The organism is Streptomyces sp. NPDC050548, from assembly GCF_044457385.1.
Lineage (GTDB): Bacteria > Actinomycetota > Actinomycetes > Streptomycetales > Streptomycetaceae > Streptomyces.
This window is the reverse complement of sequence record NZ_JBITGV010000004.1, coordinates 9,448-65,650: the sequence shown is the minus strand read 5'-3', so window position 1 is coordinate 65,650 and position 56,203 is coordinate 9,448. Positions and strand designations below refer to the sequence as shown.

General features: G+C 71.1%; 48 protein-coding genes and 1 pseudogene (1 of these 49 cut by a window edge). 12 read left to right on the top strand and 37 right to left on the bottom strand.

Translation table 11 applies throughout. The annotated features are described in order from the left end of the window. On the bottom strand, positions 1–107 hold the 5' end (the start) of the coding sequence (locus ACIBJH_RS13470; RefSeq protein WP_399116998.1) for a MerR family transcriptional regulator. Its footprint begins 811 nt before the window's first position; the window shows 107 of its 918 coding nt (coding positions 1–107); its start codon is at positions 105–107; the stop codon falls past the left edge of the window. A 58-nt stretch (positions 108–165) separates the two neighbouring features. Between ACIBJH_RS13470 and ACIBJH_RS13465 the strand changes: the two genes are divergently transcribed. After that, on the top strand, positions 166–801 hold the full coding sequence (locus ACIBJH_RS13465) for a GNAT family N-acetyltransferase (RefSeq protein ID WP_399116997.1): 636 nt from the start codon (positions 166–168) through the stop codon (positions 799–801). Positions 802–804: 3 nt separating this feature from the next. On the opposite strand, the gene ACIBJH_RS13460 is transcribed toward ACIBJH_RS13465, so the two are convergent. From ACIBJH_RS13460 to ACIBJH_RS13430, 7 genes are all read right to left on the bottom strand, one after another. Further along, positions 805–1,413, bottom strand: a complete 609-nt coding sequence (locus tag ACIBJH_RS13460; protein ID WP_399116996.1) for an ADP-ribosyltransferase — start codon at positions 1,411–1,413, stop codon at positions 805–807. Positions 1,414–1,500: 87 nt separating this feature from the next. Continuing rightward, a complete protein-coding gene (locus ACIBJH_RS13455) occupies positions 1,501–2,694 on the bottom strand; it encodes a hypothetical protein (protein WP_399116995.1) in 1,194 nt (397 codons plus the stop codon). Continuing rightward, a complete protein-coding gene (locus ACIBJH_RS13450; RefSeq protein ID WP_399116994.1) occupies positions 2,694–3,479 on the bottom strand; it encodes a polysaccharide deacetylase family protein in 786 nt (261 codons plus the stop codon). Before ACIBJH_RS13450 ends, ACIBJH_RS13455 begins: the two co-directional genes overlap by 1 nt. 232 nt (positions 3,480–3,711) lie before the next feature. After that, entirely contained in the window at positions 3,712–4,215 is a 504-nt protein-coding gene (locus ACIBJH_RS13445; RefSeq protein WP_019074483.1) for an ATP-binding protein, read from the bottom strand. Between the two features lie 285 nt (positions 4,216–4,500). Continuing rightward, positions 4,501–5,268 (bottom strand): enoyl-CoA hydratase/isomerase family protein, encoded by a 768-nt coding sequence (locus ACIBJH_RS13440; protein ID WP_399116993.1) that lies wholly within the window; start codon positions 5,266–5,268, stop codon positions 4,501–4,503. An 82-nt stretch (positions 5,269–5,350) separates the two neighbouring features. Continuing rightward, entirely contained in the window at positions 5,351–6,607 is a 1,257-nt protein-coding gene (locus ACIBJH_RS13435; protein ID WP_399116992.1) for an Ig-like domain-containing protein, read from the bottom strand. Positions 6,608–6,774: 167 nt separating this feature from the next. Further along, positions 6,775–8,007 (bottom strand): Ig-like domain-containing protein, encoded by a 1,233-nt coding sequence (locus tag ACIBJH_RS13430; RefSeq protein WP_399116991.1) that lies wholly within the window; start codon positions 8,005–8,007, stop codon positions 6,775–6,777. 287 nt (positions 8,008–8,294) lie between these two features. On the opposite strand from ACIBJH_RS13430, the gene glgX reads away from it, so the two are divergent. Continuing rightward, complete coding sequence (gene glgX / locus ACIBJH_RS13425) at positions 8,295–10,592, top strand: glycogen debranching protein GlgX (protein ID WP_399116990.1); 2,298 nt, start codon at positions 8,295–8,297, stop codon at positions 10,590–10,592. Positions 10,593–10,601: 9 nt separating this feature from the next. On the opposite strand, the gene ACIBJH_RS13420 is transcribed toward glgX, so the two are convergent. The 4 genes from ACIBJH_RS13420 to ACIBJH_RS13405 are packed head-to-tail and all read right to left on the bottom strand — an operon-like array spanning position 10,602 to position 14,176. After that, positions 10,602–11,246 (bottom strand): response regulator, encoded by a 645-nt coding sequence (locus ACIBJH_RS13420; RefSeq protein WP_399116989.1) that lies wholly within the window; start codon positions 11,244–11,246, stop codon positions 10,602–10,604. Further along, positions 11,239–12,507: a sensor histidine kinase gene (locus ACIBJH_RS13415; RefSeq protein ID WP_399116988.1), complete on the bottom strand. Its 1,269-nt coding sequence runs from the start codon at positions 12,505–12,507 to the stop codon at positions 11,239–11,241. Before ACIBJH_RS13415 ends, ACIBJH_RS13420 begins: the two co-directional genes overlap by 8 nt. A 26-nt stretch (positions 12,508–12,533) precedes the next feature. Then, complete coding sequence (locus ACIBJH_RS13410; RefSeq protein WP_399116987.1) at positions 12,534–13,268, bottom strand: ABC transporter permease; 735 nt, start codon at positions 13,266–13,268, stop codon at positions 12,534–12,536. Then, positions 13,265–14,176 (bottom strand): ABC transporter ATP-binding protein, encoded by a 912-nt coding sequence (locus ACIBJH_RS13405; RefSeq protein WP_399116986.1) that lies wholly within the window; start codon positions 14,174–14,176, stop codon positions 13,265–13,267. Before ACIBJH_RS13405 ends, ACIBJH_RS13410 begins: the two co-directional genes overlap by 4 nt. Positions 14,177–14,324: 148 nt before the next feature. Between ACIBJH_RS13405 and ACIBJH_RS13400 the strand changes: the two genes are divergently transcribed. The 3 genes and pseudogenes from ACIBJH_RS13400 to ACIBJH_RS13390 form a co-directional block, all read left to right on the top strand. Next, entirely contained in the window at positions 14,325–16,142 is a 1,818-nt protein-coding gene (locus ACIBJH_RS13400) for an ABC transporter ATP-binding protein (protein ID WP_399116985.1), read from the top strand. Beyond that, positions 16,139–17,998, top strand: coding sequence for an ABC transporter ATP-binding protein (locus ACIBJH_RS13395; protein WP_399116984.1), 1,860 nt, complete (start codon positions 16,139–16,141; stop codon positions 17,996–17,998). Before ACIBJH_RS13400 ends, ACIBJH_RS13395 begins: the two co-directional genes overlap by 4 nt. A 13-nt stretch (positions 17,999–18,011) precedes the next feature. After that, positions 18,012–18,233, top strand: a pseudogene (locus ACIBJH_RS13390) (ABC transporter ATP-binding protein); the annotation flags it as partial. Positions 18,234–18,266: 33 nt separating this feature from the next. On the opposite strand, the gene ACIBJH_RS13385 reads toward ACIBJH_RS13390, so the two are convergent. From ACIBJH_RS13385 to ACIBJH_RS13375, 3 genes are all read right to left on the bottom strand, one after another. Beyond that, on the bottom strand, positions 18,267–20,201 hold the full coding sequence (locus ACIBJH_RS13385; protein WP_399116983.1) for a BTAD domain-containing putative transcriptional regulator: 1,935 nt from the start codon (positions 20,199–20,201) through the stop codon (positions 18,267–18,269). A 56-nt stretch (positions 20,202–20,257) separates the two neighbouring features. Next, positions 20,258–21,607, bottom strand: a complete 1,350-nt coding sequence (locus ACIBJH_RS13380; protein WP_399116982.1) for a salicylate synthase — start codon at positions 21,605–21,607, stop codon at positions 20,258–20,260. Between the two features lie 916 nt (positions 21,608–22,523). Beyond that, a complete protein-coding gene (locus ACIBJH_RS13375) occupies positions 22,524–23,012 on the bottom strand; it encodes a helix-turn-helix domain-containing protein (RefSeq protein ID WP_399116981.1) in 489 nt (162 codons plus the stop codon). 340 nt (positions 23,013–23,352) lie between these two features. Here ACIBJH_RS13375 and ACIBJH_RS13370 point away from each other — a divergent pair, with 340 nt between their 5' ends. From ACIBJH_RS13370 to ACIBJH_RS13360, 3 genes are read left to right on the top strand one after another with little or no spacing between them, the layout of a single operon-like run. Next, a complete protein-coding gene (locus tag ACIBJH_RS13370) occupies positions 23,353–24,438 on the top strand; it encodes a monodechloroaminopyrrolnitrin synthase PrnB family protein (RefSeq protein WP_399116980.1) in 1,086 nt (361 codons plus the stop codon). Then, a complete protein-coding gene (locus ACIBJH_RS13365) occupies positions 24,435–25,685 on the top strand; it encodes an FAD-dependent monooxygenase (RefSeq protein ID WP_399116979.1) in 1,251 nt (416 codons plus the stop codon). Before ACIBJH_RS13370 ends, ACIBJH_RS13365 begins: the two co-directional genes overlap by 4 nt. Next, the gene (locus ACIBJH_RS13360) at positions 25,682–26,530 is read left to right on the top strand and encodes a class I SAM-dependent methyltransferase (protein WP_399116978.1); all 849 of its coding nucleotides are present in this window, start codon (positions 25,682–25,684) and stop codon (positions 26,528–26,530) included. The genes ACIBJH_RS13365 and ACIBJH_RS13360 overlap by 4 nt, the downstream gene beginning before the upstream one ends. Positions 26,531–26,591: 61 nt before the next feature. Here the strand turns inward: ACIBJH_RS13360 and ACIBJH_RS13355 are convergent, their stop codons facing one another. Further along, a complete protein-coding gene (locus ACIBJH_RS13355; protein WP_399116977.1) occupies positions 26,592–28,064 on the bottom strand; it encodes an MFS transporter in 1,473 nt (490 codons plus the stop codon). Between the two features lie 132 nt (positions 28,065–28,196). On the opposite strand from ACIBJH_RS13355, the gene ACIBJH_RS13350 reads away from it, so the two are divergent. Both ACIBJH_RS13350 and ACIBJH_RS13345 read left to right on the top strand, forming a co-directional pair. Next, positions 28,197–28,901 carry a TetR/AcrR family transcriptional regulator gene (locus ACIBJH_RS13350; RefSeq protein WP_399116976.1) on the top strand — a complete coding sequence of 235 codons (705 nt, stop codon included), beginning with the start codon at positions 28,197–28,199 and terminating at the stop codon, positions 28,899–28,901. A 105-nt stretch (positions 28,902–29,006) separates the two neighbouring features. After that, positions 29,007–29,531, top strand: a complete 525-nt coding sequence (locus ACIBJH_RS13345; RefSeq protein ID WP_399116975.1) for a flavin reductase family protein — start codon at positions 29,007–29,009, stop codon at positions 29,529–29,531. 79 nt (positions 29,532–29,610) lie between these two features. On the opposite strand, the gene ACIBJH_RS13340 is transcribed toward ACIBJH_RS13345, so the two are convergent. The 3 genes from ACIBJH_RS13340 to ACIBJH_RS13330 all read right to left on the bottom strand — a co-directional run bounded on the left by ACIBJH_RS13340 (position 29,611) and on the right by ACIBJH_RS13330 (position 32,530). Next, complete coding sequence (locus tag ACIBJH_RS13340) at positions 29,611–30,282, bottom strand: TetR/AcrR family transcriptional regulator (protein WP_399116974.1); 672 nt, start codon at positions 30,280–30,282, stop codon at positions 29,611–29,613. Between the two features lie 49 nt (positions 30,283–30,331). Then, a complete protein-coding gene (locus ACIBJH_RS13335) occupies positions 30,332–30,637 on the bottom strand; it encodes a hypothetical protein (RefSeq protein WP_399116973.1) in 306 nt (101 codons plus the stop codon). A 93-nt stretch (positions 30,638–30,730) separates the two neighbouring features. Then, on the bottom strand, positions 30,731–32,530 hold the full coding sequence (locus tag ACIBJH_RS13330; RefSeq protein WP_399116972.1) for a carbamoyltransferase: 1,800 nt from the start codon (positions 32,528–32,530) through the stop codon (positions 30,731–30,733). Between the two features lie 229 nt (positions 32,531–32,759). On the opposite strand from ACIBJH_RS13330, the gene ACIBJH_RS13325 reads away from it, so the two are divergent. Continuing rightward, positions 32,760–33,749, top strand: coding sequence for an alpha/beta hydrolase (locus ACIBJH_RS13325; protein WP_399116971.1), 990 nt, complete (start codon positions 32,760–32,762; stop codon positions 33,747–33,749). 59 nt (positions 33,750–33,808) lie between these two features. On the opposite strand, the gene ACIBJH_RS13320 is transcribed toward ACIBJH_RS13325, so the two are convergent. From ACIBJH_RS13320 to ACIBJH_RS13260, 13 genes are read right to left on the bottom strand one after another with little or no spacing between them, the layout of a single operon-like run. Then, on the bottom strand, positions 33,809–35,554 hold the full coding sequence (locus tag ACIBJH_RS13320; protein ID WP_399116970.1) for a fatty acyl-AMP ligase: 1,746 nt from the start codon (positions 35,552–35,554) through the stop codon (positions 33,809–33,811). 16 nt (positions 35,555–35,570) lie between these two features. After that, the gene (locus ACIBJH_RS13315) at positions 35,571–37,268 is read right to left on the bottom strand and encodes a fatty acyl-AMP ligase (RefSeq protein ID WP_399116969.1); all 1,698 of its coding nucleotides are present in this window, start codon (positions 37,266–37,268) and stop codon (positions 35,571–35,573) included. Then, positions 37,265–39,991 carry an aminotransferase class III-fold pyridoxal phosphate-dependent enzyme gene (locus tag ACIBJH_RS13310; RefSeq protein ID WP_399116968.1) on the bottom strand — a complete coding sequence of 909 codons (2,727 nt, stop codon included), beginning with the start codon at positions 39,989–39,991 and terminating at the stop codon, positions 37,265–37,267. Before ACIBJH_RS13310 ends, ACIBJH_RS13315 begins: the two co-directional genes overlap by 4 nt. Further along, positions 39,988–40,248, bottom strand: coding sequence for an acyl carrier protein (locus tag ACIBJH_RS13305; RefSeq protein ID WP_399116967.1), 261 nt, complete (start codon positions 40,246–40,248; stop codon positions 39,988–39,990). Before ACIBJH_RS13305 ends, ACIBJH_RS13310 begins: the two co-directional genes overlap by 4 nt. Positions 40,249–40,295: 47 nt before the next feature. Continuing rightward, positions 40,296–40,871, bottom strand: coding sequence for a 4'-phosphopantetheinyl transferase superfamily protein (locus ACIBJH_RS13300; protein WP_399116966.1), 576 nt, complete (start codon positions 40,869–40,871; stop codon positions 40,296–40,298). A gap of 8 nt (positions 40,872–40,879) precedes the next feature. Next, a complete protein-coding gene (locus ACIBJH_RS13295) occupies positions 40,880–41,131 on the bottom strand; it encodes a hypothetical protein (protein ID WP_399116965.1) in 252 nt (83 codons plus the stop codon). Beyond that, positions 41,124–41,978: an alpha/beta fold hydrolase gene (locus tag ACIBJH_RS13290; RefSeq protein ID WP_399116964.1), complete on the bottom strand. Its 855-nt coding sequence runs from the start codon at positions 41,976–41,978 to the stop codon at positions 41,124–41,126. Before ACIBJH_RS13290 ends, ACIBJH_RS13295 begins: the two co-directional genes overlap by 8 nt. Continuing rightward, positions 41,968–42,969, bottom strand: a complete 1,002-nt coding sequence (locus ACIBJH_RS13285; RefSeq protein ID WP_399116963.1) for an NAD(P)H-dependent flavin oxidoreductase — start codon at positions 42,967–42,969, stop codon at positions 41,968–41,970. The genes ACIBJH_RS13290 and ACIBJH_RS13285 overlap by 11 nt, the downstream gene beginning before the upstream one ends. Beyond that, the gene (locus ACIBJH_RS13280) at positions 42,969–43,799 is read right to left on the bottom strand and encodes a hypothetical protein (protein ID WP_399116962.1); all 831 of its coding nucleotides are present in this window, start codon (positions 43,797–43,799) and stop codon (positions 42,969–42,971) included. Before ACIBJH_RS13280 ends, ACIBJH_RS13285 begins: the two co-directional genes overlap by 1 nt. Continuing rightward, positions 43,796–44,038, bottom strand: a complete 243-nt coding sequence (locus tag ACIBJH_RS13275; RefSeq protein ID WP_399116961.1) for an acyl carrier protein — start codon at positions 44,036–44,038, stop codon at positions 43,796–43,798. Before ACIBJH_RS13275 ends, ACIBJH_RS13280 begins: the two co-directional genes overlap by 4 nt. After that, positions 44,035–44,913 carry a diiron oxygenase gene (locus ACIBJH_RS13270; protein ID WP_399116960.1) on the bottom strand — a complete coding sequence of 293 codons (879 nt, stop codon included), beginning with the start codon at positions 44,911–44,913 and terminating at the stop codon, positions 44,035–44,037. The genes ACIBJH_RS13275 and ACIBJH_RS13270 overlap by 4 nt, the downstream gene beginning before the upstream one ends. Next, complete coding sequence (locus tag ACIBJH_RS13265; protein ID WP_399116959.1) at positions 44,900–45,982, bottom strand: hypothetical protein; 1,083 nt, start codon at positions 45,980–45,982, stop codon at positions 44,900–44,902. The genes ACIBJH_RS13270 and ACIBJH_RS13265 overlap by 14 nt, the downstream gene beginning before the upstream one ends. A 45-nt stretch (positions 45,983–46,027) precedes the next feature. Next, on the bottom strand, positions 46,028–46,633 hold the full coding sequence (locus ACIBJH_RS13260) for a response regulator transcription factor (protein WP_399116958.1): 606 nt from the start codon (positions 46,631–46,633) through the stop codon (positions 46,028–46,030). A gap of 364 nt (positions 46,634–46,997) precedes the next feature. On the opposite strand from ACIBJH_RS13260, the gene ACIBJH_RS13255 reads away from it, so the two are divergent. Further along, on the top strand, positions 46,998–47,669 hold the full coding sequence (locus tag ACIBJH_RS13255; protein WP_399116957.1) for a TetR/AcrR family transcriptional regulator: 672 nt from the start codon (positions 46,998–47,000) through the stop codon (positions 47,667–47,669). A 108-nt stretch (positions 47,670–47,777) separates the two neighbouring features. On the opposite strand, the gene ACIBJH_RS13250 is transcribed toward ACIBJH_RS13255, so the two are convergent. Genes ACIBJH_RS13250 through ACIBJH_RS13230 form a run of 5 tightly spaced genes read right to left on the bottom strand, consistent with a single transcriptional unit; the run spans position 47,778 to position 56,072 of the window. Next, positions 47,778–49,376, bottom strand: coding sequence for a (2,3-dihydroxybenzoyl)adenylate synthase (locus tag ACIBJH_RS13250; protein WP_399116955.1), 1,599 nt, complete (start codon positions 49,374–49,376; stop codon positions 47,778–47,780). 56 nt (positions 49,377–49,432) lie between these two features. Continuing rightward, positions 49,433–50,236 (bottom strand): thioesterase II family protein, encoded by an 804-nt coding sequence (locus ACIBJH_RS13245; RefSeq protein ID WP_399116954.1) that lies wholly within the window; start codon positions 50,234–50,236, stop codon positions 49,433–49,435. Further along, the gene (locus tag ACIBJH_RS13240) at positions 50,233–54,702 is read right to left on the bottom strand and encodes an amino acid adenylation domain-containing protein (protein ID WP_399116953.1); all 4,470 of its coding nucleotides are present in this window, start codon (positions 54,700–54,702) and stop codon (positions 50,233–50,235) included. Before ACIBJH_RS13240 ends, ACIBJH_RS13245 begins: the two co-directional genes overlap by 4 nt. 57 nt (positions 54,703–54,759) lie before the next feature. Next, complete coding sequence (locus ACIBJH_RS13235; protein WP_399116952.1) at positions 54,760–55,896, bottom strand: saccharopine dehydrogenase NADP-binding domain-containing protein; 1,137 nt, start codon at positions 55,894–55,896, stop codon at positions 54,760–54,762. Then, positions 55,893–56,072: a hypothetical protein gene (locus tag ACIBJH_RS13230; protein WP_399116951.1), complete on the bottom strand. Its 180-nt coding sequence runs from the start codon at positions 56,070–56,072 to the stop codon at positions 55,893–55,895. The genes ACIBJH_RS13235 and ACIBJH_RS13230 overlap by 4 nt, the downstream gene beginning before the upstream one ends. Positions 56,073–56,203 lie beyond the last annotated feature (131 nt).

The following is a 56,203-nucleotide window of genomic DNA, read 5'->3' as shown; positions in this document are numbered from 1 at the left end:
GGGGTGAGGACGCCCTCGTCCGACCAGTAGCGGATGGTGCGCACGGTCAGTCCGGTGGCCCGGGCCAGCTCCCCGATGGTGAGCGGTGCGGTGCCGTCGTCGATCATGTCGTGAGTGTGGGCCTTCCAGTGGGTGGAGACTCAAGGAGCAGGAGGAGCACGGCGGATGGAAACTCTCCGGGACATTCTCGACGCGGTGGCGCGGGGTGTCTTCCCGCCGCCGGACGGCCGTACGACCGTCGTGCCGCAGGCGTCCGAGCGGGACGCGGGGGTGCTCGCCTTCACCGCGCACGCGGTGGTCTTCATCGACGAGGACCCGCAATGGGTGTACGACACCCTGGCCGCCGTGCCCTGCGACGCGCTCGCGGCGCCGATGAACCCGCGGTTCCTGACGGCCCTGCTCGACCGGACGGGCCGTACGGCGGAGAACGTCGACGCGATGCTCGTGGGCTCCCCCCTGCCGGGCGAACCGCCGCTCCCGCTGGAGGAGATCACGGACGGCGACCACCCGAGGATCGTGTACGCCCGCGGCCGGCGCGACGACGTGCGCGCGTGGACGACGGAGGGTGGAGTGGTGGTGACGGGGCGCGGGATCGCGGGACGGCTGGAGGTCTCGGTCGAGATCGAGGAGGGCGTACGGCAGCGGGGGCTGGGGCGCGCGCTGGTGACCGCCGCGCGCCACCTGGCGGCCGAGCCGCTGTGGGCGCAGGTGGCGCCGGGGAACGCCCGCTCGATGCGGGCGTTCCTGGCGGCGGGCTACCGTCCGGTGGGTTCGGAGGCGCTGCTGCTCAGCGCGTCCTGAGCGTCAGTGCCACGGCTGGTAGTACGGGTTGCTCTCGCAGTCGCTCATGATCTCGACCTTGGTCTTCTTGTCGACCGGGCAGACGCCGATGATGTACTGCCGCTTGATGCCGCCGGGGAAGGCGACCTCGACCTGGTCGGCCCACTTGTGGGTGTCGCCGATGGTCTTGTTGACGTCCACACCGCCGGGGGCGTCGATGTAGTAGTTGTAGCCCGACTTGTACCAGGTCTTGTACAGGTCGTGGTCGTAGGTCGTCGAGACGTACGGCGAGGGCTGGTTGACGAGGACGTACTTCTCGACGTCGTACTGGCCGTTGATGACGTCCTTGGGCAGGAAGCCCTGCTCGAAGACGACCGCAGGGCCGCGGCTGTCGCTGCGGTAGAGGGTGCCGCAGGTGGTGCGCCAGACCGGGTCCGGGGTGATGCGGGTGATGTCCACGCGGTCGTCCGCGGCGGCCATCGCCGGGTCGGCGACCACGGGGCAGGCGGGCGCGGCGGCCCTGACCGGGGTGCGGGCGGTGTGGGTGGGGACGGTGGAGGCGGTCGTGGCGAGGACGGCCGCGAGGGACAGGACGGCGGCAGCGGTCCGCCGCCGCAGGTTCAGGGTGATCATGCGGGGCACGATCCCGGTTCCACGGCGGCGGACCGTGGATCATCACCCGTACGGAGCGTGTCCAACTGACCGCATTTCAATCCGACTTCAGCGGAAGATGCCGGTGTGGCCGAGCGAGTAGCGGCCCGGCTGCGGGTAGACGGCGAGGCCGTGCGGGCCGCCGCCGACCTTGATGCGGGCGAGCTGGGTGCCGGTGCGGGTGTCGATGGCGTAGACCTCGGAGTTGTAGCGGCCGGACAGCCACAGCACCTTGCCGTCGGCCGAGACACCGCCCATGTCGGGGCTGCCGCCGTGCGGCAAGTGCCACTTCTTGGTCAGCCTGTTCTTCGTGAAGTCGAAGATGGAGATGGAGCCTTCGCCGCGGTTGGAGATGTACATCTCGCGCGAGTCCCGGCTGATGTACAGGCCGTGGCAGCCCTTGCCGGTGGGCAGGAAGTCCGGCTTGGCGAAGGTGTCGCCGTTCAGCACCCACATGCCGTTGGCCATCATGTCGGCGATGTAGAACCGCTTGCCGTCGGGCGAGATCTTGACGTCCTGCGGCATCGACCCGTGGAACGGCAGTTTCTGCTGCCCGATCACCTTCATCTGCTCGGTGTCGACCTTGAGCAGTTCACCGCTGAACTCGCAGGAGACGATGAAGTAGCGGCCGTCCGTGGAGAAGTCGGCGTGGTTGACGCCGTAGCAGCTGACCGGGACCGCCTTCACGGTCTTCATGGTGTGCGCGTCCCGGAACACCAACTGCCGGTCGAGGGAGGCCATCACGATCGCGTACTTGCCGTTGGGCGTGAAGTAGAGGTTGTACGGGTCGTGCACGTCGACCGGCTTGCCGGCCTTGCCCGTTCGCGGGTCGATCGGGGTGAGGGTGTTGCCGCGGTCGTTGTTGACCCACAGCGTCTTCAAGTCCCAGGAGGGGACGACATGTTGGGGCTGGACCCCGACCGGAATGGTCTCGACGACCTTGTACGTCTTCGGGTCGATCACCGAGACCGTGTTGGAGCCGGTGTTGGGGACGTAGACCCGGGACGGGAAGTCCCGTACCACCGCGGAGAGTTGGTTGGGCCGGTCGGCCGCGTACACGTCGGCGGGGTCGAGCACCGGCGGCATCCCGGGCAATCCCTGTGCCACCTGCGGCTGTTGCTTCTTCTGCTGTTGCGGCTGGAGCGCGGCCTTGGTGCCGAGGGCCTCGTCGGCGTGGTCCTGCGAGCCGCAGCCGGCGAGGGCGGCCAGCGCGGCGAGGGCGGCGCCGGTGACCAGGGCGCGGGTGAGGGGGGTGTGTCGCATCAGCTCAGCAGCTCCGTGGTCGTCACCGCGCGCAGTCCGCGGCGGTCGAGTTCTTGCAGTACGGCGGGGAGCGCGGCGACCGTGTCGGCGTACCCGAAGTGCATGCTCACGACCGATCCGTCGCGGACCTCGGCAAGCACCTTGCGGGTGATGGCAGGGGCGCCGGGCTCGGTGAAGTCGAGGGAGTCGACGCCGTAGGACAGCACGTGCGGGTAGCCCACGCGGTGAGCCAGGCGCTGGACGAGGGGGGACGCGGCCGGGGCACGCGAGGGCCTGAACCAGGTGCCGATCGAGCCGGTCAGCCGCTTGAGGCGGTCGGCGCAGCCGGTGATCTCGGCCAGCGCGTCGGCCTCGGACAGGGTGTTGACGGCGATGTGCCGCTGGGTGTGGTTGCCGAGGTCGTGGCCGCCGTCGAGGATGCGGCGGGCCATCTCGGGGTGCGTGTCGAGCCAGGTGCCGACGGCGAGGACGGTGACGCGGGCGCCGTGTTTCTCGGCCTCGGTGAGGAGCGCGGTGGCGATCTTGGGGTCGCCCTGGCCGTGGAAGGTGAGCGCGATCCGGGGGCGGTCGCGGGGTCCGTGGGTGATCTGCGCGGGCTGCCGGGGGAAGGCGCGCGGGGCGGGGGCGGTGAGCGGGGTCGCCTTGGCGGCGGGGGCGCGGGCGGGCGCGGCGGGGGCTGCGGCGGGGCCGGTCGTGGCACATCCGGCGGCGAGTGCGCCCCCGGCGACGAGCCCGGCACCCGCACGCAACGCCGTACGGCGGTCGGTCGTGGTCACCCGGTCCATTTAAGGGGCGCCGAGCAAGAAACCGGGGCATTAACCCGATCGAGGGACCCACACGGGTCGCACGTCGAACGGGCGTCCGCACAGGGTTGCCGGGCCGATCCAACTGCGGTTCGACAGCGCCCCTTAGGGGCGCGGGGCAGTATCGATTTGCGGCTCCGCCGCGTGGGCGCGACCAGCCACAGCGGCGCCGCAGAAAACCGACGACCTGCCCCGCCCTCCCCCAGCGGACCGCTCAGCGATCAGCAACCCGCATCTCGAACCACGTCGTCTTGCCGCGAGGCAGCAGATCAACTCCCCACCGATCAGAGAGTTTGTCGACGAGGAACAGGCCCCGACCGCTCAGGTCCATCTCCTGGACCGGCATCAGACAGGGCAACCCCCGGGAGGGATCGCGGACCTCGACGCGGATCCAGCCGCGACGCCGCTTCATCCGCAGTCCGAACACCCGCGCACCCGTGTGCCGTACGGCGTTTCCGACCAGTTCCGAAACCAGTAAGACGGCGTCCTCGGTCATTTTCGGGCTGAGTCCCCAGTGCCGTAGGACGACGATCTGGGTGAGCCGGCGGGCCGCGGCGGCGGACTCGGGGCGGGACGGGAGCGGAACTTCCGCCTCCGTCGGATCACCGAACAACTCGATCGCTTTGAGTGCCCGCTCGTCCTCGACCGCAGGCGACCAGCGCGCCGCGGTCGCACGGCCTTGTCCCCGCGGCTGTCCGATACCTTCCAGCCCCGCCATGCGTCCATCATGGCCGCCCCGGACGGCCTCCGGGGCGGTTCCGGAGGAATACGCCCCCCGGAAGCACCCGTTCCGCGACATCCGATTGACATATGCCAAGGGCATTTCGGAGTCGGCCGCGACCCCTCCGACCTGCGGTGAAGGCTCTGTTGGAGGCAATCGACAGGCTCCCTCGACAAGGCAGGCTTAAGGTCACCTTAAGGTTCCCATAAACCATCCCGTCGAGGTACCTGTATGAGACGTCGCGTCAATTGCAAGTGGCTGAGCGGTATTTGACCGTCCGGTTCAGCGGAACTTTGCCTTGCCGGGACCCTCTTCGACGAAACTGCGCATCCCGATCTCCCGGTCCTCGGTCGCGAACAGCCCCGCGAACCACGTCCGTTCGACCGCGAGGCCGGTCTCGATGTCCGTCTCCAGACCGGTGTCGATCGCTTCCTTCGCCGCACGGAGTGCGATCGCCGGTCCCTGCGCGAGCTTCGCCGCCCACGCGTGTGCCTCGGTGTACACCTCGGCGGCCGGCACCAACCGGTCCACCAGGCCCAGTTGAAGCGCCTCGTCGGCCTTGACCATCCGGCCGGTGAAGATCAGGTCCTTCGCCTTCGACGGTCCGATCAGCCGGGCCAGCCGCTGGGTGCCGCCCGCACCGGGGATGAGGCCGAGCAGGATCTCCGGCTGCCCCAACTTCGCGTTGTCGGCCGCGATGCGGAAGTCCGCGCACAACGCCAACTCGCAGCCCCCGCCCAGCGCATAGCCCGTGATCGCCGCGACGACCGGCTTGGGGATGCGGGCCACCGCCGTGAACGAGTCCTGCAGATCGCGCGACCGCGCGACCATCGCCGCGTGGTCCATGCGCTGCATCTCCTTGATGTCCGCGCCCGCCGCGAACACCTTCTCCCCGCCGTACACCACCACCGCCCGCACGTCCTCGCGGCGCGTGGCCTCCTCGGCGAGCTCCTTGAGGCGGTCCTGGGTGGCGGTGTCCAGCGCGTTCATCGGCGGGCGGTCGAGGCGGATGGTGCCGACGCCCTCGGCGACTTCGAGATTCACGGTCATGCACGCAGGTTAACGTGCGCTAACGACAACGGGCCCGGTGCTGTCGGTCACAGCACCGGGCCCGCATGTGTCTAGGGACGTGTCACGCGGTCCACTTGGCCCACGACATGTTCCAGCCGTTGAGCCCGTTGTCGGGTGCCACGGTCGCGTCGTTGGAGTTCTTGACGACCACGACGTCACCGAGGATCGAGTGGTTGAAGAACCACGCGGCCGGAACGGTCTTGCTGTAACCGCCCTTGACGTCCCGCAGGCCTATGCAGCCGTGGCTGGCGTTGTAGTTGCCGAAGGCGTCGCCGCCCCAGTAGTTGCCGTGGACGAAGGTGCCGGAGTCGGTCAGGCGGGTGGCGTGCGGGACGTCCTTGATGTCGTACTCGCCGCCGTAGCCGACCGTTTCGCCGTTCATCCGGGTCACGGTGAGCTTCTCGCTCATGACCATCTGGCCGTTCCAGGTGTCGTAGCCGGGCTTGCCGGTGGTGACCGGGATGGTCTTGATGGTCCTGCCGTCCTGGGTGACCTTCATCGTGTGCTTCTTGGCGTCGACGATGGAGACCTGGTTGCGGCCGATGGTGAACTTGACCGTCTTGGTCTGCTTGCCGTAGACGCCCGAACGGCCTTCCACGCCGTCGAGGTTGAGCTTGACGGTGACCTTGGTGCCGGACTTCCAGTAGTTCTCCGGGCGGAAGTCGAGGCGGTCGTTGCCGAACCAGTGGCCCTCGACGTCGACGGCCGGCGAGGTCGTGATGCTGATGGCCTTCTTCACGTCCCCGGGGTGTGTGATGCCCCGGGTGAAGCGGATGGAGAACGGCATGCCGACGCCGACCGTGGAGCCGTCCTCGGGGGTGAAGTAGCCGACGAAGGTGTTCGCCGGGGTCAGCGTGGTGAAGCTGGAGTCCTCGGCGGCGACCCGGCCCGCGGAGTCCTTGGCGACCGCGTGCACGGTGTACTTGGTGGAGGCGGCGAGATGCGTCGCGGGCGTCCAGGTCGCACCGCCGCCGGTGATCGCGCCGTCCACCTTGGCGCCACCGGCGTCCTTCACGGTGACCTCGGTCAACTTGCCCTTCGCGGCACTGATCTTGAGGGCGCCACTGGTGTCGACGGACTTCGAGCCGTCCTTCGGGGCGATGGTGACGACGGCCTGCGACTGCTTGGTCGTGGCCGTGCCGGAGGCCTTGTCCTTGCTGTCGCCCGAGCCGGACCCGGAGCCGGAGTCGGAGCCACCGCCACCGCCACCGCACGCGGTGACGGCGAGCAGCAGCACGCCGAGGATCAGCGCGAGCAACCCCTTGTTTCTCCGGCCGCGCGCGTCAACCGACGCCCCCGATATCGGTCGCACGTTCAAGACTTTCTCCCCTCGCCGGGCCCGGTCCGGCCCGCACCCCTTTGCGCATCTGACGTGCGCGTCCGCGCATATTAACCGCCAGGATTTGAGCTTCGTGTCAGGTGATTGTCACCGTTCGGTCGCAACTTCAACTGCCGCCTGACACCGGGCGCCCGCCCCAACTCCGCTCACTTGACCGCACTGCCCGCCTTCCACTCCTTCCAACCCATGTTCCACCCGCCGAGTCCATTGTCCGGAGCGACCTGTTTGTCGTTGCTGTGCACGACCTCGACCACGTCCCCGACGATGCTGCGGTCGAAGAACCAGCCGGCCGGGGTGTCCGAGCCGCCGCCCTTCACATCCCGCAGCCCCACGCACCCGTGGCTGACATTGACGTGTCCTGGAGCGTCAGGCGCCCAGTAGTTGCCGTGCAGGAAGGTGCCGGAGTCGGTGAGCCGCATGGCGTGCGGGACGTCGGGGATGTCGTACTCGCCGCCGAAGCCGACCGTGCGGCTGTTCATCCGGGTCACCTCCAGCATCTCCATGACCACCATTTTCCCGTTGTACGTCGTCCTTCCGGGGGCACCGGCGGTGATCGGCACGGTGGCCAGGAGGTCGCCGTCGCGCCGTACCTCCATGGTGTGCCTGGCCGCGTCGACCAGGGAGACCTGGCTGCGGCCGACGGTGAAGGAGAACGTCTTGTACTGGAGGCCGTAGACGCCCTTCGCCCCTTCTACGTCCCGCAGGCGGAGGGAGACGGTGACCTGGGTGCCGGGCTTCCAGTAGGACTCGGGGCGGAAGTCGAGGCGGGCGTTGCCGAACCAGTGCGGGCGGATCTCGACGGCCGGCTTCGCGGTGACGTGGATGGCTCGTTCGACGGCGGCCCGGTTCTCGATCTCCCGGTTGAAGCCGAGGGAGACGATCATCCCGGTGCCGACGGTGGCGCGGTTCTCGGGGGTGACGTAGCCGATGAACCGTTCGTCGGGGACGAAGGTCGTGAACGTGGTGTGCCGGGCGGAGCGGCGGCCGTCGCCGTCGAGGGCGACCGCGTCGACGGTGTACCGGGCGGCCAGGGCGAGTTCCGGGTCCTCGGGTTCCCAGCGCAGCCCGTCGTCGGAGATACGGCCCGGGACGGGGGTGTCCTGGGCGTCCTGTTCCTTGACGACCTGCACGGACTCCAGGCGCCCGCTGGGCACTTTGACCAGCAGGCGCTGGTCGGGTTCGACGCCCTTGGCGGTGTCGTCGGGCGAGATCCGGATCACATCCTCGGGCGCCGGTGCCTTGCCGAAGAGCTCGTCGATGCCGCCCCCGCCCGCGCCGTCGGAAGTACAGCCGGTGGCTCCGGCCAGCAGTCCTGCCCATGTCAGTACGGCGGCCAGTGCGACCCCCGCGCGCCGCGCGCGCCCTTGTGCATGCCTCACGGGGTGCTCAACGAGCGGCCCTGCCCCAGGGAAACGTGAGTACGACACGCTCCGCCGGATCCACTCTGAGATGTCCGCGGGCCGGTGGGGGCCGGCCGCGCCCGCGCGGCGGAGCCGCATGGCGAAACAGCCCCGCGCCCCTCGGGGCGCGGCGCCAGCCAGATTTGACCGGGTCACTTGGCCAAGCTCTGGGCAGAACAGTGGGGAGAACGACATGACAGGGAACCGCGACCGGGACGTCGCGCGCTCTTCACCTCGTCGTTCCATGAGCCGCAGGAGGCCGGACGGTGTCGAGCGCAGCCGAGCAGGAGGCCGTGCAGGAGGGGCGCGTCGACGGTGGCGTGCCGGTGGAGCGATCCGTCGACGAGGCGGCCGTCCCGGTACCACGTGCCGCCCCCGTGCTGAACGGCGCCCCGCACCCGGCACCGACCGTGCCCGTGTGGCCAGGGACGCCGATGCCGTTGGGGGCCCGGTTCCGGGTCGGCCCGGACGGGGTGGCGGGTACCAACTTCGCACTGTGGGCGGGGGGCGCGGAGGCGGTCGAGCTGTGCCTCTTCGACGAGCAGGGGGTGGAGACCCGCGCCCCGCTGACCGAACTGACGCACGAGATCTGGCACGGCTTCCTGCCGGGGATCCTGCCCGGGCAGCGCTACGGCTTTAGGGTGCACGGCCGCTGGGACCCGTGGACCGGCGCCCGCTGGAACCCGGCGAAGCTGCTCCTCGACCCGTACGCGCGCGCGGTGGACGGCGAGTTCGGGCTGCCGCCCGAGGTGTACGCGCATGTCCGGGACTGGCCGCAGCAGCAGGTCGCGGACACCGTGCGCGACGACCGGGACTCGGCGCCCCACGTCCCCAAGGGTGTTGTGGTCCACGACGACACCACCGACGACGAGTGGATGGACGACCGCCGCCCGAAGACACCGTGGGCGGACTCGGTCATCTACGAACTCCACGTCGGCGGCTTCACCAAGCTGCACCCCGGGATACCCGAGGAACTCCGGGGCACCTACGCCGGGTTGGCGCACCCGGCGGCGATCGAGCACCTGGTGAAGCTGGGCGTGACGGCCGTGGAACTGCTGCCCGTCCATCAGTTCGCGCACGAGGACCATCTGCTGCGCAAGGGCCTGAAGAACTACTGGGGTTACAACTCGATCGGCTACTTCGCCCCGCACGCGGGCTACGCGGCGACCGGTACGGCGGGTCAGCAGGTCGGCGAGTTCAAGCGGATGGTGCGCGCGCTGCACGAGGCCGGGATCGAGGTCATCCTCGACGTGGTCTACAACCACACGGCGGAAGCGGGTGAGTTGGGCCCGATGCTGTCGCTCAAGGGCATCGACAACCGCGGCTACTACCGCCTGCAGAGCGACGCCCGCCGCTACGCGGACTACACGGGCTGCGGCAACACCCTGCACGTCGTCCAGCCGCACGTGCTCCGGCTCATCACCGACTCCCTGCGCTACTGGGTCACCGAGATGGGCGTCGACGGCTTCCGCTTCGACCTCGCGGCGGCGCTGGCCCGCTCGATGCACGACGTCGACATGCTGTCCCCGTTCCTCGCGGTGATCGCCCAGGACCCGGTGCTACGACGGGTGAAGCTGATCGCCGAGCCCTGGGACGTCGGCTCGGGCGGCTACCAGGTCGGCGCGTTCCCGCCCCTGTGGACGGAGTGGAACGACCGCTATCGCAACGCCGTCCGGGACTTCTGGCGCGGCGCGCTGCCGGACGTACGGGACCTCGGGTACCGCCTGTCGGGGTCGAGCGACCTGTACGCGTGGGGCGGCCGCCGCCCCTACGCCTCCGTCAACTTCATCACGGCGCACGACGGTTACACCCTGCGGGACCTGGTGTCGTACGAGCGCAAGCACAACGAGGCCAACGGCGAGGGCAATCGGGACGGTACGGACGACAACCGGTCCTGGAACTGCGGGGTCGAGGGCGAGACCGACGACGAGCGCGTACAGGCGCTGCGGCGGCGGCAGTTGAGGAACCTCCTCACCACGCTGCTGCTCTCCACCGGGGTGCCGATGCTGGTCGCGGGCGACGAGCTGGGGCGGACGCAGCGGGGCAACAACAACGCCTACTGCCAGGACAACGAGATCAGTTGGGTGGACTGGGGGCTGCGGGAGGACCCGGGCTGGCGGGCGCTGACCGACCTCACCGCCCGGCTGATCGACCTGCGCCACCGCCATCCGGTGCTGCGCCGCCGGGCGTTCTTCTCCGGGCGGGCCCGATCGGCCGACGGCATAAGGGACTTGGCCTGGTTCACCGCGCGCGGCACGGAGATGACGGAACGGGACTGGTACGCGCCCGCCGCCACCCTCGGCATGTACCTCTCGGGGCGGGACATCCCCGGCCGCGACGAACGCGGCGAGGCGATCCTCGACGACAGCTTCCTCGCCGTCCTGCACGCGGGCGACCGGCCGGTGAGCTTCGTACTGCCGGGGCCGCCGTGGGCGGAACGGTACGAGGTGGTCGTCGACACCTCGCGGGAGGAGCAGGCGGAGGCGCCGGGGGTGGTGCACCGGGCGGGGGCGGCGATCACCGTGCCGGCGCGGGCGGTGCTGTTGCTGAAGGTGCTGGGCTGAGCACTGCCCTCAGCCCAGGATCCCCCGGTCGTACGCCGTCGCCACCGCCGCCGCGCGGTCCTTGACGCCCAACTTGCCGTACAGATGGGTGAGATGGGTCTTGACGGTCGCCTCGCTGATGAAGAGCTCGCGGGCGATCTCGCGGTTGGAGGTGCCCTTGGCGACGAGCGCCAGCACTTCGCGTTCGCGGGCGGAGAGCGGTTCGTTGCCGGGCGTCTGGGGGCCGCGCACGGCGGAGACCAGGCGGGAGGCGACGGCGGGCGAGAGGACCGTACGGCCCTCCGCCGCCGCGCGGACGGCGGTGAACAGCTCGTCGCGGGGCGCGTCCTTCAGGAGATAGCCGGTCGCGCCCGCCTCGATCGCGGGCAGGGTGTCGGAGTCGGTGTCGTACGTCGTCAGGACGAGCACCTTCGCGCGGGCGGCGCGGCGGGTCAGCTCGCGGATGGCGTCGACTCCGCCGCCGGCCGGCATCCGCAGGTCCATCAGGATCACGTCCGGGTCGAGGGCGGCGGCCCGCTCCACGGCCTCGACGCCGTTCGACGCCTCGCCCAGAACGCGGAATCCGGGCGCGGACTCGAACATGCCGCGCAGACCGTCCCGTACGACGGGATGGTCGTCGACGATCAGCAGGGAGATCAGCACCTCGTCACTCATGGCGGACCAACGGTACGCGAGCCGACAGGGCCGTGCCGTGACCGGGCTCGGACTCGACCGCGAGGGTGCCCGCGATGCGCTCGGCGCGGGCCCGCATGCCGTCGAGGCCGAAGCCGCCGGTGCGGGTGCGTTCGGGCAGCGCGAGGGGGTCGAAGCCCTGTCCGTCGTCGCGGATGTCGAGGATGACGTCCTCGCCGAGGAAGGAGAGGGTGACGCCGACGCGGGTGGCGCGGGCGTGCCGGGCCGCGTTCGACAGGGCCTCCTGGGCGATGCGCAGCAGGGTCGCGGAGACCTCGTCGTGGAGCTGTTCGGTGATGCCGGTGACGGTGAACTCGGCGCGGACACCGGTGCGTTCGCCCCACTCGGCGACCGTGTTCTTCAGCGCCTCGGGCAGTCCGTCGTGCTCCAGGGCGATCGGCGCGAGGTTCTGCACGGAGCGGCGGGCCTCGCCGAGGCTGTGCCGGGCGAGGGTGGCGGCGCGGTCGAGGTGGGTGCGGGCGGTCGTCAAGTCGGGTGAGTTGGCCACGACTTGGAGCTGGGCGATGATGCCGGTCAGGCCCTGGGCGATCGTGTCGTGGATCTCGGCCGCCAGCCGGCGGCGTTCGTCGGCGACCCCGGCTTCCCTTGCCTGGACGAGGAGTTGGGCGTGCAGGGCGGCGTTCTCGTCGAGGGCCTGCTGGAGGGCGGTGTTGGTGCGTTCGAGTTCGGTGATGGTGTCGTTGCGTTCGTGGGAGCGCCGCATCTCGGCCTCCTGCAGATGGGCGACCACCAACTGCAGGGCGGACATGGCGACCAGGAGCGCGAAGAAGACGATCCACTGGACCGCGCTCCCGAACGGCATCCCGCCGGCCTGCGCACCGGCCACGGTCACCGAGCTGGCGACCAGTGCGAGTCGCTGCCGGTTCCTGCCGGGGATCAGCTCGTCGGCGTCCATGTAGCCGCAGGCGGCGTAGAACGCGAAGAACGGGTCGATCCAGGTGAGGACGAAGGCGAGGGCCCAGCGGACGACGTAGTACGCGGTCCCCGTCCGCGAGGGGGTCCGGCCGCGGCCGGGGCGGCGGACGCGGGTGGCGTGCCACCACAGCTGGAGGACGAACGCGGCACCGGTCAGGGCCCAGCCGGTGTTCCACTCGGCGCTGTTGTAGTCGAACAGACCGGAGGAGGCGACCGCGAGGACGACACTGATACCGAGCAGCCCGTACGGCCCCCAGGTGTGCAGCTGCTCCCAGCGCCGGTCGATCTGGCGGTCCCTGGTGGTCATCTCCCCAGTCTGCACGGCCACCGCACCTACTCCCAGCGGAACCGGCGCGAGGCGCCGACCGTCAGCAGGACGGTCCAGGCCACCAGCACGCCCAGGTGCGTCCAGCCCGGCCAGTTGCCGGCCGCCGCCCGGTTCAGGGCCTCCGCGGCGGCGCCGAACGGCGTGTAGCCGACGATCCGCGCCATGACGTCCGGCATCGAGTTCACCGGGATCCACACACCCGCGCAGAACATCATCGGGAAGAACACCGCCGACCCGATGGCGCCCGCGATCTTCGTCGTCCGCGACAGCGCCGAGACCACCGCGCCCAGCGCGAGCGCGGCCAGGATCGCGAGGAGCAGGGCGAGGAGATAGCCGAACGGCTGCTTCGGGAGGCGTACGTCGAAGGCGAGGCGGCCGACGACCAGCGCGCACAGGGCGGAGGCCAGGGCCGCCGTGCCGTAGACCACCATCTGCGCGGAGAGCAGGGCGGAGGGGCGGACCGGGGTGGCGGACATGCGGCGGAGGATGCCGCGTTCGCGGTAGCCGGTGAGGTTCTGCGGCATCGACTGGAGCGCGCCGACGATCATGCCGAGCAGGACGGCGACCGGGACGTACACGTCGATCGTGCGCAGGCCGCCGAGGTCGGCGTCGTGGTGGCGGAAGCCCGGGATGGAACCCAGGATCACCAGCAGCAGGGTGGGGAAGGCCAGAATCCAGAAGAGGGCGCCCGGTTCGCGGCGGAAGAGGCGCAACTCGGTGCGCAGGACTGCGGTGTTCATCGGGTGACCTCCGTCAGGTCCAGGAAGGCGTCGTCCAACGTGGCGTCGGAGACCCGGAGTTGGTGGGCGGTGATGTGGCCCCGGGCGAGCAGGGTGATGACGGCGTTGACGGTCTCGTCGGAGCCGGAGAGCGTGATCCGGCCGTCCTTGCGGGCCACGGAGGTGAGCGCGGGCAGCGCGTTCAGGTCACCGTCGTCGAGTGGCGCGGAGGGCGTGAAGCTGATGACGGTGGAGCCCGCCGAGCGGCGGATCAGCCCGTCCGGAGTGTCCAGCGCGGCGACCCGGCCCTTGTCGATCACGGCGATCCGGTCGCACAGCCGCTGCGCCTCCTCCATGAAGTGCGTGACGAGCAGCACGGTGACCCCACTGGCCCGGACGTCCTCGATGAGCTGCCAGGTGTCGCGGCGGGCGCGCGGGTCGAGCCCGGTGGTCAGTTCGTCGAGGACGACGACCCGGGGATTGCCGATCAGTGCGAGCGCGATGAACAGGCGCTGCTTCTGACCGCCGGACAGCTTCGCGAACCGGGTGGTCAACTTGGCGGTCAGACCGAGGCGTTCGGCCAGCGGCCGCCAGTCGGCGGGGTGCGGGTAGAGGGCCGCGTACAGCTCCAGGGCCTCGCGGACGGTGAGCTTGGCCTGGAGTTCGCTCTCCTGGAGCTGGGCGCCCAGGACACGGGCGACCTGCTCGTGGTCGGCGACGGGATCGAGGCCGGTGACACGGACCCGGCCCGCGTCCGGGACGCGCAGGCCCTCGACGCACTCGACGGTGGTGGTCTTGCCGGCGCCGTTCGGGCCGAGGATCCCGAAGATCTCGCCCTCCTCGACGGCGAACGAGACACCGTCGACGACGGCCCGGCCGCCGTAGGACTTGCGCAGTGCGGTGACTTCGATGACAGGTGTGGCTGACATGCTCCGAGGGTCCTGCCGGAGCCGGGCCGACCACATCGCCCATCGCGCTCGAAGACGCATCAACCGATCGGTTGATGCGCTGCTACGACCCCCTGGTCGGCCAAAACTAGGTGGGCACTGTCAGTGGTGGTCCGTAGGCTCGCCCGTGATGTCGACGACACATGCAACCACCAAGGACCGATCCGCCGCCCGTACACTCGCGCGGCTGTGGCCGTACGTCCGCCCCGTGCGGGTACGGCTGTCCGCCGCGGCCGGGGTCGCCGTCGTCGCGTCCTGTACGGGGCTGGTGTTCCCGCTCGTCCTGAAGTGGATGGTGGACGGACCGGTCGCCGACCGGGACACGGCGGGGGTGTGGCTCGGAGCGCTGTACCTGCTGCTGCTCGGCATCGCGGAGGCGGGCCTCTTCGGTCTCCGTCGTTGGCTCGTGGCCCGGCCGTTGTCACGGGTCGAGGCGGAGATGCGCGCGGATCTCTACCGACATCTGCAACGACTCCCGGTGTCCTTCCACGACCGCTGGCCCTCGGGCCAGCTCCTCTCCCGGGGCACCACCGACCTCATGCTGCTGCGCATGTTCCTCGCCTTCCCCCTCACGTTCCTGCTGGTCAACGCCGTGACGATCCTGGTGGGCGTGATCATCATGCTGCTCCAGGACTGGACACTGGGCATGGTGATCCTGGGGCCCGCCGTGCCGGTGATCGTCACCTGCGTGATCTTCGAGCGGCGGTACGCGCATGTGGCGCGGCTCGCGCAGGACCAGGTCGGCGATCTGACGACGGTCGTCGAGGAGAGCGTGCTCGGCATCCGCATCATCAAGGGCTTCGGCCGCCACCGCAGCCAGGCCCGCGCCTTCCGCGACCTCTCCCGCACCCTGCGCGGCACCGAACTCCGCAAGGCCCGCCTGCTCGCCGCGATCTGGGGCGTCATCGTCACCCTCCCCGAACTGGCCCTCGGCGCGACCCTGGTCCTGGGCACGATCCAGGTCGCGGACGGCAACCTGTCGGCAGGCACGCTGGTCGCCTTCCTCTCCACGGCCCTCGCCCTGCGCTGGCCGGTGGAGTCGATCGGCTTCCTCCTGGCCATGAGCCAGGAGGCGGCAACGGCGACGGAGCGGTTCTTCGAGGTAATGGATGAAACGCCGGAGGAGGAGGCGCCCCAAAGGGGCGCGGGGAACTGCGCGACCAGCCACAACGAACCCGCACCCGAATTCGACGGCATCCGTTTCTCGAAAGTCTGCTTCCGCTACCCAGATGCCCCTCCCGATTCCCCACCCATCCTCGACCGCATAGACCTGCACATCAGACCAGGCGAATCCATGGCCCTGGTCGGCGCCACCGGCACAGGCAAGACCACCCTCACCGCCCTCGTCCCCCGCCTCCACGAGGTGACCTCGGGCCACATCACACTGGACGGCGAGGACATCACGGCGATGCCCCGCGAGGAGCTGCGCTCGAAGGTCGCGATGGCCTTCGAGGAACCGACCCTGTTCTCGACCAGCGTCGGCGAAAACGTCCTGATGGGCGCCGAAGAGGGCGCGGGACAACCGGAGTTGGACCGCGCACTGGCCGTGGCGCAGGCGGACTTCGCCCACGCACTCCCCCAGGGCACGGACACCCGCGTCGGCGAACAGGGCCTGAGCCTCTCCGGCGGCCAGCGCCAGCGCCTCGCACTGGCAAGGGCGGTGGTGGGCAGACCCCGCTTCCTCGTCCTCGACGACCCGCTCTCCGCACTGGACGTCCACACCGAGGCCGCCGTGGAAGCCGCGCTGCGCGACGTCCTCGCGGACACGACGGCGTTGATCGTGGCCCACCGCCCGTCCACGGTCCTGCTCGCCGACCGGGTGGCCCTGCTGTCGGACGGCCGTATCACGGCGGTCGGCACCCACCAGGAACTCCTGCGCACGAACGCGGAGTACGCGCATCTCATGTCGGGATCCGAACCGCACGACCGGCCGGAGGACGAACGATGACCGCCCCCACCACATCGGCGCCCACCACCGACGACGACCACGAACCCCCGCGCCCGCACGCCGTGGACGACCCTTTCGACCACGACGACCTGCCCACTCCCCCGGGCGCGACCGCCGCACTCCTGCGTTCGCTGCTCGCGCCCATGAAGGCCCGTGTCACCGTCACCACCCTCCTCCTGCTGCTCCAGCAGGCGGCCGTGCAGGTGGGCCCGCTGCTGGTGGCGTACGCCATCGACCGGGCGGTGCCCGCGTTCCGGCACCACGACCGCGGGCCGCTGATCGCCGTGGCCGTCGGCTATCTCCTGTGCGCGCTGCTCTCCGGCGGCCTGCAGTACGCGTTCATCGGCGCCTCCGCCCGCGTCAACCAGGACGTGCTGCTCGATCTGCGCGGCCGGATCTTCCGGCATGCGCAGGCGCTGAGCATCGACTTCCACGAGCGCTACACGTCCGGCCGGCTCATCTCCCGTTCCACCACGGACGTCGAGGCGCTGCGCGAACTCCTCAGCGAGGGCCTCCAGGAACTGATCACGGTCATCCTGTCGTTCGTCTACATCTCGGCGATGCTGCTCTGGCTGGACCTGGGGCTGGGCGCGGTCGCGGTGGCGTCGTTCGTGCCGCTGTATCTGCTGGTGCGGGTCTACCAGCGGCGCGCGGTGCGGGTGTACGCGGTGCGGTCCACGGCGATCGCGCGGGTGATCGTGAAGTTCGTGGAGACGATGAACGGAATCCGCCCGGTCCGCGCGTTCCGCCGCGAGGCCGTGAACGACGCCGACTTCCGGATCCTGAACCAGCGGCACGAACGGTCCAACGGCGACGCCCTGTTGGAGATGGCCCGCTATGTCACCGGTTCCCGCCTGGTCGCCAACACGGCGGTCGCGGTGATCGTGCTGTGGGGCGCGAGCCGGGTCGCGGACGGTTCCCTGGAACTGGGCGTCCTGGCCGCCGCGGTGCTGTATCTACGACGGCTCTACGACCCCATCGACCGGCTCGGCATGTTCCTCAACTCCTACCAGTCGGCCGCCGCCTCCCTGCAGAAGATCGCGGGCCTGCTGGCCCAGACACCGTCCGTCCCCGAGCCCTCAACACCCGTGCAACTACCCGCACTTGAGTCGGAGCAGCCCGGCCGCGAGGTCGTCTTCGACGGGGTCCGCTTCGCCTACCGCACCGGCGGCGAGGTCCTCCCCGTCTTCGACCTCACCCTCCCCGCCGGGCAGACGGTCGCCGTGGTCGGCTCCACCGGCGCCGGCAAGTCCACCCTGGCCAAGCTGCTGGCCCGCTTCTACGACCCCTCGGAGGGGCGGGTGCTGCTCGACGGCGTCGACCTGCGCGAGCTGTCCGGGCCCGAACTGCGGCGCGGGGTGGTGATGGTGACGCAGGAGGCGTTCCTGTTCTCCGGCACGGTCGCCGAGAACATCGCGATCGGCCGTCCGGACGCGCCGCGTGAGCAGATCGAGCGGGCCGCGAAGGCGATCGGCGCACACGACTTCATCAGCGCGCTGCCCGACGGCTACGACACGGACGTACGCAAACGGGGTGGCCGCATCTCGGCCGGTCAGCGTCAACTCGTGGCGTTCGCAAGGGCGTTGCTCGCCGACCCGGCGGTGCTGATCCTGGACGAGGCGACGAGTTCGCTCGACGTCCCGGGCGAACAGGCCGTGCAGCGGGCCATGTCGACAGTCCTGCGGGGCCGAACCGCCGTCGTGATCGCACACCGGCTGTCCACCGTCGAAATCGCGGACCGGGTACTGGTCATGGAACACGGCCGGATCGTCGAGGACGGCCACCCGGCCGAACTCATCGCGGGAACAGGCCGGTTCTCGGACCTGCACCGGGCCTGGCGGGACAGCCTGGCGTGAGACGGCGGCGACCGACGTCCCGGGCGAACAAGCCGTGCAGCGGGCCATGTCGACAGTCCTGCGGGGCCGAACCGCCGTCGTGATCGCACACCGGCTGTCCACCGTCGAAATCGCGGACCGGGTACTGGTCATGGAACACGGCCGGATCGTCGAGGACGGCCACCCGGCCGAACTCATCGCGGGAACAGGCCGGTTCTCGGATCTGCACCGGGCCTGGCGGGACAGCCTGGCGTGAGACGGGGGGACCGTCTGGCGGTCCCCCCTCCCCTCAGCAATAGACCATGTCCGCGGAGGCCATGAAGTGCCTGCGCGCCATGGCCGAGCCCGGTCCCGAGAACCGGGGGACCGCGGCCCGATGGCCGACCGGGAGTTCGCGCTCCGCGCATTCGGCCGCGTAGACACCGATGAGGTGGTGGAAGCGGTAGCGGCAGCCCCCTTCCGCCACGAGCAGGTGGTGGTCGACCAGCAGCCGCAGCAGCCCGCGGGTGGTCCTCGCGTCGGTCCGGGCGAGCTTTCCGGCCAGCTGCTCGGTGACCTGGCCGCCGTACAGCCCCAGGCACCGGAACATGCGTGCCGCGTCGGGCGGGAGCGCCCGGTACGAGGCCTCGAAGGCGCTGCGCACACTGGCCCGCGGGTCGTCCCCCACCGTCAGCAGGTCGAGCAGACCGTGCTCGGCCGTGTACTGCCCGACCAGCACGTCCAGCGGGACCCCGGAGTTCGCCGTCAGCCGGTCGGCGACGATGCGCAGCGCCAGCGGCAGCCCTCCGCACAGCGTCACCAGCCGGGCCGTGGCCGCACTCTCGCCCGCCAGCCGGTTCCCGCTCAGGGACACCAGCAGGCGGGCCGCTTCACGGTCGGCCAGCGGCCCGATGGTCATCGCGTGCGCGCCGTCCCGTGCGGCCAGGCCGCCGAGGCTCTGCCGACTCGTCGCGAGGACGCAGCAGGGACCCTGCGGGATCAGGAGCCGCAGCTGCTCGGCGCTGTGCACGTCGTCGAGGACCACCAGCATCCTCCGGCCGTGCAGCACGGTCCGGTAGAGCGAGGCGCAGGCGGCGGTGTCGTCCGGGATGCGCGCGGCCTCCACGCCCAGGCTGCCCAGCAGCCGGCGCAGCGCGTCGACCGCGCTCATCGGCCTGCCGCCCGGGGCGGTGCCGCCCAGGTCGACGTACAACTGGCCGTCGGGGAAGCGGTCGCGCAGCCGGTGCGCGAGCCGCAGCACGAACGCCGACTTGCCCACGCCCGCCGGCCCGTCGACCACGGCCACAGGGGTGGCATGGTCGGACCGCGCCGACTCGTCCTCCAGTACGCCCTGCAGATACGCCAGTTCCTCGGCGCGTCCCTCGAATCCCCTTACCAGGGCCGGGAGTTGCTGTGGCCTGGGTGCGCCGTTCAGCAGCGGGGCGAAGGTGGTGGTGCCGTGGGTGCGCAGTCCCGGATGCTCGCACAGCATCTGCTGGTGCAGGCTGCGCAGTTCGACCCCGGGGTCGATGCCCAGCTCGCTGCGGAGCAGCCTCCTGGTGTCCTCGTACACGCGCAGGGCGTGCGCCTGACGGCCGTTGCGGTACAGCGTCAGGATCAGCAGCCAGCACAGCCGCTCCCGCAGCGGCTCCTCGGCGACGGCGGAGGTCAGCTCGGTGACGGTCTCGGCGTGCCGGCCCGCCGCCAGCATGTCGGTGGCCCACTCCTCGACGGCGGTCAGCCGCATGTCGCGCAGGCGGGTGCGCTCCAGCTCGGCGAACGGGCCGGGGATGGTCGAGTACGCCTCGCCGTGCCACAGCGCCAGGGCCTCCTCGTACAGCCGCAGTGACGTCTCGATGTCGTCGGCGCCGCCCGTCCGGCGGGCCTCGGCATAGTGCCGGGAGAAGAGCGTGGCGTCGACCTGGTCCGGGTCCATCCGCAGGCAGTACCCGCCGGAGACCGAGACCAGGACCGCGTTGGCCCCCCTCCTGCTGCGCCCCGACTCCAACGCCCTGCGGAGCCCGGCCACATAGGTGTGCACTCCGTTGACCGCGGTCTGCGGGACCCGGCGGTCCCACAGTGCGTTCACGAGGGTGTCGACGCCCACGACCTCGCCCGCACGGCTCGCCAGCACACTGAGCACGGCACGCTGTTTGGGCGGGCCCAGCGGCACCTCGACCCCGTTCCGCCAGGCGCGTACCGGTCCGAGCAGCTGTACGCGAAGAGGTGCTCCCGTGGTGGGCATGGGCCCGTCGCCTCCTGAAGTGATGTCCGTCCGTTCCCGCGTCGGCAGGTTCCACGTCACCGTGTCGCGACCCGCCGGTAGTCGTGGCCGTCCGCACGCGCCACCAGTGAGCGGGCCACGGACATCAACTTCTCCCGGGTCTCCTCCAGTTCGCGTTCCGCGCGGGAGTGCTCCACCACACCGGCCCCGGCCCTCAGCCAGACCCTGCCCTCCTGGGCGTAGGCGCTGCGCAGCACCAGGGCGGCGTCCATCGTGCCGTCCTGGCCCACTTTCATGACGGTGCCCGCGTACAGCCCGCGGGCCTCCTCCTCGTAGCGTCCGATCGCCTCGTACGCGGCGCGCTTGGGCACCCCGGACGCGGTCACCGCGGGGAAGACCGCGGCGAACGCCTGCCAGGGCCCTGCCCCGGGCCGGAGCCGGCCCACCACCTTCGACGCCAGGTGCTGCACGGAGCCGCGTTCCTTGACCGCCATGTACTCGGCGACGGCCACCGACTCCGCCCGGCAGGGGCCGACGAGTTCGTCGAAGGCGACCTTCACCGAGATGGCGTGCTCATGGATCTCCTTGGGGTCCGTGAGCAGTTCGTCGCGGAGTTTGCGATCCAGGTCCGCGTCTCCGGTCAGCGCGCGGGTGCCGGCGAGCGGCTGGCTGGCCACGGCACCGTCGGCGGACACCTCCACGACGGTCTCCGGGCTGAACCCGAAGGCGCGCAGCCCTCCCATGCTCACCAGGAAGGAGCGGGCGGGCGAGTTGGCGCGACGCCCCGCCGCGAAGCTGGCCGGGAAGTCGATCTCCTCGTGCACGGGCACCGTGCGGGAGATGACGGCCTTGTGGAGCAGCCCCGAGCGCACGTCCTCGACCAGCGCGGAGACGTTCGCCCGGTAGCCCTCCGCATGAGTCTCCAGATCGACCTGGACGGGCCGCACGGGCCCCCGGGCGGGTGCGGTGGCCCTCGTCACCGCGGCCTCGGCGGTGGCGAGGGCCGCGGCGGACAGGCTGCGGATCACGGCGCGGCCGTCGGCCAGGCGTATTTCCGTCTCGGGCACGATCAGATGGGCCAGCACCGCTTCCTCGTCCGCGGCGGCACAACCCGCGAGGCAGGTGGCCAGCTCGAAAGCGCACCAGCCGTAGGCGGTCCAGTCCGCTATCGGTACACCGTCGAGAAATCCCTGGATCGCGTCGAGCGGGTTGCCGTGCCAGCGCTCTTCCGTGAAGACCCCGTTCCGGTACGTCCGAATGCTCCGGGGCGTTATCACCAGTTCAGCCGCTATTCCGCAGGCCACGGACCAGCAACGCGGCTCCTCGTACACCACGAAGGTGTCCCAGATGCCGGAGTCGGCGAGACCCGTAGCGATATCCAGAGGTTGCCTTCGAGTTTCGACCGTGCCTGTTCGATAATGGATCATTGCTTCAATCCCCCAGTCCAGACAGAACAATGACGGTGTAGGCCGTCTGGCATTTTGCGTGTCCGCGCTCAGGAAATGCGCAGCGCACGGAGATCCATGCAGCACCGGGACGGAGAACAGCCGTCGCGGCTACATGGGAAACGGGTCGGAATTTCCGATTCCGGAAAGGCAGGTCCACCGACCGGTAACAGTTTTCGATGGATGCGAACCATGCGGCGCAGCAAAGGCGCCCTTATGACGCAACCCCTCCACCCGGAGCGTGGATCCGTGCGGCACCGGTGGAACAATTCACGCCAACGATCTTGCGCAAACCATCGGACGAGGCTTGGACCCGCATCCGCCCTCCCGTTTTTTATACCCGTAAGGTACGCCTGGGTCACGATAGCCGCTGACTCTTTGATTGTCACCCTTGAGACGAACGCACGAACGACGGTGCCCCACTCGGGGAGTGGGGCACCGTCGGGGAAGGCGGGCCGCTCGGGAGAGGGGGAGCTCCACGAGCGGCCCGGCTTGGTCAGTCCCGGGCCGGATCAGGCGCGATCCGCCGCACCGGAGGGCGCGGACCGCGGGCACGCTCCGGGCCCGCGCAGGCCAGGGCCCGCATACACAGCGGGCCCACAGGGACCCTCTCCGCCACCCGGTCCCGGCGGGCCGGCGCATCGGGCGACCCGTACCGCACTGGCTTGATGTGATCGGTCCGCACCGCGGGAACCGTCGCGTCGGCCGCCACCTGCTCCACGACCCCTCCCCTGCGTTGCGGCGCTCTTCGCCACAGCCGGACATTCGGTGGCCGTCGACGGAACCGGAACCGGAACGGGAATTCGGGACGGACCATGTGAACGACTGCGGCAAGAATACCGATCGAATTCTTTGTGTCGCAATATGCGCTGCACCCCGACATACGTGAGTTTTGCATTCAAGCGGGTTCGAGGACGAATCCGCGCCCCCAGACATTGCGCACGGCGAGCCCGACGACTCCCAGACGGCGGCGCAACCGCATCACATGCAGATCGAGCGCGTTGCTGGACGAGCTGGCCCCGGACCGGTCGAGGATGTCCAGCAGTTCGACCCGATAGATGATCTGCCCGTATCGGGCCACCAGCGGCGCCAGCATCTCGCACTGCGTCACGGAGAGCGTGACGGACAAATCCTTGAAGTAGAGGATTCCCGCCGGATCCAGCGCGGGCCTCGCCCGCAGAACGGCTCTGGCCGTCAACTGACGGACGCGGGCCTGGAGATCTTCCTGGACGATCGGGGGCCGCACCCAGTCCTCGTGGAAGCTCACGTTCTCCGGCGGTGGAGCACCGTGCTCGACGACCAGCAGACAGAGATGCCCGTGAATCTTGCACTGCTCGCGCATCTCGCTCTCGGCCGGCCAGCGGACGAATTTCACCGGATTAGGCATGTCTGAATCCCCCCTCGGCCGGTCGGAGTCCGTGCCAGAACTCTAACGGTCGGAAATCGCGCCACGACAGGGTCACTTCACATTCCGTCGCGTGTGTTTTGCACATGAGAAATGGAGGAACCGATACCGGTCGTGAACGGCGCCGAGGGCCCGACCCGGGAATGTACACGTAAGAAAAATCGCGCTTCTGTCAAGGCTCTTTCGAGCCCGCCGTCACTCCTGTGTCGCTGCCCGAATCTGAGGGTCCCGTACACCAGGAGGACACATGCTGGACCGGACCTTACCCGTGCCACCCGAGTTCGCCAATCGCCCCCGTCGTACCGGCCGTTGGGCGGCCTAGATGGCCGCCCTGGACCTGATGTCCGCGGTCCTCGTCGAGGAGGTCGGGCGACTCGACCCGCTGACACTGGACGAGAGCCTCCGGGCGCTGCCGAGGATGAACGAGGCCGCGGACGTCGCCGCGTTGACGAAGGTGGTCAGCGAGGCGCTTCCCAGCGAAGGGGACATCGACCGCCTCACGCCGCAGGAGTGTCTCGCCGCCATGCGCGACCTCGGCATGTACCTGGGCAGTCTCAAGCGGCACGGGGTGACGCTCTTCGACGTCATTCCGGCCGCGACCGCCGTCTTCGAACTGCTGGGCCGGCGGACCGGCATGATCCCGCGCGACACGGTGTTCCACTACACCTGCTGGAACCCCGTGGGCGGGCGCGAGCGGCTCTACACCGGGCATCCGATGGAGCGCAGTCTCGTCGACGCCGTACGCCGCTGCATGCCGGAGCTGGCACGGGCCGTCGAGACGGGCCGCGCGCTGTGGACCGAGGACACCCACAGCCGGGCGCACGCCGACGGGCTGACGGCGCTGGCCGGTCAACTCACGGCGGCCGACAGGGCGATGGGCGATGTGATGCGGAGCGTCGCGCCCGAGTTCTTCGCGCTGGAGCTGCGGCCCTACTTCGAGGACGTGCGCATAGCGGGCCGTACGTACATGGGACCGGCCGCGGCCCACGTCCCGCTCTTCCTCGTCGACCTGCTGCTGTGGGCCTCCGACCGGGGCAGCCCGGAGTACCTGGGTTTCTGCCGCGAGGTGGCCTCGCTGACTCTCCCCGGCTGGCGGGACCTGTACGTCGCGTGGAGCGCGGCGCCGTCCCTGACCTCGCGCCTCGTCGCGGCCCTCGACGAGGCTCCGCCCCGCGGGACGGACCCCCTGCTCGCCGGCGCGCGGGGCCTGCGGCAGGCGCTGAGATCGCTCACGCAGTTCCGTGGAAAGCACCTGGTGATGGCCCGGCGCGCCTACCACAGCGAGGTGCGGCTCTACGAGCTGGGCAGCGGCGGCGGCAGCATCGGGCTCCTGGAGGAGATCCTCGGCCTCACCCGGGAGAACGGCGCTCTGCTCGGCGCACCGGTGAAAGCGAAGGACCCGGCATGAGGATCACGATCGTCGGTGCCGGGATAGCCGGACTGGCCACCGCGATCGGCCTGCACGCGGCGGGATTCGACGACATCACCGTCTACGAGGCCGAACCCCGGCTCCGCTCGCACGGACTCGGACTGAACATCCTGCCCAACGCCGTCCGTGAACTGGCCGAACTCGGGCTCCTCGACGACCTGTTGGGGAAGGGTCTGCCCACCCGGGAACTGGCGATGTACAACCCGCACGGGAACCTGGTGTGGCGGGAGGACCGTGGGCTCGCCGCGGGCTACAGGTGGCCCCAGATCTCGATCTCCCGGTCCCGGCTCGTCATGGCCCTGGCCGCGGAGGTGACACGCCGCCTGGGCGCGAGGGCCGTCGTCACGGACGCGCGGCTGGTCGGGCTGCGTCATGAACCCGGCGCGACCCGCGGGACGTTCACGGACGGGCAGGGGTCCATCCGGGACATCGGCACGGACGTGCTCATCGGCGCCGATGGCATCCACTCGGCCGTACGGGCCGCGCTCCACCCCGCCGAGGGCCCTCCCCCGACGAACGGCATGACCCTGTACCGGGGCACCGGTTGGGGCCGCGCGTTCCTGACCGGACGGTCGATGGTGGTCCTGGGCGACGCCAGGCGAAGGCTCGTCCTGTACCCGATAGACCGGGACGGGAGAACCGGCGAGGTGCTGATCAACTGGGTGGCCGCCTTCCCGGAGGGGGACGCCGGCCGGCCCCCGGGGGACCTGCGCGGGGCCGTCCTGCGCGAGTTCGGCACCTGGTCGCCCCCCGAAGTGGACCTGACCCGCCTCGTCGAGGGCACACGGCACGTGCAGCGGCACCCGATGATCGACCGGGATCCCGTCGACCGGTGGACGTTCGGCCACGTCACGCTCGTGGGTGACGCCGCGCACGCGATGTATCCCGCCGGCTCGAACGGGGCCACCCAGGCCGTCGTCGACGCACGCGTCCTCGCACGGCACCTCGCCACCCGCACCGGGACGGCGGACGCCCTGCGGGCCTACGAGGACGAACGCCGCCCCGAGATGACGGAACTGCACCGGCACAATCGCGCCATGGGACCGGAGAAGGTGATCACCTTGGCCCACGAACGGGCCCCGCACGGCTTCGCGCACATCGGAGACGTGTTCAGCGCCGAGGAACTCGCGGAGATCTCGCGCGGTTACGCCGTGGCGGGACGATTCGATCAGGGCTGGGTCAACTCACGGCCCACCCTCTCCGTCGGCGAACGGAGTCCGCGATGAGCGACGCGACCCTCCCGGCCGACGAGTCCACGGCCGTCAAGGAGACCGGCTTCATCACCGCGGTCATCAGGGCCGGGGAGAGCGAACGCGCGGACGCGTACCTGGTCGATCCCTACGCCACGCTGCTCGGCACGCCCCGGTCGACGGCGCTGGCGCGGGAGGCGCTGGCCGCCGGCGGCACCGTCGGTTCCGTGATCGTGCGCGCGCGGTTCGGCGACCTCGCCCTCGGCCGGGCCGTGGCCGGGGGGATCACCCAGGTGGTCTGCCTGGCCGCGGGCGGCGACACCCGCGCCTGGCGCCTCGGCCTGCCCGCGCACACCCGGTTCTACGAGGTCGATCTGCCGGGCCAGTTGGAGGCCAAGGAGTCGCTGCTGGCACCGGTCCGCGACCGGCTCGTCTGCCGGCGCCTGACGCTCGGCGCGGATCTGCGCGACGCCGACTGGCCCCGGCGGCTTCAGGCCCTCGGCCACGAGCCGGACGCCCCGACCGTCTGGATCGTCGAGGGGCTCCTGCCGTATCTGCGGATGGAGGAGTTCACCCGGTTGATCAGCCGGGTGAGGGCGGCGTCGGGCCGTGGTTCGGTGCTGCTGATCGACGCGCCCCACTCCGCGTTCTACGACGACCCGGCCAATGCGGAGTTCCTGGCGTTCATGCGGGCCCGGGGGTCCGCGTTCCGGCTCGGCCTGGACGATTTCGCCGGCTTCCTCCGCCCGCTCGGCTGGCAGGCGGAGGCGTACACGCTGCGGCAGCTCGCCGCGGGGGCGTGCGGGTGGCTGCCGGCTCCGCCCGGGCGGTTGTGTCCGCCCCGCGACCACCACTGGGTGGCCCGTGCGCGGCTCGCGTGACGGTGGTACGGCGAAGGGGCTGCCCGGTCGGACAGCCCCTTCCCCGTACGGTCGCGACGCGTCAGTTTCCCTCGGGAACGAGCTCACGCCCGGGCTGCCCCTGCGCGGGAGCCGCCACGCTGGTCCGCGGCAGCACGGCGAGCGCGATGAGAACGGCCGCGGCCAGGAGTACGGCGCCGATGGTCAGACCGAGACCGTAGCCGTCGGTGAGCGCGTCGGCGCCGGTGCGGTCGCCGGTGCGGTTGTTGGCCACGGTGCCGAGGACGGCGAGGCCCAGCGAAGCGCCGATCTGGCGGGTGCTGTTGAGCATGCCGGACGCCATGCCCGTCTCGTGCGGCGCGACGCCCACCGTGGCGGTGGAGACGACCGGCGCGAGGCAGAGCCCGAATCCGATGCTGGTGACGATCGACGGTCCCAGGACGTCGGCGGCGAACGAGCCGTGGGCGCTGATCATGCCGAACCAGGCGAACCCCGCCCCGGTCAGCACCCCGCCGCCGAGCAGGAGATCGCGGGCCGGGAACCGGTAGCCGAGCTTGATGGCGATCACCGAGCCCACCACCACGCCGAGCGCGAACGGCAGGAACTGCACACCGGTCAGGGCCGGCCCGTGACCGAGCACGTCCTGCAGATAGAGGGAGACGAAGTAGAAGGACGAGGCCATGGCGGCGCCGAGCAGCAGGTTGTAGGCGTTGGCCCCCGCGACCGAGCGGTTGCCGAAGAGGCCGAGCCTGATCAGCGGGTCACGGGTGGTGGTCTTCTCGACGTAGAGGAACGCGGCGAGGAGCAGGGCGGCGACCGCGAGGGTCGTCAGCGTGACCGACGAGGTCCAGGCGAACCGGTCGGTGCGGACGATGCCGAACACCAGCAGCGTCATGCCTCCTGTCGCGAGGACCGCGCCCAGCACGTCCGGGCGTCCTCGGCGTGCCACGGGCCGGTCGGGGGCGATGCCGCGCCAGGCCAGGACGAGGGCCGCCGCGGCCATCGGGACGTTGACGAACATGACCCACCGCCAGCCCGCGTACTGGGTGAGCAGCCCGCCGATCAGGACACCGAGCGCACCGCCGGCGGCGTTCATCGCGCTCCACACGCCGAAGGCCTTGACGCGGGGCTTGCCGGACGGGAAGGCCCGGGACAGCAGCGCGAGCGCGGCCGGCGCCAGCGCGGCGGCGCCGACTCCCTGTACGGCGCGGGCGGCCACCAGCTGACCGGGTTCCTGCGCGAAGCCGCCGAGCAGACAGGCCAGGCCGAACACCGGAAGCCCGATGGTCAGGATCCGCTTGTGGCCGTACCGGTCGGCGATCTTTCCGCCGAGCAGCAGCAGCCCGCCGAAGGTGAGCGCGTAGGCGTGGATGACCCAGGTCAGACCCACTTCGCCGAAGCCGAGGCCGGTGGCGATCTGTGGCAGGCCGACGTTCACGACCGACAGGTCCAGCGACACCATGAACTGCACGACAGCGACCGCGGCGAGGGTGAGCTCGGGCCGAGCAACCGTCTCGCGGATCGCTTCTCCACTTGCTGATTCCGTGTTTGTCACCGCAACTCAATCCCTTTTCGATCTTGGGTGAGGGGTATTTTCGAACGCGTTCCTAAATTAGCATCGGGTGCACACCCCGTCGACCGCGGACGGCGAAGGCGTGAGATCTTCACGGAGAGGGATGATGGTTCGGTGCCCGGAACCAAAGCAGCGCACGGCCGCGTCGGCCGCCCCCCCGCCACGTCCCGTACGCAGATCCTGACGGCGGCCCGCCGCCTCATCGATCAGAGCGGCTGGGAGAAACTGACGATCCGTCGGCTGGCCGCCGAGATCGGCGTCGCCCCGACGACCCTGTACCACCATGTACGGGACAAGGAGGACCTGCTCTTCCTCCTGATCCACGAGTACGCCGACCGGATCCCCCACCCCGACCTGCCCGCCGAGCCGCGGGACCGCATCGTCGTGTGCGCCCTCGCGATCCACGACTCCCTCGCGGCCTGGCCGTGGGCCGCGGAGGTGCTCACCACGGACGGGTTCATCGCCCGGCTCAGCGACTCGGCACTGAAGCTGGTCGAAGCCATCCTGGCCGCGGCCGTCGAGCACGGGTGCACACCCGAGCAGGCCGTCCATGTCTTCCGCAGCCTCTGGTACTACAGCGTCGGCGAGATCCTGGTCCGCGCGCACTCCCCCGGCCGCCGCCCGGACGACGAACCCCCGGCCCGCACCACCCCTTTCCTCGACGGCCTCGACGCGTCCGAACTGCCGCACCTCGCCGCACTCGGCGACCGCTGGGTGTCACTGTCCCGGCTCGACACCTACCCCCAGGGGCTGTGCGCCTTCGTGGACGGGCTGCTCGCACAGACACCCCCGACCACGGCACCGGGCGTCGACGGCTGACCGGCGGCCGACGGCGGGGTCTTGCCGCTTTCTTTCCGGTGCCCCGCCCCGGCGGCCACGGCGCACCAGGCTGGGCGGGATCCCCGTAGCGACGGAAGGCAGCCCATGCTGGAATCCACGACCACGGCCGCCGCGGCCCTGCCCACGGCGACTCCCGACGAGTTCCGCACCACGATGAGCGGCTTCCCCACCGGCGTGTGCGTGGTCACCAGCGTCGACGGCGCGGGCGCGCCGCGGGGCATGACCTGCTCGTCGCTGTGCAGTGTCTCGCTCGACCCGCCGACGCTCCTGGTCTGCCTGCGCTCCGGCGGCAACACCCTGGCGGCCCTCCTGGAGCGCGGCGGTTTCACCGTCAACCTGCTGCACGAAGAGGCCCAGGGCGCCGCCCAGTTGTTCGCGTCGGGCTATCCGCACCGGTTCGACCTGATCCCGTGGGAGCAGGACGCCGACGCCCTGGGGCCCCATCTGGTGCGTCACGCGCACACCTCGGTGGACTGCACCGTGGCCCTGACCCAGCCCGTCGGCGACCATGTGACGGTGTTCGGACGGGTGCACCGCATCGTGCAACGCCGGTCGCCCTCCCCCCTGTTGTACGGACTGCGCCGGTTCCGGACCTGGTCGTCCAGCTGACGTCGTACCGCCGGAAGCGCAAAGGGCGGGCCGGCCGCATCCCGGGGATGCGGCCGGCCCGCCCTGCTGCGTCGTGCGGTCAGTCCGGACCGCGGGCCAGCAGGCCGTCCACGACGACCTCCAGCCTGCGCCGCTGGTCGTCCTCGACGCCCGGCGTCGCCCACTGGTCGCGCAACCGGGCCAGCAGCGGGAAGAGGATCGGGTCCAGCGCGAGCAGGGCGCCCTCCCAGCTCGGCCGCTGTCCGTCCTGCAGCCGGGCCCGCTCCCGGTTCAGCCGGATCAGCAACTCACCGACGATGTAGTACCAGATGACGCGGTACGCGAAGAGGGCCTCGTCGTGGCTGAGCCCGCAGGCGACCGCCGCGTCGATCATGTTCTCCACGATCCGCAGTGCCGAGGCGCTCTCCAGCAGATCGGCCGACAGCGCCTGCACCGCCCAGGGACACTCGGCGAGCAGATCGCGCAGCATCCACGCGCCCATGACGAGCCGCTCGCGCGGCTGCCGCGGCAGCTCGGGCCAGGCCATGCGCTCGGAGTAGGCGTTGAGCAGCAGCATCAGGAGCTCGTCCTTGTCCTTGACGTGGTAATAGAGGGCCATCGGCGTGATGGTCATCTCCTTCGCCAGGCGGCGCATGGACAGACGCTCCGGTCCCTCCTCCTTGAGAATCCGGTCGGCACGGCTCAGGATCGCGTCCCGCGACAGTCGGGCGGGGCGACCCGGCCGACCGTGTTGTTGACTACGGGGCTGCATGGGACCAGCTTTCGAAACGGTCGACGTCGTGATGAGTGGCCCTGTCGGTTCAGTTCGGCGCCTCGCCCTCAAGACGCGAGCCCGTGCGCGCCCGGCACGCGTACTTCGTCGCCTCGACCGCGCTGCGGGCCAGGGCCATGGCGTCGTGCAGCAGCGCGGTATGGGTCAAGTGGCCGTCGGGGACGCCCTGTTGCGTGCGCAGCAGTACGGCCGCGCAGGCGAGCGCGTCACAGGCGGCGCTGACCTCCGCCGGTATGCGCCGGCTGCCCGCGTCGCGGAGTTCCAGGGCCAGCCGCTCCAGGTGCGGGACGACCGCCGTCAGATCCGCGGCCGTCTCGGGAAGGGCAGCAGACATGGGAAGACCCTCCTTTCCTCGTTCCTCGCCTTCGTCGTCCCCGGTGTCCGTGACGCCGGGTCACGGCGTCACGGACACCAGGGTCCCGGGACGTCACGCGGTCGGGTCGACCTTCGTGACGAGGTGGTTGCCGAGCACCAGATAGTCGATCTCGGTGCTCAGGAAGCACTTCACGGCGTCGGCGGGCGAGCACACGATCGGTTCGCCGGCCACGTTGAACGAGGTGTTGATGAGGCAGGGCACGTCGGTGAGCGCGGTGAACCGGCGCAGCAGTGTCGCGATCATCGGCTCGCCCTCGTCGGTGACCGTCTGCACCCGGGACGTGCCGTCCACGTGGGTCGCACCGGGGATGACGTCGTGGTACTCCGGCCGCACCGGGAACACGAACGTCATGTACGGCGAACGGGACTTGCGGCCCATCTCGAAGACCTTGTCGGCGTCCGACTCCAGGACGAGGGGCGCGAACGGCCGGAACGGCTCGCGGTGTTTGACCCTGGTGTTGATCACGTCCTTGATGTCCGGGAACTTCGGGTTGGCCAGGATGCTGCGGTGTCCCAGCGCCCGCGGACCGTGTTCGAGTCGGCCCTGGAACCAGCCGATGACGACCTTCTCGGTGAGCAGCTTCGCCACCTGGTCGACGACCTCGTCCTGGGTGAGCCTGGTCCACCGCACCTGCCCCTCGAACTCCCGCAGGGTCCGCGCGACGGTCTCCTCGTCGTACTCGGGCCCGATGTACGGGGTGACGGAGCCGGCGTACTTCACCTCGGCGGTGGTGTCCGGATGGTTGGCCCAGGCGTGGACCGCCGCGCCGATGACGACGCCGGTGTCGCTGGCGCCGAAGCTCACCTCCATGTCCGTGAAGCGCGAACCCTCCAGCAGGTGGGTGTTGTTGACGCAGTTCAGCGCCAGACCGCCCTCGAACAGCAGGTGGTCGAGATCGGTCCTGGCCTCCAGCGCGCGCAACTGGTGGCCCGTGACGACGGTGAGCATCTCCTGCGCCGCGGCGGCCACCGTCGCCTTGTACTGGACGGTGTCCTCGTAGGGCCCGAAGTGTTTCTCGAAGAGGTCGTCGAAGCAGCGCGGGTTCTCCAGGTCGTGCGGCCGGCACAGCGTGTAGCGCCCGTTGTCGTGCAGGTGGACGATGTGCTCAAGGAACGGGTTCGGTGAGGGCGGCCCGGCGAACCCGGACAGGCCCATGACCTTGTACTCGTCGTTGTTGGGCACGAATCCCAGAAAGCGCGTGATGGAGGCGAACAGGTTGCCTATCGAGTCGTTCGCGCTGATGGTCGACTCGTCGAAGACCCGGATCTCTCCGTCGCGTATCTCGCCGATCAGCGACGAGAACAGCTCCGCGCGGCCGTCGCTGATGAGGAACGCGGTGTCCTTCTTTCCGGCCATGTAGTAACCGGTCATCGCATGGGCCAGGTGATGCTGTACGAAGACGACCTTTTCGGGGTCGGGGGTGAAACCGGTGCGCTCGGCGAAGTCGGCGAGGATCGCCTCACGGCCCAGCGCATTGTCGAACAGTGCGGCGATACGACGCAGCCGGTCCGCCTTGTCGGCGTCCTCCAGCGGAGCCTGTGAGAGGTCCTGCCTGATCGCGTCGAACACCTCGGCGGAGAAATTCCACGGGATGGCGATCAGGTCGATGTCGGAGAATTCGATGCCCGCGTGCTCCAGGCACCACTTCACCGCGTTGAGCGGGAAGTCGGAGGTCTTCTTCTCGCGGTTGAGCCGCTCTTCCTCGACGGCGGCCACCAGCTCGCCGTCCACCAGCAGCGCGGCACCCGCGTCATGGCCAAGGATGTAGTGCTTCTCGGTGCCTACCGCGCCGAAATGCTCGGCGAACGTTTCCGCACCCCGGGTGAACCCGTTGCAACCCAGAACAATCATGACGAATCAGGTGTCCTTTCCTACCGGATTTCAGGGTCAATTTACCGACCTTCATCAGCGTGCCGCAATGTGCGAACAACACTGGTAGAGGTGCATTTCTCACGCCTCGGCAATAAAGGCGGCGGGCCATTCAGCACCTACAATCGGGGTGCGCTCGACGGCATTTCGCAATCGCCTTCGCGCCGAAAACCTACAGCATTCTTTCCGCCAGTGTTGGGAGAAAGCAGCCATGCCTTTGGACCGCATACTCCGTCACCTGATCTCCTGGCAACGGGCCGACGGCCCGCCGGTCCCGTTGCGGAAGCTGACCGTCGAACAGGCCCGGGAGCGCTATCTCGCCAACTCCGTACGCCAGGGCCTGCCGGCGGGCGACCCGCGCGCGGCCGTCGGCACGGAGGAGCGGACGATCGGCACCGCGGACGGCTCCTCCATCGGCGCCCGCGTCTACACCCCGGCGTCGGACGAGGGCCGGGTCGTCACCTTCCTGCACGGCGGCGGGTGGGTGCTGGGTGACCTCGACACGCACGACCTGGCCTGCCGCACCCTCGCCTCGTCGCTGGGCGCGGTGGTCGTCGCGGCCGACTACCGCCGGGCACCGGAGTTCCCCTACCCCACCCCGTTGTCCGACTCCGTCGCCGCGGCCCGGTGGACGAGCCGCCGGTTCCCGGGCCGCGACCATGTACTCGCCGGCGACAGCGCCGGCGCGAGTCTCGCCCTCGGGGTGGCACTCGCCGCCCGTGACGAAGGTGAACCCGCCTTCGCCGCCCAGCTGTTGCTGTACCCGCCGGCCGACCCGAGCCTGCGCTTCGCCGCGGCCGGCGCACACCCCGACGGATATCTGCTCAGCGTCGACGACATGGCCTGGTCCTACGAGCTGTACGTGCCCGATGCCCCGCGCCGCCACGAACCCGCCCTCGATCTGCTGCGCGCGGACCTGCGCCGGCTGCCGCCGACCGTCATCGGCACGGCCGAGTTCGACCCGCTGCACGACGAGGGCGTCGAACTGGCCGACAAGCTCCAAGTCGAGGGCGTCTGGGTCCGCCATGTGCCGGGTCCCGGCCTGGTGCACGGCTATCTCCTGATGCAGGACATCGTGCCGAAGGCCGCCGCGTGCACCCAACAGGTCCTCCAGGAGCTGGACTCGGTCCTCCGGTCCGCGCACCCGGCGGACGAACGGCCGCCCGCGCAGCCGTACGCCGACGCGATCGCCGGGGACTGAGCGGCGGTGCTCCGGCGCGTGGCCTCGCCGGTCCACCGCCCGGACCTGCCGGGCCACCCTCAGGCCGCCTCTCGGCCCCGCGGGCGCGGGGCGTCCTTCGCCGGTGGCAGGTGGTCGGCGTGGAGCGCGGTCAGCTCTCCGTCCAGGAACGACCTGCGCATGGCGACCCGTTGGATCTTTCCGCTGGTGGTGCGCCGGACCGTGCCGCGCCGCAGCAGCACGACGCAGGCGTCCGGCACGCCCAGCTCCTCGGCGAGCGTCTGCCGGACCGCGTCGGCCAGCCGGCCCAGGGCGGCGGCCTCGGGACGCCCGTTGACCTCGTGGGTGACGACGACCGTGTGCTCGTCGCCGGCTTCGCCGAGCGGCGCGGTGAACACCGCGCCGACGCCCGCGAGTTCCGGGTGACGTGCGCGCAGCTTGCGTTCGAGGTCCTGCGGGTAGAGATGCCGGCCCGCCACGGTGACGGCCTCCCGGGACCGCCCGGTGACGTACAACTCGCCGTCGTGCAGGGCGCCGAGGTCTCCCGTGCGCAGATACCCCTCCGGCGTGAAGACCCGGTCGGTCTCGATGTCGTCGCGCCAGTACTCCCGGGCCACGCTGGGTCCGCGCAGCCAGATCTCGCCGACGCCGTCGGGCGGCAGGGCCTCGCCGGTCCACGGGTCCGCGATCACCACGTCGTAGTCGCGCGGTGTCCCGCAGCTCACCAGCTCGGTTCCGGCCTCGGCCGGCACGAACCGGCGCTGTGTCAGGCTCTCGACGTCCACCGTCGTCACCAGCGGCCTGCGCTGCGCCGCGCCGGAGACGAACACGGTCGCCTCGGCCATGCCGTAGCAGGGACACAGCGCGTCGTCCCGCAGGCCCGCGGGGGCGAACCGTTTGGCGAACGCGTCGAGCACCGCGGTGTCGATCGGCTCCGATCCGTTGCCCGCGATCCGCCACCGGGACAGGTCGAGGCCGGCGAGCTGCCCGTCGGTGACCTTGGCACAGCACAGTTCGTAGGCGAAGTTGGGTGCCGCGGACCAGGTGACGTCGTACTTGTCGATCATCAACAGCCAGTGGTACGGCCGTTTCAGGAAGGCGCCGGACCGCATCAGCACGCAGGTCCCGCCCAGCATCAGCGAGGGCAGGAGCTGACCGAGCAGTCCCATGTCGTGGTAGTGCGGGATCCAGCCGCCGAGGCGGTCCCGGGCGGTCAGGCCGAACGCGCGGCGCTGGCCTTCCACGTTGTGCAGCAGGTTGCCGTGCCGGACGACCACGCCCTTGGGGTCACCGGTGGAGCCCGAGGTGTACTGGAGCATGGCGACCGTGCTGTGGCTTCTCGCGGGCGGTGTCCAGGAGCCGGCCTCCGGCAGGCAGGCGCCGTCCGTCGCCAGCAGCCGGGTGCCGGTGAGGCCCTCCGTCTCCACCCATTCCCGGATGCCGGGCAGGTTCGCGGTGTCCGTCAGCGCCACGGAGACGGCGGCGTTCCTGGCTATGTGGGTCACCCGGGACCGCTCGTGCCGGTAGCGGCCGGGCAGCGGGGCGGGCACGGCGACCACTCCGGCGTACAGGCAGCCGAGATAGGCGGCGGCGAAGGCGAATCCGGTGGGGTGGAGCAGCAGCGCCCGGGTGCCTTCGGGATAGCGGGACTGCAGCCACGCCCCGATCCGCCGGGCCTCGGTGTCCAGTTGGGCGTACGTCCAGTGGGTCGCCCCGTCGGCCCGCTCCATGTCGTCGACGACGATCACTGCGGTGCGGGCGGGCGTGGCGAGCGCGTGCTCCCGAATCACCGCGGCGGCGTCGGTGGCGTGCGTTAGATCGACCATGGCCTCGTAGTCCTCTTCAGAGATGGGGTTCGGCCGACGCGGCGACGAACAGGGCGTGTGCCTTGGCCCGTTGGAGCTTTCCGCTGGTCGTCTTGGGGATGCTCCGCCGGGGCACCAGATGGACGGCGGCGGGAGCCACGCCGGTACGGGAGCCGACGGCGCTCAGGACGGCCTGGCGCAGCGACGCGTGCCGTTCGCCGTCCAGTTCGGTCTCGACGATCAGGTGGAGTTCCTCGGAGTCGGCGCCCTCGGGGCGGTGGCCGACGGCGATCACCGCGCCCAGGCGGACCCCGGGCACCGTCTCCGCGGCCTGTTCGAAGTCGGAGGGGAAGTAGTTGGCGCCGCGGATGATGACCAGGTCCTTGGCCCGGCTGGTGATCCGCAGGTTGCCGTCGCGCAGGTAGCCGATGTCACCGGTCTTCCACCAGTCCGGCGCGGCCACGGACCGGGCGGTCTCCTCCGGGAGTTCGAAGTAGCCGCCCGTGCGCGAGGGGCTGCGGAACTGGATGTGGCCGATGCGGTCCTCGCCCAGGGGGCGGCCCTCCTCGTCCACGATGCGTACGTCGGTGCCGGCGACCGGCGCTCCGCAGTCGACGACCTGCAGCGCGGCCGGGGTGTCCGGCTCGGCGTCGAGCACCAGGCCGTCGGTGACGGCCGCCTCCCGGTCGATGGAGTCGTAGCGAAGTGGGCTGCCGGGTGGTCGGCTGGTGATGGCGAGGGTCGCCTCGGCCATGCCGTAGCCGGCCGTGAACGCGTGGGCGGGCAGGCCCCATGAGGTGAAGCGTTCGACGAAGCGCCGCACGGTGGCCGGCTGGATGGGTTCGGCTCCGCACAGGACTCCGCGCCAGGACGACAGGTCCACGCCCTCCAGTTCCTCGTCGCGGACCCGGTCGGTGACATAGCCGTAGGCGAAGTTGGGCGCGGCGGCGAAGGCGCCCCGGTAGGTGCTGATGTGCCGCAGCCACTCGGCCGGGGCGCGCAGGAACCGGGTGGTCGGCATGAGGACGGTGTGCGCGCCCGCGTACAGCGGGCAGAGCAGGCCGGTGATCAGCCCCATGTCGTGGTAGAGCGGGATCCAGCTGACCGTGGTGTCCGTGGCCGACCAGCCCAGCGAGCCGGCCAACTGCTCGCAGTTCGCGGCCAGGTTGGCGTGCGAGATCATCACGCCCTTGGGCCTGCCGGTGGAACCGGAGGTGCACTGGATCATCGCCAGGTCGTCGGGGTCCGGCAGTCGCGGTGGATGTTTCGGCGCGTCGTGCGCGGTGGCCCGTGCGTACAGTTCGGCGCCGTCGAGCAGCCGGGCGTCGACGAAGTGCGGGAGCGCGTCGAGGACCGCCGCCGTGGTGATGACCGCGGCGGGCCGCAGGTATCCCACGAGGTCCTTGAGCTGGCCCTCGAATCCCGCGGCACCCCCGAACCGCAGGGGGACGGCGATCGCCGTCGGCGCGGCGCCGAGGAGTTGGGCCCCGAAGAAGGCGGTGATGAACTGTTCGCCGGTGGGCAGGCAGAGCACCACGCGGTCGCCGTGGCCGACTCCTTGTTCCGCCAGGGCCGCCGCGCAGCGGGTGGCGTTCTCCAGGAGGGTGTCGTGGCGCACGGTCGTCTCGTGGCCGGGTTCCGGGATCAGCGTCACGCCTGATCCGTCCAAGCCGCTGTCCGCCTGGGCGAACAGCGCGTGCAGAATGCTCTGGGAACGCGGTCGCAATGCGGTCATCCGATGTGCTCCTCGATAGGGCCGAACTGGTCGACGATCCACGGCTGTACGGAGATGTCGTCCGAGACGATGCGGGCGGGGTGCAGCCCGTGGCGCACGGCCAGATCCCGGGCGGCCAGCACGCCGGCCGAGGCGAGCCCGCCGTAGGAAGGGCTCGGTGCCTCGGGCTCCAGGCCGAGCAGGATCGTTTCGGCCATGCAGGAGTAGAGGATTCCGGGCGGCAGGGTGATGCCGGGGAAGTGCGGGGTCTGCAGCCGGGGCAGCTGGATGCGGCCACCGGACACCAGGGTGACGTTCGACAGGCCCGACACCGCCGGGTGGACGTCGCCGGGGACCGCGAGGTCGCAGACGAGCACCTTCCGCTCGCCGGAGAGGTGGTGCGGAAGGATCACCGGGTCCGCCGAGTTGGTGGCGCTGACCACGATCGGGCAGTCCCGCAGCGCGTCCAGGTCCTCGGCCACGGAGACGTCCGTCAGGTGGGCCAGCCGCTCGGCGACGGTGGCCAGGCGTCGCGCCGATCCGGGCCGCCCGACCAGCACCAGCGCGTCGCAGTGCGGGGCGATCAGCTCGGCCATCACCGCGCCGATGTTGCCGATGCCGCCGACGAGGCCGACGCGGCGCTCGCCCTCGGCGCACTGGGCGAGTTCGGACTGGAGCAGGTCGTAGGCGCAGGCGGCGGTCAGCGAGTTGCCCGAGGTCACCTTGACGTCGTCCTCCACCACGTCCCGGGCGGCGTTGGTGACGATGGAGGTGTGTCCGCCGAGCCCGATCACCCTGGCGCCGAGCGAGACACCCAGCTCCACCGCGTCGAGCACCGTCCGGCGCAGCCACGGCCCCCGTCCCGCGCGCAGCGCTGCGTTGGCCTGGGCGGCGGTGAACGGGGCCGCCACCATGACGACTTCGACCTCCTGCCCGGTCTCGGAGGTGACGCGGCGGCGGGCGACCTCGAACGGGTCCAGCTCGCCGAGAATGCGGTCGATCGCCGCCGCGCACTGCTCGTCCGACCAGCCGGCCAGTTCCGGCGCCATGGCCGGCAGCTTTCCCGGGACGTCCAGGTTGGCGAGGAAGGCGACACGGGGCACTTCGGTGCGGCCGGCCCGGTGGGCCGGACGGTCGCCGCGGGGCAGCGGAACGTGCTGGGGCGGCCGCCAGTCGCCGGTCGCCTCGACGGTCAGGTGCTCCAGGAGCGTCGCGTAGTCGCCGTGGGTGAGCAGGGCGGCGATCTCGTCGAAGGCGGCGGCGACGCGCTCCACTTCGGCCGGACCGAGGAGCGCCGACGGCTGGACGCGCACGGTCGTGGGGGCGGAGAGCGTGGGGATGACCCTGATCCGGTGCGTGTGCAGGAGCCGGCCCGCGAGGAGATAGCCGAGCGACTCGGCGTCGAACACCTCGCGCAGCAGCCCCGATCCGGGCTTCGGCAGGGCGAATTCGACGCCCAGGAGCAGTCCGCGGCCGCGCACCTCCACGACGGCCTCGGGCCACCGCTCGGCCACCTCGGTCAGCCGGTCGCGCAGGAGCGTGCCGATCTCGGTGATGCGGTCCAGGTGGGCGAGGGCGAGATCGAGCGCCGCCGTCGCGATCCGCGAGGAGAAGTCGTCGTCGGCGAAGGTGGAGGTGTGGTGCCGGCCGAACTCGTCGACGTACCGCTTCCTATCGACCAGCAGCGCGGAGACCTTGGCGAGGCCGCCGCCGAGCGACTTCGAGAACAGGTAGTAGTCGGCCACCACACCGGAGTTCTCGGAGGCGAGGAAGGTGCCCGTGCGTCCCATGCCGCACTGGATCTCGTCGAAGACCAGTGCCGCACCGTGCCGGTCGGCCAGGTCGCGCAGGGCGGCCAGGGTCTCGGCGGGCACCTCGCGCACCCCGGACTCCCCCTGGACGGGTTCCACGAAACAGGCGGCGACCGGCGAGAGGTGACGCTCGGCGGAGTGCGGCACTCCGGCGGCGTCCACGACCACCGGGTGGACCGGGACGCGTTCGGCGTCGAGCGCGGCGAGCACCGCCCGCGGTGTCCAGTCGTCCAGGCGCCGGTGCCGCGGTCCCGGCACATGCAGGTCGGCCGGCACGTTCCCGCCGTGGGTCAGGGTGCCGGCGGCGGCCGTCTTGCCGTGGAAGGCGTTCTTCAGCGAGACGAAGACCGGGTCCGTCGTTCGCAGGGCGGCGATCCGGTCGAGTCCCTCGCCGATCACCTCCGCGCAGGGACGGCCGGCCGCGGGTCCGCTCGCACACGGCACGCTGCCGAGGCCGTCGCGCCGCACCCGTCGCAGCGCGACCTCGAACTCCTCCTGGAGCGCGCCGAGTCGGCGCCTCTTCTCGACGGTCGCGTGCTTCACCGCGGCCTCCACCGCGTCGGCGCCGGTGCAGCCGAGCGTGACCACGTAGTCGGCACCGGTGGTGGCACCGACGGTCTCCGACAGCCGCCGGGCCAGCTCGGCCGCTCCGGGGCGGACACTCGCCTGCGCGTGGAACGGGGTCTGTTCGTCGAAGGTGCGCCGGGCCACGGCCAGCAGCTCGGGATGGTTGTGCCCGAACAGTGAGGACCCCGCTCCGCCGACCAGGTCGAGCACCAGGTCCTCGTCCTCGGGATGTCCGGCCGCGTCCGGCGACCGCCGGATCAGGTAGTCGCCCCGGCCGGCCCGGTAGGTCACGTCCAGGTTCAGCGCGCGGAAGAGCCGGGCCAGCTCCGGGCGGGCGTAGCGGGCGAAACCGGCGTCGGCGTTCACGCGGCATCGCCTTCCCGGCTCACGGACACCGAGAGCGCGAGCGCGACCTGGTCGGCGACGTCCCGCAGCGTCCGCATCGAGGCCGCCTGCTCGTCCGATATATGGATGGCGAACTCCGTCTCCAGCTCGACGATCAGGCTGATCGAGCGGACGGAGTCCAGGCCGTAGTCGACGAGCGGGGCATCCGGGTCGAGTTCGGGTACCTGCAGCCGGTGACGGAACAACTCGTCGACGACCGCGAGGAGATCATGATTCATTGGGTTTCTTCCCCTGTTGAAAGCCGTATGGATCAAGGCCGTTTCGTTCAAGGCCGATTCGTTGACCGCCGTATCGCCACGGCGAACGAGAGATCTGTCTCCGAGCGAACCCACACCGGTACCGATTCGCCCCGGTACGACGCGATCAACGCGTCGTCGGACTGGTCGAGTCCGATGCGCCAGAACAGGAACCCGCCCGGTGTGCCGAGGCTGTTCATGGCCTTGAAGGCCGCTTCCTTCGCGGCGAACAGTTCCCGTGCGCCGTACCGTCCGCGGGGCGGGAGCAGTCGGCTGCGCTCCTGTTCCCGCAGGACGAAGGCGGCGACGCGCGGAGTGATGACGGCGCTCTCGATGTCGACGCCGACCGCCTCGGCCCCGGGGACCACCACCGCGACCGCCAGGCGGCCGGTGTGGGAGATCGAGCCGGCGAATCCGGCGGGGAAGCGCGGTCGGCCGTCCGGTTCGCGTGGCACGGTCCGTTCGGCCGACCCGGCCGCCGCCAGCGCCGCGGCGGCCGCCCGGCGGCCCGCCGCGAACTGCTGGCGCGGGCCGTGGGGCGGGCCCACCGGGTGCTGCGCGATCCAGGTGCCCGCCGCGACCGGCACGGGGATCTCCAGCGCCATCGCGGCTCTCAGCCGCTCAGTACCAGGACGTGCCCGGCCAGCGAGTCGATCGAGCGCAGCACCTCGGGCGAGACGTCGTCGTCCCACTCGAAGCCGAACGCGTCCTCCATCGCCACCAGCAGACCGACCAGCGCGGTGGAGGGCAGCCCCGCCTCGCGCAGCGACACGGTGTCCGGCACCTCCCCGGCGAACCGGGCGCCGCCGAGGTCCACCAGCAGGGTCCGGATCCGGTGCCGGACCTCGACCGCCGGATCAGACATGCGCTTCCGCTTCTTCGACGAACTTGCGGACGATCACCTGGAACAGCTCGGGGTCGTCCAGGTAGGGCACATGGCCGGCGTTCGGCATGATCTCGCAGCGGCCCTTCGGGAACAGCGCCGCCAGTTCGTGGCCGCGCCGCTCGCTGAGCAGGATGTCGTCGTCGCCCAGGACGATCACCGTCGGGACCTGGATGCGGGTGAGCAACTCCGGGTCGGTGTCGCCCTGTTGGACGAGGGACAGTCCGTTGGCGAGTTCCTCGGGCGTGGACATCGCGAGGAAGGCCTCGCGCAGTCCGAGGAAGCCCGGCGTTCCTCCCTCCTCGTTCATGAGCCCGCTGATCACCTCGGGGTACATGTGGCCGTACAGCTCCGCCATGCCGTGGTCGTCGAGCGTCCGCAGCCAGGCCTTGTTGAGCTGCCGGTGGCGCCGCATGCCCTGGGTGCCGAAGACCGGTCCGGCCAGCACGAGGCCCCTGACCCGGTCGGGATGCGCGAGGACCACGTCCCGCGCGAGCTGTGTGGAGGCCGAGGTGCCGACCAGGTACGTCGACTCGATCTCCAGCGCGTCGAGCAGACCGATCACGTCCGCCGCGTGCTCCTCCCAGGTCGGCTCCCGGTCGGTGCGCGTCGACGCCCCGTGGTTGGCGAAGTCGTAGGTCACGACCCGGTGGTGCTGCGCGAGGTCGCCCGTGCACGAACGCCAGAACGGGCTGGTGATGAAGAAGTTGTTGAGGAAGGTGATGGCCGTGCCCTCACCGCTGGACTCGTAGTAGACCTCGACACCGTCCCTGGTGCTCGTGCGTCGTGCCCCTTCGAGATATGTCAGGTCGAGTTCCTCACCGGCCATGGCTGTTCATTCCCTTCACGTGCTCGATGGCTTGGGCGTCCGGCAGGACGCTTGCGAACCCCGCGACCACGTCGGCCGCGGAGCGTTCCTCCGAGAGGGCGCCGCAGGAGTTGCCGCAGTACATCGCCATCTCCTCGATCCGGCCGCTGGTCGCGTCGGTCGGTACGGCGGCGCTGAACCGCGGGACGAGGTACGGCTTTCCCTCGACGACCGTGCGGCCGATGAACTTCCCGGCCTGGCCGGGGCGTTCGGTCACGGGCGTGGCGAGGACGCGGTGCCGCCGTCCGGGCCAGCCGATCTCGTACACATCGGTGATCACGGTGTCGGCAGCGCCGGCCGCGGTCACCGCCGTCTTGAAGTGGCCGTGGGCCCGCGACTCGTGGGCGACGACGAAGGCGGTGCCGAGCAGCACGCCGTCGGCGCCGGCGGCCAGGGCCCGGGCCGCCTCGGCGGGCGAACCGACGCCCCCCGCCGCGACCAGGCAGGTCCCGGGCAGCAGGGCCCGCAGGGCGGCCACCAGTTCGTCGCGGTGCGAGGTGCCCAGGAGGTGGCCGCCGGCCTCGATGCCCTGGGCCACCACCACCGCGCCCCACCGGGCCGCGTGCACACCGTCCTCGACGGTGCCGATCTGGACCACCAGGCGCCGGCCCGCCGCGACGACCCGGTCCAGGACCGCGTCGTCGGGCAGCCCGAAGAAGGACAGGTACACGCGGGGCGGTGTCTCGGCGAGCACCTGCGCCACCTGGCGGTCCAGGTCGTCAGGACCGACGACCTCGGGGATCAGGTTCACGCCGACCGGCCGGTCCGTGCCCGCCGTCACCCGGGCGAGGACGGTCGACAGGGCGTCGTCGAGCAGTTTGTAGCCGCCCACGCAGCCCGCCGCGCCGGCCTCGGACACGGCGCACGCCAGCTCGGTGCCGGCGACCCCGCCCATGCCCGACTGCAGCACGCTCACCTCGACTCCGAGCGCCGCCGCCACCGTGGGACGCATCAGCCCAGGCTCTCGACCGCGGCCACCGCGGCGGCGGCGCTGCCGAACCGCTCGGTCAGGGTGTGCACCCAGCGCTCCAGGCCGAAGGCGAGACAACTGGTGTGCGCCGCCGAGCCGTCGACCTGGATGGAGCACCGCTCGCCGAAGAAGTTCCGGTGATAGTTGACGGACCCGATCGCCAGGCCGCCCACGACGAACTCCTCCTTCACCGGGAACAGCCGCTGCATCTTGGCCTTGCCGCTGTTCTTGTCGAAGAAGGGGTCCGTGGCCACCTCGATCCGGTGGTCGAGGCCGAGTTCGGCGAACAGGGCCTGTACGGCGTCCTTGGCGCGACCCAGGAAGTCCTTCGCCGCGTCCTCGGTGCCGACCCGGACGATCTCCCGCATGGAGAAGCCGAGCAGCCGCTGCAGGCCGTCGTAGTGGTCCTCGTTGCGGAAGCAGGTGCCGAGCGTCGTGCGCATCGTCCCGGGGGCGGGCAGGACCGAGTCGGCGAGGTCGGCGTAGATCGAGTAGCAGGCCGCCGACGGCAGCGCGAAGGCCGTCGGCTGCATGACGCTGGTGGGGATGCGCTCCAGCGGCCGGGACTCCTCGGCCAGCAGGGGGGCGACGCGCTCGGGGTCGAGGCGGGTGGCGGCGAGCCCGAGGTGCGGGAAGTTGTCGTAGTAGTCGAACGTGTCGAGGTCCCGGGTCCGCATGAGGAACGGGAAGCGGAACTCCGGTGCCTCCCAGCCCTCTGCCAGTCGCCGGAACACGGTGTCGACGGCGCGCAGCAGGCGCAGTTGGGTGCCGTCGAGAACGCTCAGGCCGTTGTCGGTGGTCGCGGGCATCATGCCGCCTTCCGCTCGAAGAATCGGGCTTCGATCGCGCCGAGGGTGCGGAAGTCGTCCAGGTCCACGTCTTCCGGGTCGATGGGCTCGCCGGCCAACTCCTCCAGGAGGAAGATGAATTCGACGAAGGCCAGCGAGTTGATGGCACGGCTGTCGATCAGGTCGAGATCCTCGGAGACCTGGCCGAGCTTGGGGTTCCGGCCGAGGATGAACTTCCGTACTTCCTGTATCGGATCGCTCATTTGACGGCTTCCCTACCGACGCCCACCCTGGTCAGGAACTTCCTGGTCCGCTTGAGGATCCGGTCGTGCGCCTCGACCCGGGCCGGGTGGGCCAGGGCGAGCCGGCGCAGCGCCAGCGCGTCGGGGATGCCGGCGTCGCGGTAGGCGGCCGGGTTGTAGAGCGTCCCGATGCTGTACTGCAGGTAGTTCTCCAGGTACTCGGCGATCACCGGCACCTCGTCCGGGTCGTGCCTGGCGACCTGCCGCAGCAGGTCGGTGAAGATCATCCGCCCGAACGCGACGTGCCGGCTCTCGTCCTGGTGGTGCACCCGGTTGATCTCCCGGGCGATCGGCGGCAGCGTCTGGTCGGTGGCCATGTGCGCGTTGAAGTGGTCGACGATCTCCTCGAAGATCAGGATGCGCGCGAACACGATCATCTCGCGGGCCACGCCGGAGAGATGGTCGACCGGGTCGGCCTTGAGGGTCGGCTGCGCCGGGTACAGCTTTCCGCCGTAGCGCAGACAGAACTGCGCGAAGAACCACATGTGCTCGTTTTCCTCACCGATGAAGTGGTGCAGGAACTCGGAGACGTTCGCGTAGGTCTTCTCGTGGATGCGCATCACGACTTCGCTCATCAACTCACGGATGCCGTGGATGTTGAGGCTGAAGAAGTTGATCGCCTCGTACCTGGTGAGGGCGAGCTGCTGCTCGCGGGTGAGTTCGTCCCACATCGGTGTGCCGCCCAGCGTGGTGAGGCTCTCGCTCATCCACGGCAGGTCCGGCGCTATCCGGTCGGGCCAGTCGAACATTGTGTACGGGTTGTAGTAACCGGACTCGGCCAGCTGCTCCAGCCGATCGAGTTCCAGCACAACCGGCTCTATCTCACGAACCGCCATTTTGCACTCGCCTTTCGTGCCGAATATCCGCGTTCACGTGAACGGGCAGCCCTGAACCGCATTCATGGGAGCCGAAGGAAGAATTACCGGCAGCGGTGGACGGGATCACCTTGTTGTAGACCGACCCGAGGCACAGTTCCTGGAATTCCTCGGTGTTCGCCGAAAGCCGGGCGGCCAGCTGTGCCTTCGCGATGTCGACGGTCCGCAGCGCTCCGTCGTCGTCCTCGACCTCCACACACGCGTGCGGCAGATCGAGGGCGCCGCCCAGCACACCGCAGAACCAGCCCCGTTTCGCCTCGGCCCGGTACCCGGCCGCGCGGAAGCTCTCGGCGAGATGCAGGCTCGCCGCGATACAGCTCGTCGCGCCGAGGGAGTGCACCAACGCATGGTCCGCCTGCATGGGCACCGGGATCATCTGCCAGCGGTAGCCGGCCTCCAGGTACTCGTGGACCAGCTTGCGCAGCACCGGCGAGACCAGCGGGGTGCGCGCGCCGACCGTGGTGACGGTCGCCGAGAACCGCGCCGGACCGGCGCCGGCCACCGGTCGCACGACGTCGGCGATCCGCCCGCCGAAGCGGACCGGGTCCGGCTCCTCGAAGCGCCACGGCGCCTCCTCGGTGCAGCCGACGCACTCCAGCCGGACCCGGAAGTCCCAGGTCTTCTCCCGCAGCAGATCGTCGACCGGCCGGCCGGCGAACCGGAAGAGCATACGGAAAGCGAGTTCCGGCTGTGTGGTCGACTTTCCCGAATACATGCCGAGGTTGTAGAGATCGTTCACGTCGAAATGGCGCTCCCCGGCCCGCTCCTCAAAAGGAAGGCCGGCCTCGACCAACCGGTCGATGTCCGCCGCCGCGCAGCCGAGCATTTCCCGCGCCACGGACTCGGAATGTGTACGCGCCGCGTACTCGTCCGGGATGAATTCGACCGAATCCGCTACGTCTCCCCAGGATGCATGCATTCCCATACCTGCCGTTCCGCTGCTTCCCGGATTTCGAGAAGCGATATGGACATTACAGTCCGGGATCGGGGCAGGACAGATTGATTCCGCATGCTCATTGGTGCGTTCCAACCGGCAAGAATCAGGAAAGGAACGATTGACAGGAGCCGGATCCGGTCAGATCCAGTGGGCGTCCCGTGCCATGCGCACCGCGTCGATCCGATTGCGCGCGCCCAGCTTCGCGACCATGGCGGAGATGTAGTTCCGCACGGTCCCCTCGGACAGGAACAGCCGCGCGGAGATCTCGGCCACCGTGTCACCGGCCGAGAGGTACTCCAGCACGGACAGCTGCCTCATCGACAACGGGCAGTCGCCGTTGGACACCGCGGCGACCGTCAGCTCCGCGTCGAAGACGCGCTCGCCCTGGTGCACCTGGTGGATCGCCTCGAAGAACCGGCGCGGGGCCGCGCTGCGCCGCACCATGCCGGCGATGTCGCCCGTGAACGCCCTGCGCACCACCGACCGCGGGCACACGGTGGCCACCAGCAGTGTGCGGCAGCCCGGCAGACCCGCGATCTTCTCGGCGATGTCGAGCGTCTCGCCGTCCCGGCCGCCGAAGCTGATGACCGCGACATCCGGCCGGTGCACCTCGGCGAACTCCAGTGCGGCGAGGCTGCTGTCGACGGCTCCGGACACCTCGATCTCCGCACGCTGCTCCAGCAGCGCCGTGAGTCCGGAGCGGGACAGGTGCAGATCGTCGAACACCATCACGTCTATGCCCATACGCCCGCTCACCCCTCCGTCGCGTCCCCCGTTGTGGGCAGGCCCGAATGCGGTCACCAAGGGGAGGACAGGTGAGCCAGCATCCGGACCCAACTCCGATGGTACGGACGGCCCCACGCTTTGTCTACGCGTATACTTATACGCGTTCTCTTAATTCGCGCGGCGTACTGGCCATGCCAACTGACATGCGGATATGGTCGGTTGGGAAGCGGAGGACGGACGGGGGGTCCGGCATCGGGCGTTCGGCCGAGTCTCTGTCGAGCGGCCGGCACTGGACTGTGCGAAGTTGCGAGCCACCGGGGCGGGCCGCCGGACAACCACCCACCCCACCGGCAACGCACTGGACGACAAGGAACCGGAACCCATGCAGTCCTCGAATCGCCGTCCCGGCAAGATCGGCCGACCGCCCCGCCTGTCCCGGGAGGCGATTCTCAGCGCGGCCCAGCGCATCCTCGACGAGGAGGGGACGGGGAGTCTGTCCATGCGCCGGCTGGCCAAGGAGCTGTCCAGCACCCCCATGGCGCTGTACCACCACGTGCGGGACAAGGACGAGCTCCTGATGATGCTCCTGGACGCGCACGCCGAGCGGTTCCCGCGTCCCGAGCTGCCCGAGCCCCCGCGCGACCGCCTCATCGCCTGCGCGCAGATCCTCCACGACATCCTGGTGGGCTGTCCCTGGGTCGTGGAGGTGCTCGTCTCCGACAGTTTCGCGAGCGCCTCCGCGATGTGGATCGTGGAGAACATGGTCGACGCCCTGATCGAATGCGGGCTCACCGAGGAGGACGCCGCATACGCCTACCGCGTGATCTGGTACTACACCGTGGGTGAGCTGACCCTGCGGTTCAACCGCGAGCGCGCCCGGGACCAGAACCAGGAGGCCGCGCCCTATCGCACCCGGGTGATGGCCGCCGTGGCCGCCGACGACTTCCCGAGGCTGGCCGTACTGGGGCCCCGCTGGGTCGAGTTGACCTCCGCCGACAACCAGCGCCGCGGTCTGGTGGCCGTGGTCGACGGACTGCTCGCCCAGAACGCCTGACCCCACGGCGGTGCGACGAAGAGCGCACGGCCGAACCCGACACGTGCGGCGGAGAGCGCCCGTCCACGAGCGTCCCCGCCGCATGCATGCATGTCTCCGTACGCGCGCTCAGACCAGCAGCCGCGCCCTGAGAGTCCTCTTGTCGACCTTGCCGACCGGCGTCAGCGGCAGCTCCGCGAGCACCACCAGCCCGTCCGGCATCTTGTACGGCGCGATCCCGCGGTCCCTGAGTCCGGCCCGCACCTCGCGCAGGGTCGGCGGACGCTCCGGGTCCTGGGGCACCACACAGGCGCAGGTCCGCTCGCCCAGCAGCGGGTCCGGCAGACCGATCAGCGCGGCGGCGACGATCCGCGGGTCGGCCCGCAGATGCTCCTCGACCTCCTGCGCCGGCACCTTCTCACCGCCCCGGTTGACCACGTCGTTGACGCGTCCCACCACCTGGAAGTAGCCCGTCGCCGTCCGCCGGACCAGGTCGCCGGTGCGGTAGAACCCGTCGTCGGTGAAGTGGGTGCGGTTGCGTTCCGGGGATCGGTAGTAGCCGCGCACCGTGTACGGGCCGCGTGTGTACAACTCGCCCTGCTCTCCCGGGCCCGCCACCGTGCCGTCCTCGCGGATCACCCGGACCTCGTCGCCGGCCGTCAGCGGACGGCCCTGCGTGTGCACGACCACCTCTTCCGGGTCGTCGAGTCGCGTGAAGTTCAGGAGTCCCTCCGCCATCCCGTACACCTGCTGCAGGGTGCAGCCGAGTTCGCCGGGCACCCGCCTCGCCGTCTGCGGATCGAGCCGGGCGCCGCCCACCTGGAGCAGACCGAGGGAGCGGAGGTCGTGTTCGGTCCACCCGGCCGCGTCGAGCCACAGCGGCACCAGGGCCGGCACCAGGGAGGTCGCGGTCACCCCCGCCCGCTCGATCAGCGGGAAGCACGACTCGGGCGTCGGCGCGGGGGCGAGCACGGCGGTGCCGCCGAGCCGCAGCGTGCCCAGCACGCCGGGGCAGGCCAGCGCGAAGTTGTGGCCCATCGGCAGCGCGCACAGATAGCGGGTGCCGGGCCCGAAGCCGCACAGCCGTGCGGTCTGGCGGAGTTGGTAGGTGTAGTCGGCGTGGGTGCGCGGGATGAGCTTCGGCGGACCTGACGTGCCGCCGGAGAGCAGGAACAGCGCCACGTCCTCGGGATCCGGGGCCGGAAGGTCCACCGGGTCCGCGTCCACGTCCGCCAGCGCGGCGAAGGGTCCCGGGTCGCCGGTCACGAACACGTGCCGCAGGGACGCGGTCGCGTCCAGGACCTCCTTGGCGATGATGCGGTAGTCGCAGTCGAGCACCTGGTCCGCGCAGACGTACGCCACCGCTTCCGAGGCGTTCACCAGGTGGGTGATCTCCGAGGTCCGGTGCGCGGGCAGCGCGAACACGGGCAGGGCGCCCAGCCGGAAGAGGGCCGTGCACAGGACGACCAGCTCCACGTCGTTGGGCAGTTGTACGACGACACGGTCGGCGGCCCGCAGACCGCGGCCGTGCAGACCCGCGGCGAGACGGTCGGCCGCGCGGTCCAACTCGCCGTAGGTCAGCGTCCGTCGGGCCGTGACCACGGCCGGCCGGTCCGGTGCGCCCGGCGGCGTGGGCGGCAGGCTGCCCAGCACCTCGTCCTTCCAGTACCCCCTGGCCCGGTGGTCGTCGACGCACGACGCGGGCCACGGCACACAGCCTTCCAGCATGGATCCCCCTCGGTTCTCGGCTCGGTTCTCGGCATCTCGATGTCTGCCGCACTCGTTCAGGGCATGGCGGGCCAGGCCGGCGAGTCGGCGGGCAGCGCGGCCCGGACCAGGTCCCACACCCGGGCCAGTACGGTTTCGCGCCGGTCCTCCAGATAGAAGTGGCCGCCCGGGAACGTCAGTACGTCGCAGGCCGCCGAGGTGGTGGTGCGCCACGCGTCGGCCTCCGCGGCGTCCACCTCGGGGTCCGCGTCCGCCCGCAGCACGGTGACGGGGACGTCCAGGCCGCGGCCGGGCAGCGGGGCGTAGGTCTCGATGACCCGGTAGTCGCCCCGGATCGTCGGCAGGACGGCGTTCAGGAGCTCCTCGTGGGCCAGGACCTCCGCCGCGGTGCCGCCCAACCTCCGTAGATCCGCGAGGAGTTCGGCGTCGGAGGCGAGGTGGAGCGTGCCGCCGCGGGTGCGGTGCGGCGCGGGCCGGCCGGAGACGATGAGTGCCCTCGGGGCACGGCCCGCGGCGGTCAGGGCGCGCGCCGTCTCGTAGGCGACCGCGGCGCCCATGCTGTGTCCGAAGAGCACGGTCGCACGGGACGGCGAGGCGGCCATGTCCCGCACCAGGCCGGAGGAGAGACCCGCGACCAGGGCCCGCATGGTGGTGGCCGGTTCCTCACCGTAGCGGTCCGCGTGTCCGGGGTACTGGACCGCGGCGACCTCGATGTCCCAGGGCGCGTCCAGCGACCAGAGGCGGTAGGCGCTCGCGGTGCCGCCGGCGTGCGGGAAGCAGATCAGCCGTGCCCTGGCGTGCGCGCGCGGGGACGCGGTCCGCAGGCAGGACGTGACGGGACCGCGCGCGGCCCCGATCACAGCGCCCCCACCTCGTAGAGCTCGTCGGCCGTGGGGTGCTGTCCGGCCGGGCCCCGGGCGCACTGTGCGGCCGACAACTCGGTGACCAGCGCGGCCAGTCCGGCCACCGTCGGGGTCCGCAGCACGGCGCGCATGGGCAGTTCGACGCCGCAGCGGCGCCGGACGGCGGCCACGAGGCGGGTCGCCAGCAGGCTGTCCCCGCCCATCAGGAAGAAGTTCGCCGCCCGGGCCGGAGCGGGCCCGCCGAGCACCTCGGCCCACAGCCCGGCGATCAGCTCCTCCGTCTCGCCCCGCGGCGGCTCGGCATCCTGCCGGGGCCGGTCGGCGCACTCGGACAGCAGCCACCCGACCAGGGTGCGGTCCACCTTGCCGTTGCCGTTCAGCGGCAGGACGGGCAGGGCCGCGACCGTACCGGGGATCATGTGGGCCGGCAGTCGCCGCGCGAGCCAGGAGCGCAGCGCGTCGGGCGTCAACTCCCTTGGCCCCGAAGGGGATCGGGCGGTGATCAGCATCGTCCCGTCCGGCTCCGTGCGCAGGACGCGCGGCTCGGTGAAGCCCTGCCGGGCCAGGGCGCCCAGCCATCGTGCGGCGTCCGAGGGGTGTCGGAGTGTCGCTCCGCCCGGCACCGAAAGCGGCGAGGGCTCGTCCCTGGCCACGAGGAACAGCGGGGCACCGGAGCGCGCCAGCAGGGCCAGCGTCCCGGCGACGGCGTCCACGTCCGGGGTCAGAGCGAGGACGTCGTTGACGACGACCGCGTCGAAGCGGTGCAGTCGAGCCTCCCGTACCACGGCCGCGTCCTGCACCACGGTGGACACCGTGTGGGCACGGTCGGCCAACCTCGCCTTCGCGGCGGCGAGTCGGGCGGCCGACGCGTCCGTGAGCGTGTAGGCGACCGCGTCGGACCCGGTCTCCCGCAGGATGCGCGCGGCGTTCCTGCCGTCCCCGCCGGCCCACTCCACGACGGCGGGCGTCCGCCCCGCCGCGAGGCCGGCCAGGTGCTCGGCGATCCCGGCCAGGCAGGCCCGGGTGCCCGGCAGCAGGTCGGCGAGCCCTTCCGGGGTGAGCGCCGGTTCGTCGAGCAGCGCCGTGGGGGCGGCCTCGCCGGCGAGTACGGCCACGAGGAGCGGCACGGCACGTTCCCAGGCCTCCGCCACCGCCTCCAGCCGCGTACCGCGCAACCGCTCCCGGCATCCTTCGACGCCCCCCGCGTCACGCACCGCGGACCAGCGCGGGCCGGGCACGGGGGCCTGCTCGGAACCGGCAAGAACCTGACGATCCATCAGATACGTCACCCAGGCCGCGAGCAGCTCACGGCACTCCCCCGGCACCGGCGGCAGGCCGGCACCGGCCGCCCGCGCGAGACCGGACCGGGCCAGAACGGCGGCCAGGACCGACTCGGCCAGCTCGTGCTCCCGCTCCACCTCCGCGTTCGGCGCGCGCGGCGGCAGAACGTGCTCCGGCGCCGCCCGCGGGGTGCGGTGTTCGACGACGGCGGCCATGACGTCCTTGCGCCGGTCGCCGACCGCCACGGCGACCGCGTCGGCCACGGCCGGGTGGCTGTGCAGGGCCGCCTCGATCTCGCCGAGTTCGACCCGGAATCCGTTGATCTTGACCTGGTGGTCCAGGCGGCCGAGGAACTCCAGGGTTCCGTCGGGCCAGTAGCGGCCGAGGTCCCCGGTCCGGTACCAGCGGGCGCCCTGATGGCGGACGAAGCGCTCGGCGGTCAGCTCCGGGTCGCCGCGGTAGCCGAGCGCCACCCCGGCACCGCCGATCCACAGCTCGCCGCTCACCCAGTCGGGGCAGTCCCGGCCCTGCGGATCGACCACCCGGAAACGCTGGTCGGCCAAGGGGGTGCCGTAGGGGATGGACCGCCAGTGGGCGGGGACGTGGGTCACCTCGTGGAAGTTGGACCAGATCGCGGCCTCGGTGGCGCCACCGAGGCCGATGAGCCGGCAGCGCCCGGCGGAGGCCTCGCGCAGGGCGTCCGGGAGGTCGAGGCCTATCCAGTCGCCGGAGAGCAGGGCGAGCCGCAGCGACGCGGGCAGCCGCTCCCGGTCCGCGGCCGTGAGCAGCATGTCCATCAGCGCGGGTACGGAGTTCCAGACGGTCACCCGGTGCCGGCGGCACAGCTCCAGCCACCGGTGCGCGTCCCGCCGTTCGGCCTCCGTCACCAGGACGAGCGCGCCGCCCGCGGCGAGCGGGCCGAAGATGTCCCACACCGACAGGTCGAAGTCCAGGGCGGACACGGCCAGCACCCGGTCGGTCGCCGTGACGGCGAAGCGCTCGTTGACGTCCTCGACGGTGTTGACGGCCGACCGGTGGCTGATCTCCACGCCCTTGGGGGTGCCGGTCGACCCGGAGGTGAAGATGACGTACGCGGTGTCGTCCGGCGCCACCGGTACGGGCGCGGGAAGCGGCTCGGCGCTCAACGCCCTTTCCAGCGGCAGGACTTCGAGGTCCGGGTCGGTGCCGGGCCGGGTGCCGCGGTCGGCCAGGACGACGCGCGCCCCGCTGAGGGCGAGGATCCGGTCGCGGCGCGCCGCGGGCTGGTCGGTCCCGACGGGGACGTAGGTGGCTCCGGCGGCCAGTACACCGAGTACGGCGGCTGTCTGGTCCGGGCCCTTGGACACGCCGACGACGACCTGGCTCCCGGGGCCCACGCCACGTCCGGCCAGGGCGCCGGCGATGCGCAGGGCGCGTGCGGCGAGTTCCCGGTGGCCGACCGTGCCGTCGTCCGACACCAGCGCGGGGGTGTCGCCGCGCTGCCCGGCCCGGGCGAAGAACTCCTCGTGCAGCAGCCGTCCGCTCGGCCTGCGGGGCACGGAGTTGACCTCGTCCCTGCGCCGCCGCTGGGCGCTCGGCAGCGGAATGTCCGGGGTGTTCCCCCAGTCCGCGGTGACGAGTTCGCGCAGCAGTCCCGCGCAGGCGGAGAGCATCGCGTCGAGCACGCCGTCGGGGAACAGTTCCTCGACCGCGTCCCAGGCCAGCAGCAGGCCGCCGGTCCGGGTGCGGTACACCTGGCAGTCGAGCCAGACCTGCGGGGTCTGCGACACCATCCAGGACAGGTCGCCGAAGCGTTCGGCGAAGGTGTCCGGGACCAGCGGCGCGTCCACGTTGCAGGCGAGGACGACCGGCGCGGTGCGCGGTGTCCCGCCGTCGGCGCGCGCGAACTCGCGCAGCACGTCGACGCCGGTGTGGGCCGCGTGTCCGACGTCGTCGTGCAGCCGCTTCTGCACGGCCGCGGCCCGGTCGGCGAAACCGGTACCGGGAGCCAGGTCGACCTCCAGCAGCACCAGGCTGGTGAAGTCGGCGACGATCGCGCCGATGTCGGGGTGGAGCGTGTGGTCGCGGTCGAACAGCGGCAGGTTGAGGAGGAAGTGCCGTTCGCCGCTCCACCGCGCGAGGACCTCGGCGAAGGCCGTGGCGATCAGCACCGACGGGGTGATGCCGTGGCCGCCGGCCCTGCGCCGCAGCGCGGCCCACTCCTGCGGTGACAACTCGCTGGTGCGGCGCACGAAGCGGGGCACGTCGATCTCGGCGGGGTCGGTGCGCAGCGGGAGGGCGGGTCCGCCCGGCAGCCCGGGCAGCCGGGCCGTCCAGTACGCCTCGGCGCGGGCCCGGTCGGCGGTCCGCAGCGCGTCGCGGTCGGCGAGGTACCGGGGGAAGTCGTAGCGCGGCGCGGGCAGGGACTCGGGGTCCTCGTACAGCGCGGCCAGGTCGGCGAGGATCAGCCGGATGCTGTGGACGTCGGCGACGAGCAGGTCGACCTCGACGTGCAGGCGGCATCCGCCGTCCGGCGTCCGGCTCAGCTGTACGTCCATGACCTCTCCCGCGGCCACGTCCAGTCGCCGGTGGGAGAGCGTGTCGCGGCGGGCGAGCAGGGCCCGCTCGGCTGCTTCGGGGCTCTGCCCGCTGTGGTCGTGCACGGTCAGGCCGGGCCAGGCCGGCTCGTCGAGGACGCGCTGGGTGCCGTCGGCGTCGAACCGGGCACGCAGCATCGGGTGCCGGCGCGTCAGCGCGCGTACGGCGGTGTCGAGCCGGTCCGTGTCGACCCGCGGGGGGTCGAACTCCAGGTAGGCGTGGCAGCCCACACCGCCCAGCGGCCGGTCGTCGCCGCGGCCGATCCAGTAGGCCTGTTGGACGGGCGTCAGCGGAAAGGGTGCTGTGTTCAGGTCCTGGCTCCCGTGGCGGGCGGCGGGTCCGTCGGGCACGGGCCGGGGCGCGCGCCCGTCGCCGGTCAGGAGCCCGTACCAAGCCGTCAGCCGCGGGTCGGAGGCCAGCTCGGTGAAGTCGGCGCGCAGTCCGGCCCGGTTGAGCCGGCTGGTCAGTTCCATCAACTGCAGTGACTGGAGGCCGAGTTCGAAGAGGTTGACCTCGTCGTCGGCGGGCCCCAGCTCGGTGCCGAGAACCGAGGAGACCTCGGCCCTGAACCCGTCCGGACCGCTCACCATGTCGTGCTTCGACATTCCTACCCCCGTACTTCGATTCGACAAAGGTGTGGTGCACAGCCGTGCCGGTGCGGGTCAGAGCACGCCCGCCTCCATGGCCGGGACGGCGTCCGTTCCCGGTGTCCGCTCGCTCTCCGCGATCGTCGGCCCGGCCGGGCTGTCGCGCAGCCAGCGCAGGACCTCGCGCGGCGGCAGCACCGCCGCCGCCCGGTGCACCCCGTACGGCACCCGCCCTTCGGTGACCGCCACGGTGGCGAACGCGCCGACCAGACCGGTCAGTTCGGAGCCGTCGGGCCCGCGGACCACCAGGGTGCGCCGCACCGGCGAACCGTCCCGTTGCCCGCCGCGGACCCGCCCGTCGAGCCGTCCCCACAGCAGCTGGTAGGGGTCCCGGCCCGCCGCGTCCAGGGCGCCGGCCGCGACGAGTTCGTCGGCCCGCGCCGCGAGATCCCGCCCGGCGAGGCGGCCGACGCGCGACCTGCGCAGTACGCCGATCAGCGCCGGCCCGTCGAACGCGTTGTGCCAACGGGCCTCGACGAAGCCCAACTCCCTTGCCCTGTCGACCAGTTCCTCGGTCAGGAAGGGGTGGGCGACAAGCGGTCGCGGTACCCCGGGCAGCCGGAAGTCCTCCTCGGCGCGCAACGCCCTGGGCACCACGCGGCCCCGCCACTCGGCCAGCGGTGTGCCGTAGTCCCGCTCCAGGCTCAGCAGGTAGTCCAGGGCCCCGGTGCGGGTGAGGGCCCCGAGCCCCGCGCAGGCGCCGGTGAAGCGGGCGCCGGGGGCCAGGCCCTGTGCCAGTGCCCCGGGCAGCAGCCCGGAGAGCCCCGGGTTGAGGCCCGCCGAGAGGACGGCCGTGCGTCCGGGCACCGGGACGGGACGGCTGCCGTCGTCCATCACGTCGACGTAGTCCGCGCCCTCGGCGTGCGCGGCGCGGCGCACGTGGTCGAGCAGGAGGTAGGCGGGACCGGAGCAGTTGAGCACCGTACGGCAGCCCCGGCCGAAGTCCGCGAGGCTCCGCTCGTCCCGCACGTCGACCCGGACGGCGTGCGCGGCCGCCCCGAGACCGGCGGCGAGGGCGCGCGCGGCGTCGAGACTCCGCCCGCCGATCCGCAGCCGGAACCCGCCCTCCGCCGCCAGCCGGCGCGCGGCGGCGGCGCCGACCGCCCCGTATCCGCCGACGATGCCGATCAGCGGCGCGGTCCGCGGCGTCATCGCGGTACGGCCACGGCGTGCGCCGGGGCCGGTCGCGTCGCGCCGCCCACCAGCAGTTCGGCCACCGCCGCGGCATGCGGCGGCCGTACGCAGGTGAAGTGGTCCCCGGGCACGTCCACGAGACGGAGTCCGCCGGTGCAGACGATGCCGATCAGCGGCGCGGTCCGCGGCGTCATCGGTGTGCCGCCACGGCGTGGGCCGAGGCCGGTTCGCCCACCAGCAGTTCGGCCACCGCCGCGGCATGCGGCGGCCGTACGCAGGTGAAGTGGTCCCCGGGCACGTCCACGAGACGGAGTCCGCCGGTGCA

Bases quoted from the DNA above. Each gene is read 5' to 3' on its own strand.
- ACIBJH_RS13465 (WP_399116997.1), top strand. From the start codon at position 166: ATGGAAACTCTCCGGGACATTCTCGACGCGGTGGCGCGGGGTGTCTTC.
- ACIBJH_RS13460 (WP_399116996.1), bottom strand. From the start codon at position 1,413: ATGATCACCCTGAACCTGCGGCGGCGGACCGCTGCCGCCGTCCTGTCC.
- ACIBJH_RS13455 (WP_399116995.1), bottom strand. From the start codon at position 2,694: ATGCGACACACCCCCCTCACCCGCGCCCTGGTCACCGGCGCCGCCCTC.
- ACIBJH_RS13450 (WP_399116994.1), bottom strand. From the start codon at position 3,479: ATGGACCGGGTGACCACGACCGACCGCCGTACGGCGTTGCGTGCGGGT.
- ACIBJH_RS13445 (WP_019074483.1), bottom strand. From the start codon at position 4,215: ATGGCGGGGCTGGAAGGTATCGGACAGCCGCGGGGACAAGGCCGTGCG.
- ACIBJH_RS13440 (WP_399116993.1), bottom strand. From the start codon at position 5,268: ATGACCGTGAATCTCGAAGTCGCCGAGGGCGTCGGCACCATCCGCCTC.
- ACIBJH_RS13420 (WP_399116989.1), bottom strand. From the start codon at position 11,246: ATGAGTGACGAGGTGCTGATCTCCCTGCTGATCGTCGACGACCATCCC.
- ACIBJH_RS13415 (WP_399116988.1), bottom strand. From the start codon at position 12,507: ATGACCACCAGGGACCGCCAGATCGACCGGCGCTGGGAGCAGCTGCAC.
- ACIBJH_RS13410 (WP_399116987.1), bottom strand. From the start codon at position 13,268: ATGAACACCGCAGTCCTGCGCACCGAGTTGCGCCTCTTCCGCCGCGAA.
- ACIBJH_RS13405 (WP_399116986.1), bottom strand. From the start codon at position 14,176: ATGTCAGCCACACCTGTCATCGAAGTCACCGCACTGCGCAAGTCCTAC.
- ACIBJH_RS13400 (WP_399116985.1), top strand. From the start codon at position 14,325: ATGTCGACGACACATGCAACCACCAAGGACCGATCCGCCGCCCGTACA.
- ACIBJH_RS13395 (WP_399116984.1), top strand. From the start codon at position 16,139: ATGACCGCCCCCACCACATCGGCGCCCACCACCGACGACGACCACGAA.
- ACIBJH_RS13385 (WP_399116983.1), bottom strand. From the start codon at position 20,201: ATGCCCACCACGGGAGCACCTCTTCGCGTACAGCTGCTCGGACCGGTA.
- ACIBJH_RS13380 (WP_399116982.1), bottom strand. From the start codon at position 21,607: ATGATCCATTATCGAACAGGCACGGTCGAAACTCGAAGGCAACCTCTG.
- ACIBJH_RS13375 (WP_399116981.1), bottom strand. From the start codon at position 23,012: ATGCCTAATCCGGTGAAATTCGTCCGCTGGCCGGCCGAGAGCGAGATG.
- ACIBJH_RS13370 (WP_399116980.1), top strand. From the start codon at position 23,353: ATGGCCGCCCTGGACCTGATGTCCGCGGTCCTCGTCGAGGAGGTCGGG.
- ACIBJH_RS13365 (WP_399116979.1), top strand. From the start codon at position 24,435: ATGAGGATCACGATCGTCGGTGCCGGGATAGCCGGACTGGCCACCGCG.
- ACIBJH_RS13360 (WP_399116978.1), top strand. From the start codon at position 25,682: ATGAGCGACGCGACCCTCCCGGCCGACGAGTCCACGGCCGTCAAGGAG.
- ACIBJH_RS13345 (WP_399116975.1), top strand. From the start codon at position 29,007: ATGCTGGAATCCACGACCACGGCCGCCGCGGCCCTGCCCACGGCGACT.
- ACIBJH_RS13340 (WP_399116974.1), bottom strand. From the start codon at position 30,282: ATGCAGCCCCGTAGTCAACAACACGGTCGGCCGGGTCGCCCCGCCCGA.
- ACIBJH_RS13335 (WP_399116973.1), bottom strand. From the start codon at position 30,637: ATGTCTGCTGCCCTTCCCGAGACGGCCGCGGATCTGACGGCGGTCGTC.
- ACIBJH_RS13330 (WP_399116972.1), bottom strand. From the start codon at position 32,530: ATGATTGTTCTGGGTTGCAACGGGTTCACCCGGGGTGCGGAAACGTTC.
- ACIBJH_RS13325 (WP_399116971.1), top strand. From the start codon at position 32,760: ATGCCTTTGGACCGCATACTCCGTCACCTGATCTCCTGGCAACGGGCC.
- ACIBJH_RS13320 (WP_399116970.1), bottom strand. From the start codon at position 35,554: ATGGTCGATCTAACGCACGCCACCGACGCCGCCGCGGTGATTCGGGAG.
- ACIBJH_RS13315 (WP_399116969.1), bottom strand. From the start codon at position 37,268: ATGACCGCATTGCGACCGCGTTCCCAGAGCATTCTGCACGCGCTGTTC.
- ACIBJH_RS13305 (WP_399116967.1), bottom strand. From the start codon at position 40,248: ATGAATCATGATCTCCTCGCGGTCGTCGACGAGTTGTTCCGTCACCGG.
- ACIBJH_RS13300 (WP_399116966.1), bottom strand. From the start codon at position 40,871: ATGGCGCTGGAGATCCCCGTGCCGGTCGCGGCGGGCACCTGGATCGCG.
- ACIBJH_RS13295 (WP_399116965.1), bottom strand. From the start codon at position 41,131: ATGTCTGATCCGGCGGTCGAGGTCCGGCACCGGATCCGGACCCTGCTG.
- ACIBJH_RS13290 (WP_399116964.1), bottom strand. From the start codon at position 41,978: ATGGCCGGTGAGGAACTCGACCTGACATATCTCGAAGGGGCACGACGC.
- ACIBJH_RS13285 (WP_399116963.1), bottom strand. From the start codon at position 42,969: ATGCGTCCCACGGTGGCGGCGGCGCTCGGAGTCGAGGTGAGCGTGCTG.
- ACIBJH_RS13280 (WP_399116962.1), bottom strand. From the start codon at position 43,799: ATGATGCCCGCGACCACCGACAACGGCCTGAGCGTTCTCGACGGCACC.
- ACIBJH_RS13275 (WP_399116961.1), bottom strand. From the start codon at position 44,038: ATGAGCGATCCGATACAGGAAGTACGGAAGTTCATCCTCGGCCGGAAC.
- ACIBJH_RS13270 (WP_399116960.1), bottom strand. From the start codon at position 44,913: ATGGCGGTTCGTGAGATAGAGCCGGTTGTGCTGGAACTCGATCGGCTG.
- ACIBJH_RS13260 (WP_399116958.1), bottom strand. From the start codon at position 46,633: ATGGGCATAGACGTGATGGTGTTCGACGATCTGCACCTGTCCCGCTCC.
- ACIBJH_RS13255 (WP_399116957.1), top strand. From the start codon at position 46,998: ATGCAGTCCTCGAATCGCCGTCCCGGCAAGATCGGCCGACCGCCCCGC.
- ACIBJH_RS13250 (WP_399116955.1), bottom strand. From the start codon at position 49,376: ATGCTGGAAGGCTGTGTGCCGTGGCCCGCGTCGTGCGTCGACGACCAC.
- ACIBJH_RS13240 (WP_399116953.1), bottom strand. From the start codon at position 54,702: ATGTCGAAGCACGACATGGTGAGCGGTCCGGACGGGTTCAGGGCCGAG.
- ACIBJH_RS13235 (WP_399116952.1), bottom strand. From the start codon at position 55,896: ATGACGCCGCGGACCGCGCCGCTGATCGGCATCGTCGGCGGATACGGG.
- ACIBJH_RS13230 (WP_399116951.1), bottom strand. From the start codon at position 56,072: ATGACGCCGCGGACCGCGCCGCTGATCGGCATCGTCTGCACCGGCGGA.